Origin of the sequence: Capnocytophaga sputigena (assembly GCF_900446695.1) — a bacterium.
Taxonomy (GTDB): Bacteria; Bacteroidota; Bacteroidia; order Flavobacteriales; family Flavobacteriaceae; genus Capnocytophaga; species Capnocytophaga sputigena.
Map to the genome: position 1 here is coordinate 343,117 of NZ_UAVP01000008.1, position 57,671 is coordinate 400,787.

Consider the following 57,671-nt stretch of genomic DNA (forward strand, 5'->3'; position numbering starts at 1 on the left):
TACCTCAGCCACTTGGTCGATATAGGTAAAGCCGTGCAGTTTGTCTCGGTATTTCAAGATGCGGTTAGAAAATCCCTCGCCTATGCCGTAGATTTTCATCAGCGCTTCGACAGTAGCTGTGTTGATATCTTGTTTGGGAAAATGTTTAGGGGAAGCATACTCATAGTTATAAGCAGTTGTTTTGCGATTTTTCACCCAATCGGGGAATTTGAAAGAAGGGGCAATCTTAGCGAGCAGACTATCCGAAACACCCGTTACTTGCTGGAATTCTCGAGCAGAATTTACGTATCTATTCTGTGCACGAAAGGCTTGCAAACGGTCGATTTGCTCTGGAGTGAGCCCCAGTTTGAAGCCTTTATAATCGGTGATGAAATTAGGGTTAAAGGGATAGATGGTATCCTTTTTAAGGACAGTCGCGAGCGCCCTTAGCGAATCCATTTCGCGATAGCCCACCGTAGTTTCGACAGGGGTGAAAGTATGGCGGAATTCACAGTTGCGAAAGGCAAATTGCAGTGCAACGATAATAACGAGGAGCAGTATAACTCCTCGGGTTTGTTGGCGGTTCATTGGTGTTAGAGGTTAGGAGTTAGAGGCGTTGTTTTACTACTTCGTACAAGAAGACGGCACAAGCTACCGAAACGTTTAGCGAACTGATATCGCCTACCATTGGCAATTTGGCTTTGCTATCTACTACCTTCAACACAGCAGGTGATACGCCCACATCTTCAGCACCCATCACAATAGCGGTAGGCACGGTAAAATCTTCGGCATATAGCAATTGGTTTGTTTTTTCGGTCGTTGCCACTACCCTGATGCCACTGCCTTGCAGATAATACACGGCATCTACAAGGTTTTCGACCTTGCAAATAGGCACGCGAAACACAGCCCCAGCCGAGGTTTTGACAGTATCGGCGGTGATGCTCACACTGCCGCGCTTAGGAATGATAATCCCCGAAACGCCTGTACACTCTGCCGTGCGGATAATCGCACCAAAATTGCGTACATCCGAGAGGTGGTCTAACACGAGGAAAAGCGGTGTAGTTCCGCTTTCGGTAACCGAAATCACCAAATCCTCAAAATTGTGATAATCTACGGGGGAAAGATTTGCCACTACCCCTTGGTGGTTTTTCTTGGTAAGGCGGTTGAGCTTCTCAACGGGCACATACTGCACAGGCACTTGGGCTGCTTGCAGTAGGGGCATTAGCTCTTTATACAAACCGCCTTGTAAGCCTTTTTGCAAAAAGACTTTATCGATGGTTTTGCCTGCTTTGAGGGCTTCTATCAGGGCACGAATGCCGTATATTTGGGTTTCTTGTTCTTGCATATTGTAGTACGACGAGCGTTTATTTTTATGGTTATACTAAATTTGTGGCAAAAATACTAAAAACTTCTTCTTTCTACAAATATAGTCAAACAAAAGTAGATTGTGAATACGTTTATTTCAAAAACACCCCCCAATTCACTCCAAAGAATAAACAAAAAACGAATAATACAAGGAGTACTAAAATAGTTATTGTAACATTGGTCTCTATCTTTTTCCAACCTCCATAAATCCCATAAACACTCATACTTAACTGCAAAAATGGCTCTGTAGAAGTTATCATAGCTATAACAATAAAAGGTATAGTGATAACAGATACCCCTTTAGGTAGTAGATAAATACTTCCACATAAAATCGACATAAATAAAGTTGCAGCACCTATCAGAATCAAAAAACTTATACAGCTATGAGCTACATTCACTGAAGGGTGTTGCAGAATAAAAGGGCGTTGGGTTTTGGCATACTGCTCAGCTTTGGGTTGCTCGTCGATAGGTGTAAAATCGAGGTGTATTTTGTATTTAGGAATGGGGGTATTCACAAAGGCTTTCACTTCAGGCGTGAAGAAAATATTAGGATTAATCATCTTGAGGTCTTTGAGCAAACGCTGCATTGTATCACCATCCAACACATTGTAACGCAAGTATTGTGGTGCTTTGCCTTTCACAGCAAATTCATAGTAAATACAATAAGTAGTTGTGCCTCTATAGTAAGTTCCTTTTTCATAACATCGCACCGAGAGTATATCCTTTATTTTTATAGGTTTCATATTAGGGAGAGGAGTACAAGTAGTCCTCAGCACACCGTTTTCAATATGAACAGCGTGCTTGCAAAGCCCTAAAGAGAAGACTCTTAAAGCGGCACTAGCTTTGTATTTTCTTTCCATTTTTTATTTTTATTAAAAGCCCACGAATTTCACGAATTTAAGACTACACACCTCTCACATACTCCGCTGCGCTAACTCACTAACTTCCTTCAAAGGGATAACCTCCCCCCGTCACATACTCCGCTCTCGCGGACTTCCTCCAAAGGGGAAAATGCGATGCAAAAGTGATAACACTCTGTTAATCAAGGTTTATTATTTTTTTCAACTCTTAATTTATATTACAACTCCTAATGATCCAAATAACAGCCCTAAAAAGAGACAAATAGCAGCTATGTAAAGGTTTTTCTTTATTTTTCGCCAGCCATCAGAAGAACCATATAAAGCTAAAGACAGCCCCATCCCCACATTAAAAAGAGGAAAAAAACTTGCTGCCATTGGAGGAATGAACATAGAATTTGTTCTGCTTCCAAAACATCCTAATAAAACTCCCAAAACAATTGAATTCCCTATGAAAATAGGTGCCATAACTAAAATAATCATCAGCCAATTATGAGCTACATCCACTGAAGGGTGTTGCAGAATAAAAGGGCGTTGGGTTTTGGCATACTGCTTAGCTTGGGGTTGCTCGTCGATAGGTGTAAAATCAAAATGAATTTTATAGGGCTTAATATATGTATTCATAAATGCCTTTATTTCAACAGAATACTCAACCTTAGGATTGAGCTGCCTTATATCTTTTAGTAGCTGTTGCATTTCTTTGGCGTCGAGCACATAAAACCTTAACAAACGATGTTCTTCACCTTTTACAACAAATTTATAATAGGTTTCATCTACATACCCTCCTTTTGCCCATACTTTTTTAGTATAACACTGTATACAAGTAATATTCTCTATTTTAATAGGTTTTATCCTAAACAGAAAACCACAAGTAGTACGCAACACCCCGTTTTTAATACTCACGGCGTGTTGAAAAATTCCTAAAGAGAGGACTCTTAAGGCGGTACTGGCTTTGTATTTCCTTTCCATTTTTTATTTTTATTAAAAACCTACAGATTGCACGGATTTTTACACATTTAGGACTACATATCTCTTACTTCTTACCTCTTACCTCAACAAAACTCCCATTCTAATTGGTTTTTGGGATTTTCGGCTTCCCAATAGCGTTTCCACTGCTCTAAATCGGCAGTGATTTCGTGATAAACAGGCAGTTTTTTCAAGGCTCCACTGCGCATAAAAAGTATCTTTATCTTGCGATACCCTACATCCGATGAAAATATATGCCACATCGTATCATTGATATGAGGCTCCTGACCGGTATGAATGAAAAAAGCATCGTTGAGTGCCTCTATAAAACCTATATAGGTTCTGCACTTACTCGCCTCCACCATCGCGATATATTCTTTTTCTTCTTCAAAAGGAAAATCTTTCATAATTATAGTCAAACAAAAATAAATTGTGAATAAATCGTAGCCCCTGCCCAAAAGGTTTTATTAGTGTGGGCGTTTGCAAAACGCCCCTACAGCACTGACCCCTGACCCCTGATACCTGACCCCTGATACCTGACCCCTGATACCTGACCCCTGATACCTGACCCCTGATACCTGATACCTGATACCTAAATCCTGATCCCTAACATCTTATACGCCTCATCGATATAGTCGTAGATGTCTTGAGGGTAGATAGTTTCTTCGGAGGGTTTGGAGGCAGTGTCGTGTCCTAAGCGCACAATGATAACATCATCCGTAAGATTGGCAATCACATATTGCCCTAAGTGTCCGCGCATCATAAAGAAGTGAATCCCTTTATAGTCTAACAACCACCAGCCATAACCATACTGCGGACTCTCGGCAAAGCGCGGTTGCACTGAGGTGGCTACAAAAGTGGAGTCTAACAACTGTTTGCCATTCCATTTGCCGTGGTCTCGATAGAGTTTCCCCAAACGGGCGAAATCACGTGCATTAGAGGCAATACAGCAATACGCTTTTTCCAATCCGCTCTCCTCGCTATCCAATTGCCAAAGCGCATCACTCTCACAACCCATTGGTTGCCAAAGACTCTCAGTGAGGTATTGAGTAAGCGTTTTGCCTGTAGCTTTTTCTAAAACCATCCCCAATAGAAAAGTATTTCCACTGAGGTATTTAAACGATTTGCCTGGGGATGACGTAATTTTTAAGTGCAACATCTTCTCGCGGAATTCCTTGTCAAAATAAGCGCGAGTAGTGATAGAGAAAGGGTTGTAGTACGACTCGTCCCAATCGAGACCCGACGCCATAGAAGAGAGGTCGCCTACGGTGAGTTGTGCCGCCAAACCTTCTTTGTATTCAGGAAAAAAATCGCTCACTTTTTGGTCGAGGCTCTTGATATAGCCATCGGCAATAGCCCTACCCAAAAGTGCTGACACATAGCTCTTCGCCATAGAAAACGAATTGCTCATACTTTTAGAATTGTAGTTATCAAAATACTGTTCGTGCCAAATGCTATCCCCTTTGATGATGAGAAAAGCCACAGTGCCGTATTTTTGATGTGCATTTTGCAGTTCGGGAGTTTCGGGAGTTTTGTTGTAATCCAAAGAAATCGCCCAAGGGTGAGCAGCGGAACTTTTGGCAATCGTACGATTGTCAAAATACGTATAATCATCGAGAAAAGTAGTGGTATGTCCTGTGCCATAGACCATTGCCACTGCTTTGAGGATATAGCCATAGCCAGTGAGGTAGAGCGTAGCTATCACTAAACACAAGAAGCAAAGCAAACCTAATAAAAACTTTTTCATAGAGAAGCATTTTTGTTACTGCCGACAAAGATACTACATAATTAGCGAATTAACAAATCGGTAAATTTGTAAATTAGTGAATTAGCTAATTAGCAAATTATTCCTACCTTTGCCCACAAATAACAACTTTTCACTATTCACTATTCACTTATGAAGACCTGCACTATAGAAAACAATACCATCACTCTAAACGGTTCAGTGCTTTTCACTGATAAAAGCGACTCATTTGCCGATTTCTCCAAAAAAGCCCTCAAAGCCCTGCAAATGGAGTATCCTAAATTCTTCAAAATGGATAACCTCAGCAAGCTCGCTTTCTTAGCCGCCGAAGTATTGTTACGTCCGTTTTCACAATCTGAGAAAAACGGTGTAGCCTTAGTATTTGCCAATCGCTCTGCCAGCCTCGATACTGACCGCAAACATCAGGCATCTATTGCCAATCCGCAGGAATATTACCCCAGTCCGGCGGTATTTGTTTACACCCTGCCCAACATCTGTTTAGGTGAAATAAGCATACGTCACCAACTGAAAACCGAAAACAGTTTTTTTGTATTCGATAGTTACGAGGAGGCACAACCCTTTTTAGAGCAATACAGCAACTCTCTTTTAGCGCAAGGCAAAGCCCAAAGTGTGCTTACAGCTTGGGTTGAATTCTTAGACGATGATTATAGGGCAATTTGCCAATTAGCAGATTAGCTAATTTGCTCATTTGCTAATTCTTCACTATCTTTGCAAAAAAAATAGATTATTATGCCTTATACCATTACCATAGACGATAGTAGCAAACAAGCTTTACTATTTGTAGAATACGCCAAAAGTCTTGATTTTGCCCGTGTTACTAAATCTTCAATTTTCTCTAATAAAGAACTAACAGCTAAAGAAAAAGCTTTTAAAGAGATGATTACAGAGAGAGTAAAAGAAGTAAAAGCCGTGAGAACTGGCAAAGTACAAACACGTGATTTAGACGAAGTGCTCAATGAACTATAGTTTTAGAACAATGGCTTCTTTTGAAAAAGACCTTAAGAAGCTAGGTAAGAAGTACAAAAGCCTCAAAGAAGACTTTAAAAAACTTAAGGAAGAAATACAAGAAAATCCTTTCTTAGGAACTGACTTAGGAGAGGGATTTAAGAAAATTCGTATCAACATTACTTCTAAGGCTCAAGGTAAAAGAGGAGGAGGGCGTGTTATCACACACGAAATACTCGTAAATGTAAACACAGAAGATGAAACAAAAAATGTACTTTTTGTCGCTTTGTATGATAAAAGTGAAACAGACTCAGTTGATATGAAAATTATTAAAGAAGTAGTGGAAGAGTATTACACTGAAGAATCATAAAAACTTTATGGATTTATACAAAGAAACTGATCTTCTAATCAACATTTTAAAGCAGAAAGAACATAAAAGATTAGGAAGCCACTCAGAACTTTTTGGCAAAAACAAAAGATAGAAATACTTAATACAAGTTTCTTCTGTGATATAAATACAATTGATACTTCTTAAACACCTCTTTTGTCGCTCAATCGGCTAATTCCCGAAATTTGCTAATTTGCTAATTCTTCACTATCTTTGCCCCCTGATATTAATATATTTATAATGGACGCACTTATTTTAGAACTCAAGAACAAAATTATTGAAGTACTCAACTTAGAAGAAGTAACCCCCGAGGATATCGATGAAAACGAGCCCCTCTTTGGCACTGGCTTAGCCCTCGACTCTATCGATGCTCTTGAACTTATCGTACTACTCGACAAAAATTATGGTATCCGCTTAGACGACCCTAAAAAAGGAAAAGAAATCTTCCAATCGGTGAAAACAATGGCTGATTACATCACCGCTCACCGCACCAAATAACAATGCCAAAAAAAATAGTCATCACGGGAATGGGAATTAACTCTTCGATAGGCAATACTGTCGGAAAGCATTTTTATGCCCTTACCCATCGCCAAGCAGGGATTAGCAGGATTGAAAATATAGCAACCATTCACGCTGATCACATCAAAGTAGGCGAAATCAAACGCACAAATGCTGAGCTTTTTAGCGCTTTGGGATTACCCGAAGTAAACGCCTATTCGCGCACCTCTCTCTTGGGGATTATTGCCCTGCAAGAAGCTATCGCGAATGCAAAACTGACTTCAAAAGACCTCTCACACAGCGGACTCATTATGGCTTCTACGGTGGGCGGTATGGATATGACCGAAAACTATTTCTTCCGCTATGGCGATGAAGAACCCCTGCGACGCTATATTACTACTCACAACATAGGCGAGGTAACTCACCAAATCGCTGATTACGTAGGCATAAAAGGCGTTGTAACCAGTGTGAGCACTGCCTGCTCTTCTTCGGCAAATGCTATCATAACGGCTATCAACCTGCTTCGTACTGGTAGAGCCAACTGCCTCATTGCCGGTGGTGCCGACGCCCTCTCTAAATTCACTATCAACGGCTTTAATACCCTGATGATTCTCTCGGATACCGACTGCACGCCTTTCGACCAACATCGCAAGGGCTTAAACTTAGGGGAAGCTGGGGCTTTTTTGGTATTGGAAACCGAAGAAAATGCCCTACAACGCGGGGCTACTATATTAGCAGAAATCAAAGGGTGGGGCAATGCCAATGATGCTTATCACCAAACAGCCTCCTCCGCCGATGGCGAAGGTGCATTTTTAGCAATGCAAAAAGCCCTACAAATAGCAGGATTAACCCCCGCAGATATCGATTATATCAATGCACACGGCACGGCTACCGTAAACAACGATCTCTCCGAAAGTCGCGCCTTGATGCGTATCTTTGGCGAGCACACCCCCGATTTTAGTTCTACCAAAGCCTTTACGGGGCATACTTTGGCAGTAGCTTCGGCAGTAGAAGCAGTATTTAGTGTATTAGCCTTACAACACGGGGTGGTATTCCCTAACCTCAACTTCAGCACTCCAATGGAAGAAGTGCCTATCCGCCCACAAACCGAACTGAAATACAAACCTATACAGCACGTGCTTTCTAACTCCTTTGGCTTTGGAGGGAACTGCTCAACGCTTATTTTAGGTAAGAGATAAGAGGTAAGAGGTAAGAATTAAATAGAGTTGCAGAGAAAACGATGAAAATATATGTTAGGACAAAGAAAAGCAATAGTTTGGTGCAGTAATTATTCTTTGTTTTTACTTCTGTTAAAAAAGTTAAACTTTATTAATTATTTGGTTGTTAGGTTCTTATTCTATAGATTTGTACTCTAATCTTAAAAAATCATATTATGAAACAGGCTCTTAAAAACAACTTGATAGTCGTATCGCTTTACATTTTAGCGGGATTTATCTTCAACGGATACCTACCTTATATGTTAGTTGTATTCCTAATACTATCGGCAACCGTTTCTTACTTTTTGTTCAGAAGAAAAAGTAAAGAGGAAACCCGCAAGGGATTATTGCTTATGCACGTTCCTTTTCTGTTAATTTTAATGGTAGCTGCTTTGTTTCTCAACAATATAAGGGTAGTACTTCCTTATTTGCTTTTTGTACCTGCTGTTGTATATTTAGTGTATTGTGCTATATTTTCAGAAAGAAAAGTGCTGTTTTTTGCAGGAATCATAGCCTTATCTGTTATTAGCGTAGCTACCTACAACGAAATTTCAGGGACAAATGAAATATTTGATGTAAGCTACTACTCGAGATTCATTACACAAAAATAAAATTTAGAAAAACCCGATTTTATTACCTAAAATCGGGTTTTTCTATTGCTTATAAGGGGAGAATCCAAAAAAAAATGGTTATTAGATTACAAAACCTATCCCCTGATACCTGACACCTATTACCTGACACCTGATTATGTTACAATTATTCTATCATTCTTCATTAGAAGCGGGTACTGATGAGGCAGGGCGCGGCTGTTTGGCGGGTCCTGTAACAGCGGCAGGTGTGATATTGCCCCCCGACTTCAAAAACGACCTCCTCACCGATTCCAAACAACTTACCGAAAAGCAGCGCAACCTCTTGCGACCTATCATCGAGCGTGAGGCGGTAGCGTATGCTGTTTGTCACGTACTCCCTGCCGAAATAGACGAACTGAATATCCTCCGCGCTTCTATCACCGCTATGCACCGCGCTATTGCTCAGCTCTCCCCTACCCCCGAATTTATTGCAGTAGACGGCAATAAGTTTGTGCCTTACCAGAAAATTCCTTATGCTTGTGTGGTGAAAGGCGACGGCAAAATACAAACCATCGCGGCAGCTTCGATACTTGCGAAAACCTACCGCGATGCCTATATGGAAGACCTTGCCCAACAGTTCCCTGAGTACCATTGGCAGCAAAACAAAGGCTATCCCACCCCCGAACACCGCAAAGCTATCGCCGAACACGGCGCTACTGAGCACCACCGCAAAACGTTTCAGTTACTGCCCGTGGAACAGTTGAGTTTGTTTTAAGGGGAGGAGGAAAAGCCAGCTGGGGAGCTGGCTTTGTTGTATTTGTATGGGGGGATTAGGAATTGATAATTTCTTGGGTTTTCTGTAGGGCTACTATCATTTGTTGATAATGGATAATATCATTGTAGGTGAGGGTTTGCCCTTTGCGGTCTTTGAGCCATTTTTGGGCGGGCTGGTAGCCCCCGATGTAGGCTTCCCACGCTTTGAGGGGTACATCTGCGAAATATTGGGTATCGTTGATATATATGTTGCCTTTGTCTTTTTGCCTAGTATCTACCCATTTTATTTCGGTAATGGTGTTGTTGCCTGCTATGGGGAAAGAGGTGATGAGGGCTTGTAGCTGGGGGCTTTCGAGCAGGTGTAGCTCTCGCAGGTGTTTGCCTATGGTGGCGTAGTGCTGAAGTTCCTCGTTATCTTTTGGGTAGGGGATGCGGGGGAAGTCTATTTTTAGGAATTCTTTGTATTGTTCTCTATAGTTTTTATCGTGTAATACGCCATAGCAATAGTCGAAGGCGGTGAGTGGGTTGCCTCCGAGTTTTTTAAGAATTTCGGGGTTTAGGTTGGGGATTTTATCTAAGGTGTCTTTAAAGTGTCCTTCGCCTTGGAGGTATAGGTAGAGAGGGAAAACATAGGTTGAATCAGCTGCATTATCTAAAATATGTAAATCAGTAATACCTTTAGTAACAAACATATAGTTCAAACTTAATTGTCTATTTGCTCTTGATACTACCAAACCTATGTTATTTTCTTTAATAAAGTGTTGCATTACATTTTTTCGGCTACGTGTTACCAAAGAGGTATCCCAATAGATATAACGTATATCAAAAGGACGATAGGTTATTTTTTTAATGTTTGTTAGCTCGGATGTTATGGTGTATGCTTCTTTTACTTTGGAGAGTAAGATTTGTTTATCGGTATCTACCAATACAGCATCATTTCCTGTTACTACTCCTACGCTATTGATTTTAAAGAGTTCGTTAATAGAAAAACCTTGGTTATATTCTGTTAAGAGGGTATCGTTTTTGGGTACGAAAAGGTAGTTGGGGGCGATGGGATTGAGCTGGGTAAAGGGTATGGTGTGGAGGTTGTTTTCGTCTAAGAAAGCGAGTTTTTCGGTACGCTTACCATAGAGGTCGTAGTGGTATACTTTGGCGAGTTCTGTGTTTTTGGGGTTATTTTTTTTGACAAAGATGTTGATACTTACGCCTTGCATAATGTTGAATACGTTTTCGTCGGTTTCGCCACTGGGTGTGGTTTCTTTTTTACGGCTGTTGCCGTGCAAATCGATGGTATAAATGCTGTCAAAGGTTTTGAGCAGGTGGTAGCGCATCCCGCGAAAGGTGGGATTATCTAAAAAGCCGTGTGGGTTGATATAGATGAGGATGCCACTGCCGTTTTTCTCGATGAAGTGAGCGCCAAAGCGGATAAACTTGACATAGTCGTCATTTATCCACTTGGGGTTTCGTTCGGCGAGTTTCTTTTTGGAGTTGGGTTCTTTTTTATAGTCTTCCATTAGGTTCATAATCCAAGAGCCTTTGTTGGTGCTTGATCCGTTGTAGGGAGGGTTTCCTATGATGCACATTACGGGGGTGTCGCGCTTTATGCGGTTGGCTTCATTGGCTTCGTCGGAGAGCCAACGGGCGAGGGGTAGGGAACGGTCGGGGGTGGGTTCTTCGAGGGAGTTGGTGAGGTATATTTGTATGCGGTTGGTGCTCTGGGTGATTTGTGTTTGAGAGAGGAGCATATCGAGCTTTAGGTGTGCGATGGCGTAGCTTGCCATTAGGAGTTCGAATCCGTTGAGGCGTGGCAGGAGGTGTTCTTGGACGTAGTTTTGCCAAATGCCTTGTTGGCTGGCGAACTGCTGGGCTATATACTCGATGATTTGGGCAAGGAAGGTGCCTGTACCAGTGGCGGGGTCGAGTATTTGTACGCGGTGGTATTCTTTTTCTTCTATATCGAAGCCTGCTATTTTGTTGTCTTGCTGGGTTTGTACTTTTATTTTGGAGGTATCGGCGATGCCTTGTGGGAGGTGGAATTGCTCTTTGAGTAGGGTATCGAGGGTACGCACCATAAAATTGACTACGGGCAGGGGTGTGTACCATACGCCGAGGTCTTTGCGTACTTGGGGGTCGAAGGCTTCGAGGAAGTCTTCGTAGAAGTGTACGATGGGGTCTTTGGAGGCATCTTTGCCATAGGAGGCGAGCATTTGAGCTACATCGCAGGCGAGATACATTTGCACGAGGTCGTCGATAACCCAGCTGATACGAGTATCAACCTCCATTCCTGCGATATATCCGAATAGTTTTTTGAGGAAGGGGTTGGAGGCGGGCAAGAGCTGGTAGGCTTCTTGTCGGCTAAAGGTTGGGAGGGTGGGGTCGTGATAGCGTGCGGTGAAGAGCCCATAGGTAATGGTTTGGGCGTACATATCGGCGAAGTCTTTAGGGGAGATGTCGTGAATGAGTACGTTGCTAAAGGCGGTGAGCTGGTCGGTAAGGTCGGTTTGTATGCCTTTTGTATGGTCTTCGTTGAGTGCTTTTTCGATGATTTTGGAGAGTAGTTGTGCTTTGGCAGCCATTAGGGTAACGAGGTCTTCGGCTTTGGCGATACCAGAGGGCTCGAAGGAGCCGAAATTTTGGATATAGGTAAGGAAGGTATCGAAGTTTTCGGGTAGGGGTGTGATGCCTTTGTCGGTTACTTTTGCGATGGCTATAGAATGTAGGAGTTCTTCATTTCGGTAGAAATGGAAGGTGAGGTAATCGGTAAATATAAGGTTGGTGAGTGATTTTTTGTAGCGGTCGAACTGTTCTTTGTTGCCGTTTTTGGACTTTTCGCCTTTGAGGTCTTTGTCGTTAATGTCTTTGGTTTCGATGAAACCGATGGGCAGGTCGGCGTGAGTTAGGATATAGTCGGGTGCGCCACAAGCTTGTCGCTTGGGTTCGTTGATGATATTGAGTTTTGGGAGGAGGCTTTCTAATAGGTTTTTAAGCAGGGGACGGTAGGAGTGTTCGGTGGCTTTGCCAGAGGTATATTGGGTATTGAGGTCTGTGATATAGGTATTAAGCATATTGTTTTGTTATTAAGAGTGAGGGGACAAAGGTAGTGATAATTGGGAAAATGAGCAAATACAAAAAAAGCCTCTTCGCTTGAAAGAGGCTTGTAATTCGCTTTTAAAGTGCCTGTTTTACTGCTAGTGTAAAAGGACACTGTGAGATAATGCTGTTGTACTTTCACAATATAAAAGTACCACTTTTTTACGTGGGCAATAATATATACTAAATTCTCCTATAAGATATCAAGGTAAGAGCAAACATAGGGAAATTTGTTTTTCTTATGAGTTTTGTAAATGATTAATAATATTTTTGAGCAGTTCGTTGAAATTGTTATATACATACCATTCGGGTCCTGATCTTAATTTAGTAGCTTTTTTCTCAATAGATTGTTGTAATTGTAAGTAGAAATCTTTTTCTTTTTGCAAAACTTCTTCTCTATAGTAGATATATCTATGATTGAAGATTTCGGACAATCTTACTCTTAAATCTATCTTATCATTGTAAAATTTGGAAATAGTTTTACCATTGATATATTTAAAAATAGGAATTGTGTTATATTTATTCTTTACTTGATGCTCAAAATGGTCGAAATCATTTTTTAATATATTGATTAAGTTTATACTGTCTTGTTTGTATTTTTCTTGTTCTTTTTCATTATTGATTGTAAGACAAAGGTCTATTATCTCTTTCTGATTTTTATCCACATCGCTTCTTCCTTTAATATAGAGTAATTTGTTTGGTAACTCAGGGTCATATACGAATTTGTCTTTACCTTTTTTTATTCCTTTAATGATTCTTTCCTTTAGGGTTTTCTTTTTGACTTTTAACGGGTTGTTAAAATCTAATACAAATCTATAAACGGAATGATAATCTCCTAAACCATACTCTCCTTTATCTACATAAGATAGCATTTCTTTTAACAACTGCTCATAAGTGTCATTGCTCATACTAAACACTTCATTGAATTTGATTCGATTATAAGTGATATAGCACTCTGGAATAGTGTTGTCTTTGGATATTTTATATTTTTCTTTGATATCTTCTTCAAATAATTTTTCATCTAGAATATTGATTCCTACTATGTAATCAAAGATGGGTTCATGGAAATAATAACTAACGTTGTTTTGATAGTAATATTTAAAATCTATTTTCTCAAGTATTGTTTCCTCTTTATCTTTTTCCTCATCAGATGAAGATTTGTTATTTAAATATCTTTCAATATCTTTTATACTAAATCCAATTATATTGCCTATCTCATCTTTATTTTTCTTAGTAACATATCCTCCTTTGTGTTCTATGGAAATAGCTATTGTAAATAATAGGGTTTCTTTCAAGACAGTATTTTTGTTTGATTGTATGTAATTAATACTGGGGGCTATTTTTTCTATTTGTGAATGGATATCGTGATAACGGGTTAAAATAAATTTTAAAGTACGTATATTTTTGTAGTCTTGGAAAAAACTACAGATAAAGTTTTTTTCTTTTTGTAAGAAATTTGTATATTCTGAGAAACTTTGAAATTCATTTTGTATAAGAGTGTCAAAAACTTCTTCTATATTGATTTTATATTCTATTTCTCTACCTATTAGTTTTTCTTTTATCTCATCAAAACTTTCATCTTCTATTTTGTTAGTATTTGCTATGATAATTGTTTTTAGGTTATTGTTTTCAGTGAGGTTGTTTATATAACCTATGAGACTATCTATAGGGAAAGTTTTGCTTCTTCTTTCTAAGTCATCAAAACAAATAATAAGATTATCAGTTTCTGAGTCTATTACATCACTATTAGGAATTTCGGGGATATATTCTTTTATTTTTGGGACACTTGAAAGGAGTTTAAAGATTCCTTTTCCCCATTTTAATCCTTTGTTTAAGGAAGGGTATAGTTCTGCTACAATTCTTCTTTCTATATCATCTATGCTTGTAACGCCTGATAGAGAGACTCTAATAGGTTTGTATTTGACACTTTCATTTTTTTTAATGCTTGTTCCCTTTATTTCTTCACTCAGTTTATTATCAAAGAAATAGGTTTTGCCTACGCCCCATTCTCCTGTGATGAGGAGGGCGTTATTGGATTCTTTGATTAGGTAGTCTTTGACTATATCAATGATTTTTTGCATAACTTCTTTTTAATTACTTGGCAAAGGTAGTAAAAATTAGCAAATGAGCAAATTAGTTAATTTTCTAATTGGCTCATTGTTTTGATGATTTGGTAGAAATTAGGGGGGGAGGAAAATTAGCAATTTGGTGAATACAAAAAAGCCTCTTCCAAGCGAAGAGGCTTATAATTCGGTTTTTAAGTGGCTATATGATAGACTTTGACAAAGTGTAGGATTAGTTGATGATATCAAAGCCGGTGTATTTTCTGAGGACTTCGGGGATTACAATGCCTTCGGGGGTTTGGTAGTTTTCTAAAATGCCTGCTAATACGCGCGGAAGGGCTAATGAACTGCCATTGAGGGTATGCGCTAAGCGGTTCTTACCGTCGGAGTCCTTGAAACGCAATTTGAGTCGGTTGGCTTGGAAGGTCTCGAAATTTGATACTGAACTTATCTCTAACCATTTTTCTTGAGCGGTGGAATATACCTCGAAATCGTAGGTTATGGCTGAAGTAAAGCCTAAATCACCTCCGCACAAGCGCAAAATATGGTAAGGGAGTTTGAGTTCGTTGAGGATGCCTTTCACGTGTTCTATCATTCCTTCTAATGCTTTGTAAGAATTATCGGGGTGCTCGATGCGCACAATCTCTACTTTGTCGAACTGGTGCAAGCGGTTGAGTCCGCGTACGTGAGCGCCATAGCTACCAGCTTCGCGGCGGAAGCAAGGGGTATAGGCAGTGCAGCAAATAGGCAAATCGCTTTCGTTTAACAATGTATCGCGGAAGATATTCGTAACAGGCACCTCGGCAGTAGGGATGAGATAGAGATTATCGACCCCTATGTGGTACATCTGTCCTTCTTTATCGGGTAACTGACCAGTGCCATAGCCTGAGGCTTCATTCACCACGTGAGGCACTTGAAATTCGTTGTAACCAGCCTCGGTGTTCTTGTCGAGGAAGTAGGTGATGAGAGCGCGCTGTAATTTAGCGCCTTTGCCTTTGTATACGGGGAATCCTGCTCCGGTGAGTTTTACTCCTAACTCGAAATCGATGAGGTCGTATTTTTTGGCGAGTTCCCAGTGTGGCAAAGCTTCTTTACCTAAGTTAGGAATTTCGCCTGCCTCGAATACTACTACGTTATCGGCTTCGGAGGTACCTTCGGGCACTAACTCATTGGGGATATTAGGCACACGATAGAGCAAATTATTGAGCTCCTCTACAGTAGTGTTGAGGGTATCGGTAAGGGTTTTGATATCCTCTTTAAGGGTGGCTGTTTGCTCTTTCAGCGCATTGGCTTTATCGGTTTCACCTGCTTTGAATAGGTTACCGATTTCCTTAGAGAGATTGTTAGATTTCGCCAGTGTTTCGTCTAATGAAAGCTGAGTAGCACGACGTTTTTCGTCTAAGGCGATGATGTTGTCTATGAGATGCAATTCTTTGAAATTGCGTTTTTTAAGTCCGCTGAGTACGCGGTCTTTTTCTTCTCTAATAGTGTTTAGTTGTAACATAGTGTTAGGTGTTAGGTTTCAGGGGACAGGTTTCAGGGTTGTGATGCTATTCAAATTAGAAAATAAGCTAATTAGCAAAATTCGTCGGTAACATCCTCCCAGCTATCATAGCTATAGGGGGTGTTGTTGTAGAAGGCTTCGAAAGGCACAAAGGCTTCATCGGCGGTTGCTACAAAGGTACGGTAATGTGTGAAGGCATCGGGTGAGTGGTATACGCGTGCTTCTACTTGATAACGGCTTTCTTCGTCGAGTTCTTCGTTTTCTAAAATCGTCTGCACATAGTCGCCGGTATCGCCGTCTTCTGAGAAAACGACAAAACGGTGTCCGTTATAAGGCAATTCATCAATAAGGGTTTTAATCTCTGGGAGGGTTAAAACAACGGGAGCGTGATACTCATCTGTGACAATTCTTTTCATTTTATTTCAGGTGCTAGGGGTTAGGTTTTAGGTGTAATGGTATTTCACCTTTGTTGGGTCTTCAACTTTGCCAAAGGTGCGAGCCGCACTGGCAGATTTTTTTGGCAAAGTGTAGCGACGCTTTTCATTAGCAAATTACTCTGTAGGGGATAGATATGCGGTTTTATCGATGATCTTTTGAGCGAAAGAGGCGATGGAATTATTGGTGAGTTCGCGCATAAAATTGTCTCTAAAAGGCTGTACTGAGGTGTGCAGCGGACAAGGTTTTTCGGACGAGCATTCTTTGAAACCCATTGCACAAGAAGTAAACTTCTCGGCTTCTCCTATTTGCTTTACCACATTCATTAAAGGGGCTGCTTTTTCTTCATCGGTGAGCCAAAAGCCACCTCCTGGTCCTTTGTTAGAACTAATGACCTTTTTGCGGGCTAAAGTTTGTAATATCTTTGCCAAAAAAGAGGTGGGAATATGTAACGCTTCGGCGATGTCCTTAGGGGCTAATCTTTTAGTAGGTGAAGCGTGTAGAGCTAAGTAGATTACTGCATTGATGGCATACTTGCTGGAATTGGATAACATATCTGCTTTCTTTTTATTATGAGTTTTTATCTATCTGACGGGTAATGACTAATTTTTGAATTTCGGTGGTTCCCTCACCTATGGTACACAATTTAGAATCGCGGAAGAATTTTTCTACCGGAAAATCTTTGGTATATCCATAACCTCCGTGAATTTGAATGGCTTCGGTGGCTACACGCACACACACTTCGGAACTGTACATTTTAGCCATTGCTCCTGATAGGGTTACGCGCTGACCATTGTTTTTCTGAAAAGCGGATTTGTGCAAGAGCAGTTCAGAGGCTTCAATTTCGGTTGCCATATCGGCGAGTTTGAATCCAACGGCTTGTAAATCAATCAGGCGTTTGCCGAATTGCATACGTTCTTTGGCATATTTGAGAGAGGCTTCGTAAGCGCCTTTGGCAATACCCAAAGAAAGTGCGCCTATAGAAATACGTCCGCCGTCCAATATTTTCATTGCTTGGATAAAGCCGTCGCCTACGGCACCGAGGCGGTTGGTATCGGGGATGCGGCAGTCTTGGAAAATCATTTCGGCGGTCTCGCTGGCACGCATACCGAGTTTGTTTTCTTTTTTGCCTGCACTGAAGCCCTTGGTACCGCGTTCTACCGCAAAGGCAGTGATACCGTGTTTGTCGCCTTTTTCGCCCGTACGAGCAATCACTACGGCGATGTCACCACTTTTGCCGTGGGTGATGAAGTTCTTGGTGCCGTTGAGCACCCACTCATCGCCGTCTTTCACAGCGGTAGTAGCCATTCCTCCAGAGTCGGATCCGGTGTTGTGTTCGGTGATGCCCCACGCTCCTATCCACTCGCCAGAAGCTAATTTGGGCAACCAGCGTTGTTTTTGTTCCTCGTTGCCAAAACTGAGGATGTGATTAGTACAAAGGGAGTTGTGAGCAGCTATAGAGAGCCCTATAGAGGGGTCGACTTTTGATATTTCTTCAACAATAGCGATATAATCGTGGTAGTCGAGGGCTGAACCTCCATAGATTTCGGGGACTAATATGCCCATAAAACCGAGTTCTCCGGCTTTGCGGAATACTTCTATTGGAAATTCCTGACTTTCATCCCATTCCATCACGTGGGGACGGATATATTTTTCAGCGAAGTCCTTAGCGGCTTCGGCTACCATCTGTTGTGTTTCAGAAAAGTTAAAATTCATTCGTTATATGCTTATATCTAATACCAAGGGGCAAAGGTACAAAATAATTACGAATTACGAATGATTAATGAGAAAAAAGAATTACGAATGACGAATGACGAGGAACGAGAGGTGGTTGCAAAATATATAGGGGCGTTTGCAAAACGCCCCTATATAACATAGTTCAAAGATAATTGATTATTATGACAATTGATTTGAATAATTGATTTTGGTAAAGTGTATGATTTACAATATTACAATTATTCTGAAATTCTCATTTCAACAACATCGGGTTCTACGGAGAGACCTCTTCCGCTTTGATAAGCACCACGTCGTGAGGTGGCATCGCGGTGGTTTTTAGATTGGTCTTTCACATAGTAGTTACCGTCTTTTTGATATACATCAGTACCATTGAGTTTCCAATAGCCAAAGAGACCTTCGCTGTTAGGATCTACGCCAAGTTTGTTGTTTTTAAGCTCGTTGGCGGTACGTGCTACACTCCATACGCGGCATTCACTCATTTTACCTCTCCAAGTACGAGATCCATCGTAATCGTAAGCATAACCTATGAAGAAGTCACCATTGAGATTAAAGCTACTAACTGAGGCAGTTTTTTCGGCTACACGTTCTCCATCTACATAGATTTCAGTGCGTTTGGTAGCGCCATCAAACACAAGGGCAACGTGATACCATTGTTTAGCAGCGAATTTTTTGGAAGGGTTGAATTGTACATTTCCAGCTACTTGAATTTGGTCGGCATCTACGGTAGTATCACCAAAACGGAAGATAAGATTCCCTTCAGCTCCCATTACTGTACTGAGTTTTACAAAATTATCTACATAAATCATTGCCTCATAAGTAAGGGCATTGAATTTTGCCTTTTCGTCCATTGGGATAGAAAGGTATTTTCTACCTGTAAAATCGAATACTTTATTGATAACAATAGGTTTAGCCACCTCTACAAATAAGGTTTTAGCTTCGATAGTAGGGACACTTGCATCGGCTATAGTTACAGGGATTACATAGGTATTTCCTTCTTGTATAGTTGAAAGATTTGTAAGAGCTAACTGGCAAGGTTCGGCATAAACACTTCCTTTTTTAATCACAGAACTATTTTTCTGTAAGCTAAAGTTATTCGCTGGCATCATTTGGTATTTGGTGCCATTTTTAGCATTATAGTCGGCTACCATTTGGGCATCACCTATTTGGTAGGTTACGTTCACATCGCTATCACTGATATTTGAGACACGGGCTGTGATGTTGAAAGCGTGACTACTAACATTATTTTCTAATTTGAGTCGCTGTTGAGGTTGCTCAAAATAGACTTTAGTTTCCAACAATTCGTTTTCTTTGTCTTTACAAGCGTTCAGAGCCAAGAAAGCGAAGATTCCTATACAATATTTTATAAGTTTCATAAGGCTATAGTTTTAGGGTTGTGGATGTTTTTTCATATAATCGGCATAAGATTTATGCATTAAATAAATGGCTTTACGCATCCATTTATAATCAGGCTGATTGTCGTAGTCGTTATCCATACGATAAGCGCCTACGCCTCCTTTAGGACCTTCAGTTGAATTATATTCAGCTTGATCGAGTAGCGCTCCTCCTGATTTTGAATAAGACTCAAAGTTTTCAGTAAAAATGTGTTTACGTGTATTGTAATGCTCGCCAAAAGCATTTTTAACCCCTTGCACCCTATAATCAAGATTTCTATTACCGTAAGATTGTGAAATAAAATAATCAAAATAAGGGGCTGATTCTTTTTTCACATTCCACAATTCACCATCTACCAATAAATAGCGACGTTTACCAGTATCGACAGTAGCTTTGGGTCCTAAGTATTTACCGAGTTCTTCTACCAAAACGTGCAAATACTCACCTCTATCATAACCCCCTTTTAGGTTACCAAAACCATCGCCAGCGCCATCGGGTTCCCAGTCGATATCAAGCCCATCATAATCATATTTTATGATAGTATCGCAGAGCGCTTTGGCATATTTTCTAATAGCGGCAATATGGTCGGTAGAGCTTTGTACGCCACTGGTATAGCCCCAATAAGCCTCTTGCGCTTTTTTGATTTTATCGTTGAGCATCGCTTGAGAGTCACTAGGGTTTTCAGCTTTTATTTTATCGGCGATTGAAGAAGGGGTGATACCTGTACCGATATTGTGCAAGATAAAGCACACAAACACCTTAGTACCTTTTACCTTTTGCACATAAGCTTTATCGGCTTTTTTAGCTTCGCTGATACCAAAGGGTCCACTCCACATTGACACCATATCGATACTATCGGGCAAGGCAGACAAATAGCCTTTGCGCACGCTACCTTCTGGCGACCAGTTACTAAACCACCCGAAAGACACGGGGCGACCGTAGTTTTCGGCAGTTTTTTTCCAAGCGCGCAAGGAAGCATAGTGAGCATCGCGTTCTTCAGGGCTGAGCGTATTAGCTCCCCCATTGTGGTCTATTTCCTTATTCTCTACCTCCGTCCATTTTTCGCAGGAAGTAAGAGAGAAACCTATCATCAATATTGCTATACTGATAATTTTAGATATATACTTCATAACTTTCATAGTATTTTAAACGTTAGTTCTTTTTATCCCACCAAACTTTGGTAGCACCAGTATTGGCACCGCCTAAGAGTTGTAAAGCACGTGCTAAATATACTTTATCCTCGGCAGTGAGTTTGCTTTCTGGATAAGGTATGCGGCGCACTCCCTGCTCAGTAGAGATAACTCCTCCACTGGTATTTTGGACTACTTTATGGAGTTTAGGGTAGCCTGTACGACGCCATTCAGTCCATGCTTCTTGACCATTAGGGTAAAGAGCAATCCATTTTTGAGTGATAATTTTTTCTAATTTTTCCTCGGTAGTACCTTGCCACTGAGTAGTAGCTTGAGTAGGAGCATCGGCATTTCCTAACCAGCTAGCATAATAGTCAGCAGGTTCTTTACCTGAAGTGAGATAAGGATCTACTTGAGCTACATTGATATCGTTCTCAGCAAAAGAAGTCTCTACACCTTTTTTATACAAATCTTCAGGAGTTCCTCCCATATTCCATCCCATTAAAGCACCTTCTGCTCTTAGGAAATATACTTCGGAAGCACGCATCCAATAGGTAGGAGTAGTTTTCTCTATATTAGGCAAGGAAAAACTTTTAAAAGATGTTGATTTCCACCCTGCTCCCGTAGGTAAAGCTTGATATTTAGCTCCAGCAAAAGGTACATTTTGAGCGTATCGACTATCACTAGGTTTGAAATATTTCATCAAGCGAGGATCTTCATAACCTACTAAATAAGAGAACATAGAAGACCCCATACGAGTTTCGCCATATTGGTTTGCAAAGGTTTCGATATTATTTACAAAACTAAGTCCAGCACCTTCTCTCATTTTAGCCTCATCAGCCTTATCGGTCATTACTCCTAAAGTTTGATTGATAGCCTGTTCAGCATATTGTTGAGCTTTGGCAGGAGCGGCATAACGTATGCGCATTGCCAAGCGCAACATTAGTGAATTAGCATATTTTATCCATTTGCTCACATCACCAGCATATACAGCATCATATTTAGGCAACAAGGCACCTCCTTGTTCATATTTAGTTTGCAATACTGCAATAGCAGCTGTAAGATCATCAAAAAATGCTTGATATACTTCTTCTTGGCTATCATAAGGAACCCTTAACAAGCCTTTTCCAGCTTGTTTGTAAGGAATAGGTCCAAACATATCGGCAGTTTTATGCCAAGCTGAAATTTTGAGTATTTGTGCCAAAGCAAAAGCTTCGGGGAAGTTACTCTTTTCAGCATCTTCTTTCACACTGCTCCAAAGGGGTAACATTTTAGTATAAGAGCTGCTATATGAGGCTTCGTACCATCTTTCTAAAAGGAAATAGGTAGTATTATTTTTCCCGTTATCCCAATCTTGGTTTTGAGCAAAATAACCACTCCACGTATCGGCTGCTAAGTGGTAAGCCACTTGATATTGGTTTATAACACTTGTACCATCAGCTTGTGTACCTACAGGTACTACTTGTGCTTGCATAGAGGTAATTTTTGCCCCAATAGTAATACCATCTCTCTTGCCCATTTCTTGGGTTACCCCAAAGGCATCGGTGTTGATTTCTTCAAATTTGTTACAAGAAACCGCAGCAAGAGCTATAGAGGTGTATATAAATAATCTCTTTTTCATAACATTACAATTTTACTTTTACGTTAAATCCTATACTACGCAAGCTAGGTTGCATAAAATAGTCGTTACCTTGACCATAAGTAGCGGTAGAAGGGGTAAGCTCAGGATCGAAAGGAGCTTTGTTGTAAATCATCCACACGTTGTTACCTATCACCGATACAGTAAGTTCATCAATTTTCTTTTTAAACCATTTTGCAGGGAAAGTATAGCTTACCGCTAATTCTTGCAAGCGTACATTGGTAGCATCATAAGTGTAATAGCCTGCTAACTCACTATCGCCTGTACCTACTAATTCGTAATATTTTTTAGCGTCATATTTACCTTGACCAGGGAGTGCTACACCTCCATTATCACGGGCAATAGCTGAAGTTTTAGACACTCCAAAACGATCTAATATCGCTTGAGTAGAAGAAGTTACGATACCTCCAAAACGACCACTGACAAGGAAACTCAATCCAAAACCTTTATAACCAAAGGAGTTGTTCCAACCCAAAAGGAAATCGGGAGTGGTTTTGCCTAAATACACTGGTTTTTGGTTCTCTAAAGTTAAATCGCCACTTTCAGGAATATTGATGTAACCTTGATTGTCTTTTTTCAAGAATTTAGAGGCATATACATCACTGATACTACCTCCTTTTTTAAGGATAGTTCTACCATTTTCTTTGCTCACTTCATCTATATTGAAAGGTTGCTCAATAAAAGGGTGTTTATAGTTTTTTACCATTTTCTTAATCACGTTTTTATTACGAGTATAAGAAACTGAACTAGCAATATCCACACCGCCTATTTGGTTGCGATAACCTACACTCAATTCTATACCGCTATTTTGCACATCACCCGCTTGCAAATAGATATATTTATAACCTGTAGATTCTGGTAGGTTAGCGATAAAGGTTTGGTTATAAGTATTAGAGCGATACCAAGTAGATTCGATATTAAAGTGTTTGAAGAGTCGCAAGCTAAGCCCTAATTCATAAGATTTAGTACGTTCTGCTTTAAAATCGGCATACGGATATATCTCTTCAGGTTTGATCACACCTCCTATAATTTTTTGGGTAATAGTACCAGGAGTACGACCTGACCAAGCGATAGGTGAAGCCACTTCAGTATATGAACTTCTCACTTTGAAATAATTCAAGAAAGCAGGCATCTCACCCATTTCGGAAATCACGGCAGAAAAACCAATTGAAGGGTAGAAATAAGATTCTTCTGCTGAATTTACTAAGCGAGAATCCCATTCGTTACGTCCTGAAAGAGTAAGATAAGCACAACGTTTGAAGCCTATTTCGGCATTTCCAAACACTGCTACATTGCGTCGGCGGGCATCGCCATATCTTTCGGTTATTTTGCCTTCAGAAGGTGTGATGTTTTGGATCGCAAATAGGTTAGGAACTAATTGCAAGTTACCACCATAACCACGTTCTATAGCATCAAAGTCGGAATAGCTACCCCCTAAGTTAAGCATCAAACTCCAATCATCAAAAAACTGTTTGTTGATAGTTCCGATCACATCGGTATAGAATTGATGATCGTTGTAGTTTGCATATTCATAAGCTCCATTAGGTTTGGCAAATATTTCATTTGATGAAGCGTAGAGTTTGCGTTCAAAATTGATATAACTCTTATCTAAACGCGCACGAGCTGCAACATTTGCCCAAGAGGTAATTTTGTAGCTAAGCCCTGCATTGAACATAAATCGGTCTTTGTTGTTAGATGCTAAGTTGCGATAGGCTGTCCAATAAGGGTTTTGAGGAGCAAATCTACTTTCGCTAATAGGCCAATATTGAGTAGCAAAATAACGAGAAGTATCGTAGCGTTCAAAAGTTTTTACTTTTTCAAAATCCTCACCACGAGGGTAGAGATAGGCAGCTACAATAGGGTTCCAATACTCACCTTGAGAGACCATATTCATATCTTTTTGTTTGATATATGAAGCTCCCAAATCTAATTGTACTTTATCTTCAAAAAGCGAAGTAGTGTTACGCACATTGAAGTTATAGCGGTGGTAGCTATTGTTAGGTACTACACCATTATTGTTAGTACTCGCTGCTGAGAAGAAGGTTTGATTGGTTTTATTACCCGCTGTAAGGGTGAACGAGTTGATAAAATTAGTACCTGTTTCAAAGAAGTCTTTTGCAGGGTCATAGCTGCTAGGAGTTGCCAATTTGCTACCCCAACTGCTATATTGCCCACTGCGGTTGCCATAAGTGTTTTGGAATTCAGGCAATATAAAAGGTTTGCTAAACTCGGTAGTAGAAGAGAGTGAGATTTGCATTTTGCCTTCTTTACCTTTTTTGGTATTGATAAGGATCACCCCATTGGCAGCGTTACTACCATAAAGGGCAGCTGCCGAAGGACCACTAAGCACTGAGATGCTCTCAATATCTTCAGGGTTGAAGTCGGCGATACCTTCACTACCTACACGACCTTCACCTTTGATACCACTGTTATCACCACCAGCTTGGGTGTTGAAAAGCGGAATCCCGTCCACCACATAAAGCACGTTGTTACTACCTTCAATAGATTTCTCACCGCGCATTATCACACGAGTAGCACCTCCTGGTCCTGAAGCACTTTTGTTGATAGTAACCCCTGCAACTTTACCGTTGAGGCTGTTCACAAAGTTAGGCGCTTTCACTTTGGTGAGTTCTTCGGATTTCACCTGTTGCACGTTGTAGCTCAACGCTTTTTCTTCGCGCTTGATACCTAAAGCGGTTACCACCACCTCGGAGAGTTGTTGGGTTTCCTCTTTGAGGACAACATTCATATTCAGTGTTTTGCCAGCTCCTGTTACCTTTTTGTCTTGAGCGACATATCCCACTGAACTAAACTCAATAGTTTCACCTTCTTTGGCTTGGAGGGTAAATTTCCCGTCAAAATCGGTAGAAACACCACGTGTAGTGCCTTTTACCACCACACTCACCCCAATGAGCGGGGTTTTGCTTTCATCAGTAACGACACCCGTTACCGTTTTATCTTGTGCATAAAGTCCTCCAAAAAGTAAGAAAAAGACACTAAACACAAAGAATAGCTTAGGGTAATTCATAAAATAAATGTTAAAAATTGACAATGCAAAAGTATAATTTTATCTTAAACGAAACAAGAAAAAAGCAGACGTTTTTTAAAAATAACTAAAAGAAGCTATGTTTGTTAGTTTATATAGAAAAAAGCACAAGAAAACTATGTTTGTACGCTATAAAAAATCTAAAAATGAAAGGAAGTTGGGACGTTTTTCTTTTTAACACAATAAAGGCAATAAAAAGGGCGGTTTTAACAAAAAATTATCTAAATAACGAGAGACGAATGATGAATGACAAATGACGAGAGACGAATGACAAGAGACGAGGGACGAGGGGTGGAAGTGACAAATAACGATTTAGAGATTTGAAGGTTTGGGGATTATTGCTATTTTTGCGGCGAAAACCCTGAATCCTGACACCTGAAACCTAACACCTAGCAACTATGAGCTTTCAATTTAAACAATTTAGTGTAAAGCAGGAGCAAACTGCAATGAAAATAGGCACTGATAGCGTACTTCTCGGCGCGTGGACTCCTCTTGAACAACCTCAAAGTATTTTGGATATTGGGGCTGGTACGGGCTTACTCGCCCTAATGCTCGCTCAGCGCTGTGATGCCCTTACCATAGATGCTGTGGAAATAGATGAACACGCCTATATAGAATGCACTGAAAATTTTGAAGCAAGTCCGTGGGGCGACCGACTTTTTTGTTATCACGCATCTTTTGAAGAGTTTTTTACTGAAATGGATGAGCCTTACGACTTGATTATCTCTAACCCTCCTTTCTACCCTACCGATTATAAAACTCCTGAAAAAGCACGCAACACCGCCCGTTTTAGCGATGCGTTGCCTCCTAAACAACTCTTAGAGGGTGTGAATCGTTTGTTAGCCATTGAAGGGAAGTTTAGCGTCATTCTCCCATATACCGAAAGTGAAGGTTTTATTACTTTGGCAGCTACTTTCGGGCTTTTTCCTCAACAAATCACTCATACACGCGGCAATGCACAAAGCGAACTCAAACGCAGTATGATGCTCTTTGCTCGCGCCCCTCAAGCCTCCTACCCCATTGATATCCTTACTATTGAAAAAGAACGAGGGGTATATACCGAAGCATATAAAGCACTTACAAAAGAGTTTTATTTGAAGTGAAGCGTAAGAAATGAAAATTAAAAAAGGCTATTCAGCGGGATGCTGAACAGCCTTTTTTGTGCTTTATCCTTAGGGTTATTTCTTGAGATATAACCAACCTACTAAAGATTCTTTATTGTTATTACTATCGTAATATTCAATTACATAATAGTACGTACCTTGTGGGAGTTTTTCGGCTTGCTCAACAGTCACACGTCCGTTAGAGATACCTCTAAACACGCGGGTAACGTTGTCATAACCTTCTGTCTCAAAGACTTTCACGCCCCAACGGTTGTAGATACGTACCACATTGTTAGGATAACGCTCGATTCCTCCAATATGGAAATAATCATTTTTGCCATCGCCATCTACCGACATACCATTGTAAGGCACGAGCTTATTCACTACCTCAATAGTAACCGTTGCTGAAGCGCAACCATCGGTGTTGCAAAGTTCATACACAAAGGTATCTATGCCTTCAAATCCTGTGTTAGGACGATATTCGATAGAGCCGTCGAGGTTTACAACTACTGTACCGTTGGCAGGGTTTGTTACCACATTAGGAGTGGTTGCTCCGTTAGGGGTATCGTTGCCCAATACATTCACCACTACTGGCGTGTTGATAGCGGTTGTAGAACGATCGTCTACTGCTATCGGCAACACTGGGGTAGTGCTTGTAGTCGTACCACTTATCGTTACTACGATGCTCGCCGTGCTACATACCGTAGGACTTGCTACCGCGCATATCGTATAGCTTATTGTATGGGTACCCGCAGGGGTGTTTGGTGCTACACTGATAGTTCCGTTAGGGTTCAAGGTGAAGCCTGTAGGAGTTGCTGTGTTCCAAGTGAGTGTTACTGAACTGATACTTGGATTTGGAACGCCATTCAACTTATCATTAGTCAATACACTTGGTGTAGTGCCACCCGCTGTGCTGGTGATGGTGGTTACACCATCGTTTACTGCTTCGATAGTTGTTGGTGTTGCCACAGTAGGAACAAACACTTTTACAGTGGCGGTAGCGGTTGCACAGTTATCAGGGTTCAAACGCTCACAGATACTATACACTATCTCGTAAGTACCTGATTTAGTTCCCGAAGGTACAGTAATAGTACCATCGTTGTTTAATGTAGGCGTTTTAGTTGCGCCTACTACATCGGTGGTGGTGGTTACTACGGTAAGAATCACATCGGTGGTGGTTGGCGTTTTAGTGCCGAGTTTGTCGTTGTCTAATACTGTACCTATAGTTGTTGTGGTGCTAGTACCATTGGTTATTGTATAAGTATCAGCTTTAGCAACTATTGGCGTACTGCCTACTTTTACAGTCGCAGTAGCTGTTGCACAGTTGTCAGGGTTCAAACGCTCGCAGATGCTGTATACTATCTCGTAAGTACCCGATTTAGTTCCCGAAGGTACAGTAACAGTACCATCGTTGTTTAATGTTGGCGTTTTAGTCGCTCCTACTACATCAGTGGTTGTGGTTACTACCGTAAGGATTACATCGGTAGTGGTTGGCGTTTTAGTGCCGAGTTTGTCGTTGTCTAATACCGTTCCAGTGGTAGTAGTGGTGTTAGTACCATTGGTTATAGTATAAGTATCCACTTTCGCAACAATTGGTGTACTGCCTACTTTTACAGTGGCGGTAGCGGTTGCACAGTTGTTAGGGTTCAAACGCTCACAGATGCTATACAATATCTCATAAGTACCCGATTTAGTTCCCGAAGGTACAGTAACAGTACCATCGTTGTTGAGTGTAGGTGTTTTAGTAGCGCCTACTACATCAGTGGTGGTGGTTACTACCGTAAGGATTACATCGGTAGTGGTTGGCGTTTTAGTGCCGAGTTTGTCGTTGTCTAATACCGTTCCAGTGGTAGTAGTGGTGCTAGTACCATTGGTTATGGTGTAAGTATCAGCTTTGGCAACTATTGGTGTACTGCCTACTTTTACAGTGGCGGTAGCGGTTGTACAATTGTTAGGGTTCAAACGCTCACAAATGCTATACACTATCTCATAAGTACCCGATTTAGTACCCGAAGGTACAGTAATAGTACCATCGTTGTTTAATGTAGGTGTTTTAGTAGCGCCTACTACATCAGTGGTTGTGGTTACTACCGTAAGGATTACATCGGTAGTAGTTGGCGTTTTAGTGCCGAGTTTATCATTGTCTAATACCGTTCCAGTGGTAGTAGTGGTGCTAGTACCATTGGTTACAGTGTAAATATCAGCTTTGGCAACAATTGGTGTACTGCCTACTTTTACAGTCGCAGTAGCGGTAGCGCAGTTATCAGGGTTCAAACGCTCACAGATGCTATACACTATCTCATAAGTACCCGATTTAGTACCCGAAGGTACAGTAACAGTACCATCGTTGTTTAATGTAGGCGTTTTAGTAGCGCCTACTACATCAGTAGTGGTGGTTACTACGTTGAGAATCACATCGGTAGTGGTTGGCGTTTTAGTGCCCAATTTATCATTGTCTAATACCATTCCAGTGGTAGTTGTCGTGCTAGTACCATTGGTTACGGTGTAAATATCAGCTTTGGCAACTATTGGCGTACTGCCTACTTTTACAGTCGCTGTGGCAGTTGCACAATTGTTAGGGTTCAAACGCTCACAGATGCTATACACTATCTCATAAGTACCCGATTTAGTTCCCGAAGGTACAGTAATAGTACCATCGTTGTTTAATGTAGGTGTTTTAGTCGCTCCTACTACATCAGTAGTGGTGGTTACTACGGTGAGAATCACATCGATAGTAGTTGGCGTTTTAGTACCCAATTTATCATTGTCTAATACCATTCCAGTGGTAGTAGTGGTGCTAGTACCATTGGTTATAGTGTAAGTATCAGCTTTAGCAACAATTGGCGTACTGCCTACTTTTACAGTCGCTGTGGCGGCTGCACAGTTGTCAGGGTTCAAACGCTCGCAGATGCTATACACTATCTCGTAAGTACCCGATTTAGTTCCCGAAGGTACAGTAACAGTACCATCGTTGTTTAATGTAGGCGTTTTAGTCGCTCTTACTACATCAGTGGTAGTGGTTACTACCGTAAGAATTACATCGGTAGTGATTGGCGTTTTAGTACCCAATTTATCGTTGTCTAATACCGTTCCAGTGGTAGTAGTGGTGCTAGTACCATTGGTTACTGTGTAAGTATCGGCTTTAGCAACTATTGGCGTACTGCCTACTTTTACAGTGGCTGTGGCGGTTGCACAATTGTTAGGGTTCAAACGCTCACAGATGTTATACACTATCTCGTAAGTACCCGATTTAGTTCCCGAAGGTACAGTAACAGTACCATCGTTGTTTAAAGTAGGTGTTTTAGTAGCGCCTACTACATCAGTGGTAGTGGTTACCACTGTAAGAATGACATCGGTAGTGGTTGGCGTTTTAGTGCCGAGTTTGTCGTTGTCTAATACCGTTCCAGTGGTAGTAGTGGTGCTAGTACCATTGGTTATGGTGTAAGTATCGGCTTTGGCAACTATTGGCGTACTATTTACTTTGATGACACTTGTTTTAGTTACTGTATTTCCTTGAGGGTCTTTTCCTACAAAGGTTACTGTTACTACTGATGTGTTGCACCAGTTCATTGGTTTTACAGCTGCAAAATCGTGAGTAAGCGTTGCTATACCACAAGTATCGGTAACTGTAGCCTGACCAAGCCAGTTGTTTACTGTCGTATCGATATTGGCAGCTGTACAAGTTACCGTTAAGGTTGCTGGTACTGTTAAACTTACAGTATTGCTGATGGTAACTGTTACAGCTACTTTATCTGTTTCGCAAGTAGCATTGAAACGACTTACAGTATAAGCATCAGTAGTGGTAAGCGTTTCATTGTTATTGGTTACCAAAGTACCATTTTTATAAACTCTTACAGTAGCGGTATCAGTTGCTACTTTGGCTTTTAATTCGGCTACTGTAGCAGCAGCACAGAAAGTATAGGTTTTTCCGTTAGCTGGTTTTTCTAAAATTCTTACATTATAGTTGAAAGTTACTGTATTAGCAGCGCAGGTGAGTCCTTGTGCTACCACTTGGTAAGTACCTGCGTGTTGTGCATCAATTGATGGTATTACCAACTGAGGGATGGTAGTAGTTAGCACATTTCCGTTAGGGAACGTCCATTGATAAGCAGTTGCTCCCAACGAATGCAAGGTAATAGTTACTGTCTCTCCTTTGCAATAAGCCGTTTGTAATGGTGTAGCCAACACCAATTGTGGGTTGTTGAGTGGCGTGATAGGCAATTCTTTCCAAACAGGATCGGAAGCACAAGCTGAATCGGTGATTTTCACCCAACGACTATTTTGTCCAGGGGTGAAAGTTCCTAAGTTGGTAAAGGTAACAGTACTTCCTTTAGCAGCTGTTTGGGTCTCGATAAGTGTGCCATTTTTCACATTGTACAAATCGTATTGATAAGTACCTGAACCGCCAATACCATTGATAGCTTTCACGACAATTTTACCGGTATTATCTTCACATTTGTAGCCTATATAGCCATTTCTATCGAAGTTGAGAAGCACATCATCTACACTGATAGTGAAAGTGCGTACACAACCATTGGTGCCATTGCTTGATATATAATCCACTACATCATTTTCCGAACTACTGATAGCATCTACCTTTCCTCCATACACAAAGGTATAGCTACCTTCAGAATTTTGGTTTCTCGGCAAGGAGAAATACTGGTCGGCAGAGGCAGGATTATTAGGGTCATACACTGCTTTGATATAAACAGTTCCTCCTATTTGTCTACTAAGACCACTACTTACCGTTACATCTCCTGCATTGATACCATTAGGACGCTTGTAAAGATACACATAAATATTCCTATTTCTATTTCCTGCTTTCAACCAATCCATGGCTGGATTTCCTTTGAAAGGATACACATTCACCCTTGCACATTCAGTTCTTGTTTCAGGTGTCAATGGTTTTTCTTGATAATCTGTAGGATAAGTGAGTTGAAATTTATCATTTGCAATAGGGTTTCTCGTATTACGCAAATAAATGACTTTTCCACAAGGGTCTTCTAACTTTATTTTGTAGATCCCTTCAGGAAGGGTAAAGTTCTTATTACGGTCATCTTGATAAGGGACTGCTAAAATATTATTAATACTTGAATTAGGATTTCTATAAGTGATAGTAACTGTTTCTCCTATCTTCAGTTTTCCTGGTTCTTCTGTATAACCTGCTGGAGCACTTTCCAAAGTTACTTTATAACCATTGACAGAATATATATTCTGAGATTTCATCTCTCTGAAAATCATCTCTATATACCCCTTCGTATTATTAGGGCTTCCAAAACACCTTGTAGCAATGGTAAATCCTGCCTGAGGTATTCGTGAATTGTAATAATCATCAAAACTTCCTGTTTTTGTAATTACCTGACCATCTACAGAAGTTAAAACGATTTCATACTCTTTACTTTTATCAAAAGGCACGCCACCATTCAAGACGGATAAATCCTTAGTCTCATCTTGTTTGATAGAGCCTGTAGCCACCTGTATCCCTGTAGCTTTTTCTTTTACTACATAAGTGGCAGGATCGCAAAACATAGGATTGAATAGTTTTACAGACATTTTAGGAGCTGTACAAGTACCTTCAAAATTTACATTTGCCCCCATAAAACGCATATCCCCTATAAGCATAGGATCTGCCTGATTATTACAATTATTATGTCCTTTGATACGGAAATAGAAATTTGGACGTTTAGTAGGGTCTGTTTGTAGATCTTTATAAGTGCGGTGGTGAGCCCCCAAATCGTAATAAACCATCTTTACATTATTAGCAACTGTTTTCCCCGCAGGCACTGAGAATACAGGGCGCCATTGAATATTAGGGTTATTCTTATCCCCACCATAAATGTGTTGTAAATCATAATCAGAATAAGCCGTATACTCATACAGAGCCAAAAGCTCTGGCGTGTTAAAATATTTGTACAATGGCGAATTTGTATTTCTCCCATCATAACGAATATCTAAATAGTTGCAGTCTTTATTACCCGAAGCATCTAAAATGCTTCTATAGGGTTGATCTCTACCAAAATCATTCGTATTTCTATTAGGTGTAGGGAAATCACGTTGTAATGTATGTATGGTAACAGGCACAGGTACAGAGGTATTACTACTAATCAAACGCGCTTTGTAACTACCTGCTGGCATATTATAGCCTGTAAGTTTTACAAAACTTACAGCTCCCTCTTTGTCGCTTTCTGTAACGGTAAAGGTACGCGTACCGGTATAGGTTGCTGGCATCTCAACAAGCTCTACTACATAAGTCTTACCTGCTTGAGCATTTTGTATTTGGAAACGCAACTGACCTGTTGGGATACAATTGAGTGAGTTGTTAGTTGCTTGGAAGTTCAGTGTTTCATTACCAGGAGCGGCTTGCGTTACTTTCGAAAAGGTGGTTACACGAGTTTGCTCCAACGCCTTGCATATATTCTCATCGCAAGTTCGAGCACTGAGTTTTGCAAAGGAAAATAAAAGTGTAAATAATACTAATAGTGATTGTAATTGTCTATACGTTTGTGATAACATTGAGGTATAATTAGTGATTTTAGCGGGCAAAAGTAGAAAAAATATTTTACAGTATTATATAAATATCACGCTTTAATATTTTTTTAACACACTATCCCCTCTAACTACCCTATTCTCTCTTTACTTTATACCCTCTTTTTTCAAATGTTTGCACTAACTGCTGGATATGGTCGGTGCCATTGGTTTCGACTGTGATGAGCACCTCCTTATCGCGGAAACGAGAAAGGTTCTTAAACTGATTGTGAGCGAGTTTCACAATATTTGCACCTACTTCGGCGATGATATGAGTGATTTTAGCAAGTTCCCCAGGACGGTCGGGGATGCTTACTGAGAAGTTAAAAATACGATCACGACTCACCAATCCTTTGTTTATCATTGAAGAAATCATCAGCACATCGATATTACCGCCACTCACTACGGGCACGACATTCTTATTGCGGTCGGTGAGTTTTTTAAGGGCAGCCAAAGGCAATACCCCTGAGTTTTCAGCTATAATTTTATGTTTTTCAGCCAGTAGTAAGAAGGCCTCGGTGAGTTCGTAGTCGTCTACGGTTACTACCTCGTCTACATATTTTTTGATATACTCAAAATTGAGTTCCCCTATGCGTTTTACGGCAGTACCATCGGCAATGGTATTGGCTTCGGGCAGAGTAACGAGTTTATTTTTCTTAAGCGCTTCGGTAGCCGAGGCAGCTCCTGAGGGCTCTACCCCTACAATTTTTATATCGGGTTTAATTTGTTTAGCGGCACAAGCAATACCCGAGATGAGTCCGCCACCACCTATAGGCACGACTATCACATCGGTTTGAGGCAATTGTTCAAGGATTTCGAGGGCAATAGTACCTTGTCCTTCAAGCACATCGGGGTCGTTGAAAGGATGGACAAACACATAACCTTCTTTTTCTTCTAACTCTTTGGCTTTCTGATAAGCATCGTCGTATACATCGCCGTAGAGCACCACCTCAGCACCGTATTTTTTAGTAGATTGTACTTTGATAAGAGGTGTAGTTTTAGGCATTACAATCACCGCTTTGATACCCAACTCGCGGGCAGCATAGGCAACTCCTTGAGCGTGATTACCCGCCGAAGAAGCAATCACTCCGCGTTGTTTTTCCGCTTCGGTGAGTTTGAGCATTTTGTTATAAGCGCCACGAATTTTGAAAGCTCCTGTTTTTTGGAGATTTTCGGGCTTGATGTAGATGTTGTTTCCTGATTCTTCACTGAAGATAGGACTATAGATAAGAGGTGTAGGAAGGAGCACATTTTTAAGGTGCTCACGTGCTGTGGTAAAGTTCATAATTTTCAATTAACAATTGATAGTTAACAATTAACAATTAGGTTATAGGTCGCAAAGATAGTTAAAATAAATTTCAATTTACAATTACAAATGAAAAATAACCAGTGGAAAGTGATGTACAAATTTAAAACTTATACGCTACTCCTGAAGAAGTGCTAAAAAGGTAAAACCTCGCTTTACTGAGATTTAAAAGCTCCTTGTTGTTATGTTCTGACACGTTGAATACACTCATAGAAAACCGTTGATCTAGAGTGAAAATCCAATGTTTGCGCTCAATGAGTATACCTGCGCCTATATGCCACATCAGTAAGCTCTTCTTAAAACGACGGCTATTAGCAAATGAAATATCATAAGTTCTATCCGAACCATTCTCGCGCCATAAATAAAATTTAGGTGAAAAACCTGTTTGCACAAAACCTCTAATAGGCTGTTTGCCTTCATATTGTAATAATAAAGGCATATCAAAATGTACAAAACGATAGCCCGAATAAAAAGATTGTCCTTGATAAACGCCATCGAAATCTACTTCGGCAATACTGAACATTCCTTCAATTTGCAAAGTAAATCTTTCTGGTAGAGGAATCCTAATAAAACCTCCCACATTCAAATAATTTCTAAATTTACCGAAACTCACAGATGAAGAAGGCACATTGGTAGTAACTGGTCGCATACTTTGTACCATAGTAAAAGGATAAGAAAAACGTACCCCTATAGCTGCCTGTGAAAAACCGATTGTTACGATGCTAAAAAAAGCGATAAAAGTCAAAAAATGTTTCATATAGTCTTGAAATTTGGTGATTTGCTAATTAATGTGGGTTCAGCGTAAGTGATTATTTAAAAATCAGTAAAATATTTTTAATCTCCCACAAAGACAGCGAGTTGGCACAGCTGGGTATGTGAACACGAATTTTCACGAAATTGGGAGCATAAAAGTCTTTATTTTTTTATTATCTCACGAATTTTCACCTGACGGTGAATTTTTTTTTGTGAATATATTATGGTATAAAGCTGTAAATCAATAGTTTGTTATATTAAACTGATGTTAATTATTATGGTTTTGCTTGAATTTTAGCAGCAAACTCTTTCCAAAAAGGCGCAGCTTTGTATTTTTCTACTGAAGTTTTGGGCACATATACCTTTTGTAAATTAGTATCTTTGAAAGGATAATTCACTAAAGTAGGTGGGGTTACGGCATTGATAGTAACTGTTTTAAGATGTTGGCAATACCAAAAAGCGTCGTATCCTATAACTTTGATTGTAGCGGGGAGAATGACATTCTCTAACTCCGTACAACCCGAAATGCCCACAGTTTCTATTTCGGTAATGCCTGTATTTTCCAAGTTGATTTCTTTTAGATAATTCCACCCAATAGCACCAAATCCTAATACTTCTACTTTATTGAAGTGTAATTCTTCGAGATTATAAGACATTGATAACACGCTATAAGGCAGTCGTTTTATATTGGGAAGGGAGAGTTTTCTGATTTTGGTTTTGAAAAAGGCTTTATCGCCAAAAACTACTGTAGCATTGGTATTAAAAGTAACAGTACCACTGAGGCTAGCTTCTTCAAAAGCACTTTCTTCTATTTCTTTGAGGTTGTTAGGGAAAGTAATCGATTGTAGATTTTGATGTTCTTTAAAAGCCTCTTTAGCAATAGTATTGACGCGCCTTAACTCGCTATCGGCTTGCATATCCAACTCGGTAGTATTAGGGTTTTTCCATTTGATGAGTGTACGACCATCGATTGAGATGTCGTAATCGGGGGTAGAGCGATAAGAGACTGAAGAATTATCATCGCTCTTAGAACAACTTGCCAAAGTGATAAAGACAAGAGTAAAAAGGATGAGGGGTTTCATTTTTAAAAATCAAATAAATCTAAACTATCCGGATTTCTACGATTGTCCCAAAAAGAAAGAATACGAATGATATTATCCTCTACTCTATAGAAAATAGAGTAATTGTAAAATACTAAAACAGAGCGAACATCTTCATAATCTTCTTCTATAGGCCAAATATATGGATCTCTAATAAGAGACTTAGCTACTTTTTGTGCTTCAGCGTTTAGTTTAACTGAATAAGCATTACTTTTAGTTCTTTTTTTCCAATAGATAAGAATTTCTTTCAGTTCCTCCTTTGCTTTAGGAGTCCAAACTACGACCATAATATCGCATCCATTTCACGTTCTACTTCTTCTTGAGGGATATGTAGTCCTGCTTTATCTTCCTCTAATCCTTTTTGTATGCTATATCTTTTAGCTTCTTTTTGTTGTTCAAAAAGAAGTGTATCTTCAGTTAGGATATCATTTATAAGTTCTGCTTCCATAGTTTCTATAATTTTGTTGCAAATGTATGCAATAAAAATCAATTAGCAATGAATAAGTAACGTTATTTTAAGGCTTTAGTTATAACTTATGGATTTTATCGGCTAAAGCTTTCCATTGGGAATCTCTTTTGTATATATCAATCAAATCATCGGGGGTGGCAGGCACATATACTGTGGGGTAAGGGATGCCTTGAAAAGGATTGCCTTCAAAATAAGGGGGATAAAGCGCAAGTACGGTGAGATTCTCTAAGGACGTACAATTAGCAAAAGCCTTGTCGCCTATAGGTTTGAGGTTCATTGTTACCGAGAGAACCACCCTTTTGAGGCGTTTACAGCCGGCAAAAGCCTCTGTACCTATGGCAATAGCTTCGGCTTGAGAGAGGTCTATTTGTTCAATAGCTGTACAGCCTTTAAAAGCCCCTTTGCCAATTTTGCCTGTCTTTGCAAAAGTAACATTTTTCAAAGCAGTACAATTTGCAAAAATCTCTGCCGACAACTCTTTGGTTTTAGGAAGTGTTATTGAAGTAATACGGGTATTGCTAAAAACTCTTTCACCCAACACTACATCAGAATAAGAATTGAAGACTACTGAAGTGCGGAGGTCGGTTCCAGCAAAGGCTTCGGTAGCTATTTCTTTGAGGTTATTAGAAAAAACGACCGATTGCAGTCGGCTACAACCTTTAAAGGCTTTTTCGGCAATAGTATTCACCTCACGCAAACGGCTATCAGCTTGCATATTGACCCCAGCGGTAAGGGGATTGAGCCATTTCACTAAGGTTAAGCCATTGGGACTGAGTTGGTAGTCGGACTCAGGTACATTCACACTGTCGTCATCGCTTTTGGAACAGGCGATTAGTGTAAGCAGGAGGATCAAAAAAGTGGTATTTTTCATTTTAGTTTGATTATTAGAGAGACTAGGAAAAGAATCTCGGAGAAACTTTGAAGAATCTCCGAGATTAGAATTCTCATTTTTTACTTTATTGATGCACTTGTACTTGTGGGAATGGGATTTCTATACCCGCAGCATCGAAGCGATTTTTGATGGTTTCGACTGTGCGGAAATAGCACTCCCAATAATCGGGGGTAAGACACCAATAGCGCAATGAAAGGTTTACAGAGCTATCGGCTAACTCCTCTACATAAACCACAGGATCAGGCTCAGGAAGGGCTTTGACTTCCTCTTTGGCAATTTGCAAGAGCACTTCACGGGCTTTCTGAATATTAGAACTATAGCCTATACCTACAAGTACATATACGCGGCGTTTTTCCTCCTTGCTGTAGTTGATAATACTATTACTAAAGAGCTGGGTGTTAGGGATTATTGCCTGCTCATTATTGGCTTTGTTGAGGGTAGTAGCAAAGAGACCTATATTTTTCACGGTACCTTTTGAATTACTCGCCTCAATAACATCGCCTACACGGAAAGGCTTGAAAATGATTATCATTATACCGCTGGCAAAGTTAGATAACGACCCTTGTAATGCCAAACCTATTGCTACAAAACCACTGGTAATAATAGCGATAAACTGGGTAGCTGGCAAACCAATCACCTGTACTATGGTGAGGAAGAGGGCAATATGAAGTATCCAACGCACTACCTGCAAAAGGAAATTTTGCAAAGCGAGGTCTACCTCACGGCGTTCCATCATTTTTTTTATCAATTTTACAATAAAACGAATGATGTATCGCCCTATAAAATAGAGAGCAATAGCCCCAATTATTGTAGGGGCATAGTTGAAGAGTCCTTTAATCCAATCTTTTATCAGACTCTGAAAATCAATAGGTGAAAATTCGGGCATATTTATTCAATTAACAATTAATAATTAACACGTTACACAATTAACAATTAATGTTATACGGGTTCATTTTCTTCTATTTTTCCTTCTAATTCGGCTTTTGTTTTTTTGCGCATCAAGCGGCGTTTGATAAAATCATTGAGGTCTTTCCCTTTTACTGAATAGGTATTGAAGAGTAACATAGGGGTAATCACTCCAAAGGCTAAACACATAGTAATAAAGCCTGTTTGCAAACCGAGTTTAAAAGTTTGATAAAGCAGGTCGAGAGTTTCATCCTGACGGGTTTCAACGGTTACTATTTGGATGATTTTCATCATAAACTCATAGCCGTATTTACCAGGAATCATATTGATAACGGCAGGAATTGTGAACACGATGGGAGGCGTGTGCACTCGGTGAGCGAAATAGACCGCCAAGAGTCCTACAGCACAAGCTCCTAAAAAGGAGGTAATCACAATTTGCTCGGGCATTATAGTACCTAAAAGTATAAACTTAATCCCCCAACCTATACCGCCTAACACCCCTGTAATCCACAAAGCACGGCGAGGAGTGTTGAACAATAACGCAAAGCCAATAGATATCCACATCGACCAAAAGATGCGTTCGGCTAATCCTAAAAATACATCAAAGAAGTTCATAACCAAATAATAGTAAAGCTAAATAAAAACCTAATGAAATCATAAAAACCAAGATAGCAGCGTGAGTGAGTTTGGCTATCCCTGCTACAATACAACCAGAGAGCATATCGATAAATCCGTTGATAAGAGGCACTCCAGGTACCAACCACAACACACAAGCCGCCAAGGCATTGTGGTACTGCTCTACTCCCGCCAAACGGAAGATACTCATCACGGCTACCGACACAAAAGCAGCCCACCCCCAACAGATATACACATTGAACTTGCGCAACTGCAGAATACGACGTCCTGCCAAACCTAATAGCGTTGCTATAAACGACATTCCAAACTCGGTATAACTAGCGTTTTCTTTACCAAACACATAGGCTAATGAACCTCCTGCTACCGATACGAAGAACCACATTACATACATATTGTAGTGAGGTTTGGCTTTAATAGTTGCTACTTGTTCTTCAATTTCTTCGATAGGGAGTTTCTTTTCAATAGCTTCCCAAGAGAGGATACTAATATCGGAAATAGCACTAAAGTTCACACCGTGATGAGGGATTGTACGGACGATAGTTTCCTTTTCGCCTGTAGCCTTATCCTGCACAGTAAGCACGATAGCAGCGTGTGAATAGAAATTTTCGCAATGGTAGTTAAGGGCATTAGAAATGCGTTCTACATTGCGTTCTACCCTACGGGTATTGGCACCACTGGAAATCAGCAGTTCGTTAATGTCGGCAAATAGACGTGCCGCTCGTTCAATGGGTTTCATATAGTTAATTTATCGATTTGTTGATAGAGGGTTGGAAAAACTCTGAAAGGCTCTGAGAAAAATGGGATTTAATTTCCTTTTACTTTTGGTTATTGCCCCGAACCTCCAAAAGGAGAAAAGTTGCAAGAGTGAGTGTTTACTATGTTTTATTTTTGAATAGTAACCTCTTGGCTAAAAGGCTCTGATTTCAGCTGTATTTGAGAGGAGAGTACAACCTTGTACTTGCCTGCAGGAACCTCATTTTCTACTTTAAAAGCAGCCTCAGTAGGTGTTTTAAACGAAGGATAAAGTGTTGCTTTCACTTCATTACCTTGCATCAAAAGCAAAGTGCAAAATCTATAATTTCTATCAAAGTTCATACCGATATAAGCAAAATACTCTCCTGTTACAGTGAGTTCATCACCTGCCTTGAGTGTCGTTTTAGAAAGTGTTTTGATTACGGGTATACGAACGGGTTCTATTGTTATAGGTTGCTTTTCACTATTCACAAAAGGAAGTACTTGTTCTTTAGCACCACCTTTTACTACAAACTTAAAGTCGTTACCTCCGCTAAATGCTCCCGTAGGTGTATTGAACATCTTAAATTCGAGGTTATAATTGGAGATGTCACTCACTGTAAGTTGATAGTCGTGAGTGCCTTTTCTCAAATAATAAGTATATTTTTTCAAGGCTTCAGTATTAGCATATACCACCGTTTTAAAGGTTTGCAATTCGGTAGTTGCTAAGGAAGTAACAGGTTCGAACCTAATAACATCTAACACATTCAGTACTATCTCACCGCTATCTAAGGTGAAATCGCCACTTTCTACTTCTTCTTTATCAAAAGTTGCCTTAAAGTAGTATTGACCATTTTTATAAGAGTCGGGCAATACTACATATACACGTCTTTCTTTTTTATCGATTTTCTGTACTCTAAGGGTGTAAACATCAAATGGAGGGCGACGTTTAACAAGGTCTACTTTTATCTGCTCTTTTTTGACGGGCAAGGTATTGACATCAAAATAAACGACCTCGCCTCCTGCTTTGTTGGTGGTATATTCATTAGGGACGTGTCCAATTTCAATAGGCACATTAGGCTGTGGTGTTTTTTCGGTAGTTACGAGCACTTTGTAGACTTTAGTGCTTTTATCTTCGGCAGTTACGGTATAACTTACTTCTTTGGAGAAATCTTGAGCTATACCGCTATTAGGCGTTACGGTAGCCCCCTTAGAGAAGGTAATGGTGGGGGTAAGGGAGGTAAGATTGGTATCTTCGGGCAATTGGGCAGTGATGGTGGTATTACTAATGGTACTGCTATAAGTAGTACCTTCTACAGTAAAGGTGAACGAAAGTATATTCTTTTCACTGCTTAACAGAGGGGTTTCATCATTGTCTTTTTTACAGGCTAAAGCGAGAAAAAGGACACATAAAGCGTATATCTTTTTCATTGTAAATTAAGTTTTTAGACAGAAGCCGAAACTTCAAGCCGATGTTACAAAGTGCAAAGATAGCGATAATTAGGAAATTAGCAAATGAACAAATAAGGAAATGATTTATAAGATAAGGTGGATTTCAAAAAACTGTTACTAATTTTTGGTACTTGGCATAATTTTTGTACTTTTGCCGCCGAAATAATTTTAAGCAGGCTTTTTTCCTTGTGAAAAACCATCAGTCTTAAAGAAAACAAAATTTATGAAATTAGTTAAAAAGAGGTATTTTTTTGCAGTAATGGTCTTTGCCTTCTTAGGCTTTACCATCAAAGATGAAGAAACAAAAGTAATCACAATTCCACCCACTTTTGTAGTTGATGTACCTCAAATGGCTACCGCTACGCCAGCAGATGCAACTGCAAATAGCGAACTACTCCCTACTTCTTTTACTCTCCACACAGGAAAATCGTTTATTGGATTTAAAGAAGCCTTAGCCTATCGCGAGTCACGCGGTAATTACACTATTGTAAACCGTTTTGGCTATATGGGAAAATATCAATTTGGGAAACGCGCCCTTCGCTTCTATGGCGTAACTGATACCCAACAATTCCTCAACTCTCCTGAACAACAAGAACAAGTGTTTGTGTTGAGCTTACAGCGCACTAAATGGTTTTTGCGCAAAGAAATTAAAAAATACGTAGGCAAAACTATCAACGGGATTCACATTACTGAATCGGGGATATTGGCAGCCGCTCACTTGGCTGGCGAGAGTTCTGTGAAGAAATTCTTCAAACATCAAGGGGGATACAACTTTGCTGATGGCAACGGCGTTACCTTGCAACACTACCTTAAAACGTTTGCAGGTTACGACACATCGGATATTGAAGCTGTACAAAAACCTCAATGGAAATCCCCTGAAGAAACTCTTTCTTTAGCAGCATTGTAAGGAAAATCCACAAGTAATTCAAAAAAAGTTTTTTGAGGGCGTTTGCAAAACGCACCCCAGAAATACTATGCAAACAAATTAATTCCGGTCAATTTCACTTTGTCAAAGACCGTAACGCGCTGCGTTAAGGACTTTGGCAAAGTTTGAATTTATTTTTTACCCCTTACTTGAATATACACTAAAGTAGCAATGAGTAATAGGTGGAGATAGACTGAGTACCCTACCAAAGATAAATAGTCCATCGTATGGGCAAATTGGTATAGGGCGATTACTTGTGCTCCATAAGGAATGAGACCTTGCGCATAACACGAGAAGATATCTAATACTGAAGCCGCATTGCGGAGGGGTATTTGGAATTGCTCGGCTATACGCTTACTTATTTTAGAAACAATGAGAATTGCCACCGTATTATTCGCTACGCACACATCGGCAACAGTTACTAAAAAGCCCATTCCCAGCAAGGCTGAAGCTCCACTCTTGATGCGTTTGGCAACGAGATTCATCAGGAACTGAATGCCGCCAAAACGCTCTACTAAAAAGGCTAATCCGCCAATGATAAAGTAGAGGAAGAAGATGTCAGCCATATCCATAAAGCCTTTATAAGTGTGCTGAGTGAGGTCTAAGAAAGAGAACTTACCATACACAAGTCCCATAACGCCTGAGAACACAACTCCCAAGAACAGTGACACAAACACATTTACTCCAAAAAGCGAAATGACCACAACTGCCACATAAGGCAAAATGAGCAAGGGATTGAAGGTGTGATAGGCTTCGCTATGAGTGAAGGTGGTAGCACCAGGGTTGCCAATAAAAAAGAGAATTACCGCCGATAGCAGCGCAACGGGAAGTGCTATTTGAGCATTGGTTTTCATCTTATCACTCATCTTGCAGCCTAACGACTGGGTGGCGGCGATAGTAGTATCGGAAATGAGGGACAAGTTGTCGCCAAACATCGCACCACAAAGCAACGCAGCCCCTATAAGGGCGGTATTAGAATGACTTTCGAGAGCTAAATTGAAGACAATAGGCGAAAGGGTCATAATGGTACCTACCGAGGTGCCTGTTGCAAACGAGAGGAAAGAAGCAATTACAAAAATCCCCACGGGAAAGTATTCGGGTGAAATGTAGTACATACCCATATTCACTATGCTATCGATACTACCAGAGGCTTTGGCTACCGAAGCAAAAGCGCCTGCCAAAAGGGCTATCACACACATCTGCAACACATTGCTATTACCTGCCCCTCTAAAGAAAAGGGCTATCTTTTGGTTGAGAGGTGCGCGGTAGATAAGCAAAGCTACTACCACTGCAAAAAGCGCAATAATAGGCGCTGGCAATGAATAGAAATTATCAAAATAAATACCACTGCCCAAAAATATAGCTACGAATATGAGTAGTGGGATAATACTTACTATTGAGGTTTTTTTCGTCATTTTATAATTTTGTTAATCTGCTAATTTTCTATTTGTTAATTCTCTCGGCTACTACGGCATAATATCTATTAGTGAAATACCGCAACAGCGGACGCAAGCCTAACTTCTTCACGGGGTGCGTCCATTTTTCTCTATATACAATCCGAAATCCTGCTTTTTCTACCAGCATATCTAATTGCCAATCTTCAAACTCGTGGTAATGACAGTCGCGGGGGTCGGCAGTATTGCGATAGGCTTTGGCAAACCAAAGTCGCAAAGGCACGGTAATCAATATTTTATCTGTAGGGATATTTTGCAACACAGCCAAAGGGTTTACCAAGTGTTCCAAAATCTCTAAAGCGGTAGTGAAATCGGCTTGAAAGTTTTGAAGCGTATTTGTCTCAAAATCTAAATCCTGACCAGTAGTATTAAGCACCGTATAGCCTTCCTCTTTCATAATAGTTGAAAAAGGATTTTCTACCCCTATATCGAGGATTGTACTGCCCTGAGGAGCATATTGTTTGAGAATACTCAAGGTTTTTTGATAGCGTTTTTTAGGAAGGGTTTTGTACATAAATTGAGAATTAACAATTGACAAGGGGATAACGTTTAATTTTAAAGAAGTTATCCGAATTTTTTTTCTTTAAGGGCGTTTGCAAAACGCCCCTACATACATAACATACTATAAAAGCTAATGCGCGTCGAGCCAATTGTTACCTACGCCTAAATCGGCGACGAGGGGCACGGCAAGGGTAAAGGCGTTTTCCATCGCATCTTTGATGAGGGGCTTTACAAGTTCTAATTCAGTTTTAGGCACATCAAACACTAACTCATCGTGTACTTGGAGGAGCATACGGGTTTGGAGTTTTTGGGCTTGCAATTGGTTGTGTATACGTATCATTGCAATTTTTATAATATCGGCGGCTGAGCCTTGTATAGGGGCGTTCACGGCGTTGCGCTCGGCACCTCCACGCACTACTTGGTTATGCGAATGAATATCGGGTAGGTAACGACGTCTGCCTAAAATGGTTTCTACATAGCCGTGCTCGCGAGCAAACTCTATTTGTCTATTGATATAGTTGCGCAAGTTAGGATAGGTAGCGTAATAGGTATCTATCAGTTCTTTGCTTTCGGAGCGAGAGAGGTCGGTTTGTGCGGATAGTCCAAATGCCGATACGCCATAGATAATCCCAAAATTCACGGTTTTGGCGTGGCTACGTTGCTCGCGAGTTACCTCTTCCAAAGGAACATTAAACACCTTGGCTGCTGTGGCGCGGTGAATATCTTCGCCGTGCAAGAAAGACTCAATCATATTGTGTTCTTCGCTGAGGGCAGCGATGATGCGGAGTTCGATTTGCGAATAGTCGGCAGAGAGGAGCACATAATCGGGATTGCGAGCGATGAACGCCTTGCGCACCTGCTGCCCACGAGGGGTGCGAATAGGTATATTCTGCAAATTAGGATTGTTGCTACTGAGTCGCCCTGTAGCGGCTACTGTTTGCATATAGGTAGTATGTACGCGACCCGTACTTTTGTTCACCTCTAACGGTAGTGCATCTACATAAGTAGATTTGAGTTTCTGCACTTGTCGCCATTCCAATATATCGGCTACGATTTTGTGTTTGGCTGCAAAAGGCGCTAAAACCTCTTCGGAAGTGGCATACTGACCGGTTTTCGTCTTTTTCGGTTTGCTGTCAATCTTCAGTTTTTCAAAGAGAATGTCGCCGAGTTGTTTAGGCGATGCCAAATTGAAAGTCTCGCCTGCCTGCTGGGCTATAGCTGTTTCGAGTTGAGCAATATCGGCATCTAAGGTTTTAGAGTATTCTTTTAAAAAATCCACATCGAGGTTTACCCCTTCGCGTTCCATAGCTGCCAATACTTTGATGAGAGGTGCTTCTAAATCGGTATAGATTTTTTGGGCATTTACTTGGGGCATTTGGCTTTGGAATACATTTTTGAGTTGCCAAGTAACATCGGCATCTTCCACAGCGTATTCCTTTACCTCATCGATAGGCACGGTACGCATAGAGCGTTGGGCTTTTCCTTTGCCAATAAGGCTCTCGATAGCAATAGGTGTATAATTTAGGTAGGTTTCGCTGAGGATATCCATATTGTGACGCATATCAGGATTTAGGAGGTAATGGGCTATCATCGTATCGAAGAGTGCGCCCTGTACCTCAACACCGTAGTTTTGCAATACTTTGAGGTCGTATTTCAAATTCTGACCTACTTTGGCTATCTGTTCATTCTCAAAAAACGGACGGAATTGCTCTATGAGCTTAGTAGCTGCTTCTTTTTCCTTAGGAAAAGGCAAATAATGACCTTTATGAGCTGCCCAGCAGAAGGAAATTCCCACTAATTCAGCTTCGAGGGCGTCCACATTAGTAGTTTCGGTATCAAAACACACTTCGGTTTGCTGCAATAGGCTTTGCAACAAGAGTTGTTGTGCCATTGGGGTATCGGCTAATTGGTAGAAGTGAGGCGTATTGCTGCTGTTTTTCTTATCGCTCACCAATTGCGGTTGCGCAAAGAGGTCGCCTTGTGAGAATAAATCTAACTGCCCTGAAGCAGCCTTAGGGGGAGCTTGTACCACAGCTTCTGGCTGGTAGGTTTTTAGGAAATTTTGTAGCAACTGACGGAATTCTAACTCATCGAAAATCTTGCCCACCGCTTCAAAATCGGGTTGAGACATTGCGAAATCGGCTTCATCAAAAGTTACCGGCACATCGAGCATAATAGTTGCCAATTGTTTGGAGAGTATGCCTTTTTCCTTGTTATTTTCTATATTTTCGCGGAGTTTGCCTTTTAGTTTATCGGTATTAGCGAGGAGGTTCTCCATAGAGCCAAAATCGGCGAGTAGCTTTTTGGCAGTCTTCTCGCCTACCCCAGGCAGCCCAGGGATATTATCGACGGCATCGCCCATCATACCAAGGAAATCAATCACTTGCAAAGGGTTTTGCACTTCAAATTTCTCTTGTACTTCTTTCACGCCCCATATTTCGATATCGTTGCCCGAGCGCGCAGGTCGGTACATAAAGATATTATCGCTCACCAGCTGGGCATAATCTTTATCGGGGGTTACCATATACACTTGGTAATCTTGAGCTTCGGCTTGTTTAGAGAGTGTCCCGATGATATCATCGGCTTCGTAGCCCTCTTTTTCGATGATAGGGATGTGCAAAGCCTTGAGTATTTCGTGGATATAGGGGATAGCCAAACGAATCGCTTCGGGAGTTTCCTCGCGATTGGCTTTATAGTCGGCAAAGAGTTCGGTGCGAGCTACGCTCCCCCCCTTGTCGAAAGCGACCGCAAGGTGGTCGGGTTTTTCTTTTTTAATCACCTCGAAAAGGGAGTTCATAAAGCCAAGAATCGCCGAAGTGTTCAATCCTTTGGAATTGATGCGCGGGTTCTTGATAAAGGCGTAGTAGCCCCTGAAAATAAGGGCATAAGCATCGAGGAGGAAAAGGCGTTTTTTCATTTTAGGTGTCAGGTGTTAGGGGTTAGTGATTTGCCAAGTTTCTTCAACTTCCCAATTGGCGCGGAGTTCGATTTCTTTAGGCAGATACCACACCCGCTCGGGTTGCCGATGTTCTAAGAAACTACCAGTATCCCATTGGTGATTTTTGTTCTTATCTTCAATGAGTCGCAAGCGGAATTTACCAGGGGTTACATTCTCGAACAGATATTCGGTTAGAGGTTTTTCAATATAAATTTCGCGGAGTACTTCTGTTGCCTTCTCATTGGTAAGTTGCAGTATAACTGGATATTGCAATGTATTTTCGGCAACGTTGAGATGCATTTTTAGGATAGCTACCTCTTCGAGTTTTTTAGTGCGCACAGTTACTTTTAGAGTATCATTCGTATGTCCGAAAAAATCGGTGAGGGCATTAGGGAGGGCTTCAATGCGGTAAGTCTCGTCGTTCTTTTTATCGAATGAGAGATAGAACTCCAAATTATTAGGGTCTAAACGCGTTTTGAACGGAATAGCCACCGCTGTAGAGTCTTTGCCTGCGAAGACTTTCAGTTTAGAGGGGTCAGTTTTCACGATAGGGATATTGCTTTTAAAGCCAAAATCCTTGTGCATAGGCAAGTCGCCCGAAAAGAGGTTTTCTATTTGCAAGCTATCGTTTTTCATCTCCTTTAAACGCACTTTAAACGTATCGATTTTCTGTTGTTTGGCAATTGTAAATACCAAAGAATCTTTTTGTTTAGGCGTATACCAAAAGTTGAGTGTATCTTTCTTAGGATCTTTGGAGATGATGTATTTAAAATCGGGGGTTACGTGAGAGATAGGTTTGATTTTCACGCTATCGGTTTTGCCTTCAAAGCCAAATTGCACGCGGTTGCCAGCAGCTTGTGTAGGGCGATGTGCCTTGTAAGGAGGTACTTCTTTGAACAAGCGCAATTTAGGGTAAAAACCTTGCGGATTGCCTTTCAAATCGGCAACGGTGATAGGTTCGTCCATAAAAGCAATTTTGTCGTCCTTAGGATTGAAGATATAATTGGGACTTTTTTCTTTGAGAGCGATGAGTTTGTATTTGCCCTCTTTGAGGTATTCCAGCACAAAACTATCGAGGCTATCAAGGGTATTGGTTACATAAGTAGGTTGCGTTTTGTACACCAATGAGTCGTTGTACTGCTCGTTGTAAGGATAGAGCATCACCGTTACGAAATTATCGGGTTTAGGAGCGATAGCATCGGCAATGTCGCCCTCGTACCACAGTGAATCGAGGGTGCTACCAGTAGAAAACACATATTTGAAATCGGATATCGGGTTGCCCTCGTTGTAATCCTGAATGCTATTACCGAAGTTCAACACGTAGGTGGTATTAGGTTTTAGCGTATCCACAATGTTAATTTCCAACCATTTAGAAGCCGAAGTAGGCGAAATGATAGGAAAAGTTTTCATAGGAGGTGAAATAATGAGCTGCTTGCGAACGTCTTTAGTTACCACAAACTCATCAAACTGCAAGCGTATTTTCTTGCCGTGGAACTTCATAGCCCCCGATTTAGGCACAGATTGCAAGAGTACGGGTGGGGTAACATCTTTAGGACCTCCAGTGGGAGAGCCACGGCGGGCGCATTGCCAAAGAGTGAGAGCGATAAGGAGAGAGAGGAGTATGGGTAAACGATGTTTCATAGCTAAGATACGAATTTCTAATTTGCAAAAGTAATAAATAATGTGAATATGGCAAGATTTTTGCGGCTTTTATAGTATAAGCCCCCATCACAATCTTCAAAAAACAAGTACTTATAAGATGCATTATTTTAATTTAATACTACACTCTTTCTGAATAAAAATCAATTAAATCATATTATACAATGAGACGAGTGAGTTTATTACTTTCAGCAGTAGGGCTATTAGTCGCTTGCAACAAGAATGACTACAATGAAGAGCCAGAGCTTATTTATTTTGCAGATAAGATTCACGAAGAAATCTTAGCTGTAGGCAGCACCGAAACCACAACCACCGATTATGAGTTTAAATACCGCGGGGTAGGTTTGGTTACGAGTGAAAGCGTTAAGATTTCTGCACCTTCTACTATAACGCGGACACTTACATACGAGACTTCATACGATGGCAGTTTTCCTAAAACAACGCTTCATAAAGTGGGAGGAACAACAGTGAATACTACCACTTATGACCAATACATTGATAGAGGTAGTATAAAAAAGAAAACTATAGTAGAAACGGGTAAAGAAAATCTTCCAACAGTGGAAGAATACGAGTATTACAACCGCAATACGCTTTCTAAATACACTTCGGCAAAGAAAACAGCTACCAATACTACCGTTTATACAGTGAAAGAATACAATTGGGGTGGCAGGAATGAACTGAATGTCAAAACATCAGTATATACGCAAACGGGAAATACAACTACTTCGGCTACAGTTGTTTTTACTGATAAGTATTTGCTCAACTACAACGAAACTGTGAGAGAACACACCCGCACCGAAAACAATCAAACCGTGGTGATTACCTATACTTACGATACCAAAACTAACCCTCGTTACTTGCAATTTTCACACCGAATGACCCACCCCGATTTCTTCTTACAAGAGGGCTATGGTCGCAATAATATCACTAAAAAAACAGTGAAATATCCTAATGTTGCAGGAAAAGACTACGAGGAAGAAACTGCTTATGAGTATTTTAAAAATGAATATCCACTAAAAGCCGTAATAAAAAGAAATGGCGCAGTAGTAGGAAGTAAAGAATTTACTTATTAGATAAGAGGTAAGAGATAAGAGATAAAAATACCAAAGGTCATAGTGTTATGCTATGACCTTTGGCGTTTTTAGAGGGTTAGTACTAACTGACTAACTAAATTAGACTACTACAATTTGTCCTACACCTAAAAGTATCAGTTCTTTGCCTTTGGCTTTGAAGCTGCGTACAGCGGCGTCTTTATCTATTTTGATATGCGACATAGTGTTGTAGTGGTATCCTAATATTTTATTACATTTTACGAAATCGGAAGCCATAATAGCATCTTCTACGTCCATAGTGAAGTTACCTCCTATAGGCAATACGGCTAAATCTAATTTGTAACGCACTGGGATAAGCTGCATATCGAAATGCAAAGCGGTACTTCCTGCAATATAAACAGTTTTATCGGGGGTTTTGATTACGAAGCCACAAGCAGCACCTCCATCACTACCATTTTCAAAGGTAGATGAATGCAACGCCGATACCATTTTCACTGAACCAAAAGGGAAATTGAAAGTACCTCCTAAGTCCATAGGGTGGCTGTTCTCAATACCAAGATTGAAAAAGTATCTAGCAATCTCAAAATTAGAGATGATTTGAGCTTTGGTGCGTTTGGCAATCTTCTCTACATCCCAAGTATGATCTTGTCCCGCTGTAGTGATGAGGATATAATCGGCTTTTATTTGATTGATATCGATATCACTCGCTAAAGGGTTTTCGGAGATAAAAGGGTCTATGAGCAAGTGCGTTTCACCTATTTTTATCCCTATGCTGGCGTGTCCGTAAAAAGTAATTTCCATAGTAATTAGATAATTCTTTAAGTATGTGTATTTTGTTTATTTACTGATATATATTCCTATAAAAAAGAGTACTGAGAGCAAAAACGTGCTCAAGGCAACTACTTTTAGTTCTTTGTCTAAAAGCTGAAGTTCATTATTGCGTTTTACTGAAAGCAAATGTACCACCAATGGAAGGAATGCTATGAGATAAAGCAATTCCCAACGCATTTGCAGGCGCAATACTGAAAAACTGAGCAAGGAGACCATTGCCAATACCACCAAATAGTAGTGGTAGTACTTAGCGAGAGAAATTCCCATTTTCACTACCAAAGTGTGTTTGCCTGAACGCTGGTCGTTCTCGTAATCGCGCATATTGTTGAGGTTTAGTACTGCTACACTTAGTAAGCCTATAGTGATAGCAGGTAGGAAAGTAATCCACTGGAGGGTTTGCGAGTAAAGAAATTCACTGCCTACTACGCTCACCAATCCAAAGAATACGAACACAAAAAGGTCGCCTAAGCCGCGATAACCATAAGCTGAACTGCCTACAGTATATTTGATAGCTGCTGCTACACACAACAATCCTAACACAAAAAATATCGCTAAATAGAGTAGGTTTTCCGAACCAAAAGCTAAATAGATAAGGATCAATGCTGAGAGTATAGAGAGTCCAGCAGTGATGAGCACTACACGCTTGAGTTGCGAGCGACTTATCGCTCCACTTTGCAAAGCGCGTTGAGGACCCAAACGATGTTCATTATCAGTACCTTTTACGCCATCGCCATAGTCGTTAGCAAAGTTAGAAAGCACTTGAAACAGTATAGTTGTAAGCAATGCCCAAGCGAATATTTGCCAGCTAAAAGCTGAAGGGTCATTGCGATATGCCAAAGCGCTACCAGTGATAATCCCTGCTACCGAAAGGGGCAAGGTGCGGAGTCGCGCAGCTTTGATAAGTGTAATTGCTTTCATTTAAGGCACAAAAGTATAAATAATTCGCCAATTAACAAATTTGTAGCTATGATAATTAACAATTTTAACAAAAAACGGCTATTTTAAGTAAGTAGGTTCAAAGTAAGCAATATCTTCAAAATCTTGGGCGTTGTATTTTGCCATTGCAAAGGGAATCATATCTTTGGCTTGAGGGAAAGCATCGGGGATAAAAACAGCATTGGGGTGCTTACAAATCGCAGCGAATTTATTACTTCCATCGCCTAAGAAAGTTACTTTGCCTTTGTTTAATTCATCTTGATAACTATGTTCATCGAGGATTTTGGCTTCGGTGGGGGTTACAAACTCATATTGGCTATTAAATACTGCACTATAGACTTCCATACGGCGGGCATCGAGCATTGGTATAATGCAATTGGCTTTGGCTTGATGAGCGAGGATTTGGAGGGTAGGAATCGCAATAAGGGGTTTACCTAAGGCGAAACAGAGTCCTTTAGCGGTGGCAATCCCTATGCGCAAACCGGTATATGAACCTGCACCAGCACTTACTGCTATAGCATCTAAGGCAGTGAGGGGCATTGAGGCTTGTTGCATCACAGCTTCTATAAAGAGATGTAGATTCTCGGAATGAGTGAATTTTCCAGCATTCTCGGACTTTTCAGCGAGAATGCGATTGTCTTTTGACAAGGCTACAGAACAATTAAGCCCTGAGGTTTCTATAGAAAGTAAAAGCATTTTTTTGAATAATATCTAATAAAATTTTCTCGTTTTAATTCCTCTATTGAAAAAACGAATGAAAGTTAATCCATATTTTTGGATTTTTATCTTCTACATATCTAAAATCGTGAATATGACCATCTATTTCAATAACTAACTTTAATTCTTGACAATAGAAATCAGAAAAACATTGTAAATTTCCCACGAATTACACGAATTTTCACGAAATGAGAAGTGCATAAAAGTCTTTAATTTTTTATTATCTCACGAATTTTCACCTAACGGTGAATTATTTTGTGAATATATCTATGATATAAAGCTATAAATCAATGTTTTGTTATATCGGACTGATGCAAAAGCGATACTATTACTTGTTAGCTGAAACAATCATCACTATTTCTCCTTTTACGTTCTTATCTTTATAAAAATCCAATAATTCTTGGAGGGTACCTCGTTGGGTTTCCTCGTGGAGTTTGGTGAGTTCACGTGAGAGACTCGCAGGTCTATCGGCACCGAAAGTAGTAATAAAATCGGTAAGGGTTTTGAGGAGCTTGTGAGGGGAAACGTAGAAAATCATTGTTTTGGTTTCGGCAGCAAGCTGTGAGAGGCGGGTTTGTCGACCTTTTTTATCGGGTAAAAACCCTTCGAAAGTAAAGCGGTCGTTAGGCAAGCCGCTATTTACTAAAGCGGGTACAAAAGCTGTAGCCCCTGGCAAGCATTCCACAGCAACTCCCTCGGCAATACAAGCACGAGTGAGCAGGAAACCAGGATCGGAAATGGCAGGCGTACCGGCATCGGTGATGAGGGCGATGGTTGTTCCGCCTTTGATACGCTGCACCCAACTATCTACCACCTTGTGTTCGTTGAACAGGTGGTAGCTTTGCATCGGGGTGTGAATATCGTAGTGTTTGAGGAGCTTACTGCTGGTGCGAGTATCTTCGGCTAAGATGATATCCACCTCTTTGAGTAGCCTAAGGGCACGCAGTGTTATATCCTCTAAATTTCCAATAGGGGTAGGAATCAAATAGAGTTTGCTCATTACACTTCAAAACGTTTAAGAACGAGGTCAAGGAAGCGTTGTTCGTACTCTTCTTTACCTTTCCAATAGTTGTAAGTAGGTTTTACTTCTTGCTCGATATAAACTACAGCATCTTGCATAGAATGAAGGTCGGCTATGTGTTTTACTACTTTGTTGTACTCACTTTCACTACCAAAGAAAAGTTTTTGTACAAAAGCCAATTTATCATTCAAGCCTATTTGAGCCGTTTTACCAAATTTATCGTTGAGTGACTGTGCAGGTTTTACCTCTTCATCGGCATCTTTTTTATCGAAAACTGTATGTTTGCTTTGAGAAATAAACTCTTCTAAGGAAGGTGTTTGTTTGAGAATGCGTTCTTCATCGGTATACTCAGGTTGCTGGATAAAATCAGCGAGCTGTTTGATTGCAGATTTTGAAAGTTCAGACTCGTCTATTTCAGGTTTTTCAATGGTAGGCTGTTCAATGGCAGGTTGTTCAATTTCAAATGCTACTGCAGGTTTTTCAATGGTAGGTTGTTCAATTTCAAATGTTACTGCTGACGCTTCTTCGGGGGTAGGTTTTTCTACTATCTCTGCTTTTTCTACAAGTTCAGCAACTTCATTAGTTTTTGAACGATTTACAGGTAGTGCCCAATGAGGTTCTGGATACTGCTCTTCTTTCAAAATTTTTTTGGCTACTGGCTTTTCGGCAGGAGTTGGTTTTTCAGCAGGAGCAGTTTTTTCTTCTTTTGTAATAGGCGCTGGTTCCATTGCCACAAAGGTAGCGGGTTCCTCTTTTGGAGTTTCTTTAGCGGCTGTTTTAGGAGCAGTGATAGGTTGCACTTCAGATGCTTCCACTTCGATATCAAAAAGATCTTCTTGACGATTATCATCAATAAAATCGGATACCTTACGCATAGTTCGGTACATACGATCTTCTGAAGCTCCAAGTGTTTGGTAATATTTTTCCACAAAAGTGAGAATGGTAATTTTCTCGGTAATTTTGTGCGCTTGTTTGTTCAGTTGAGCAAGGTTCCACTCTCCTTCGTTAGCGAGAATTTCAGTAGCTAAGATAATGAGGTCGTGTTCTAATGCTTCTTTCATTTGTTACAAATTTTTAGTTCTTTTTTATTATTTAATAGAGGCTTCGTAAATACCTTCTACGGTATGAGCCAGAGCGTTGTTGAACTGTTCATCGGTTTGTGTTGCAGAGAGTCCTTCGGTAAGGGCGCGAGAGAAACTAGCAATTACACCTTTGTTTTCGGCGAGAATGGCATTAGCTTTCTCGCGTGGATATCCTCCTGAAAGAGCGACCACGCGCACTACACGAGGATGCTGAGTAAACTCTTTGTACAAATTGTTGATGGTAGGTAGAGAGAGTTTGAGCATCACATTGGCAGTAGAAGGCAGGGCGTCTAACTGTTTTCTAACTTCGTCGCGTAAAATAGCCTCGGCAGGAGATTTATCGGGGATATTGATATCCACTTCGGGTTCTATGATAGGCACCAATCCTGCGGCTATAATCTGTTTAGCTACCTCAAATTGTTGCTGAACTACTCTTGCAATACCTTTAGGAGAAGCCTTTTTAACCACTGAACGCATTTTAGTGCCAAAAATATGTCGTTCGTTAGCGCGAGATAATAGTTCTGCAAGTCCGCTGATAGGTTTCATCAGTTGTACTCCGTCGCTATCGAGAGGTTCTAAGCCTTTATCTACTTTTAGGAAAGGAACTACGTGTTTTTCATCCCAAAGATAATCGGCGGTGTATTTACCATCGATTTGTCTGTCCATAGTTTGTTCAAACAAGATAGCGCCTATAATTTTATTGTGAGAAAAAGCAGGACTTTTGATAATGCGGGTACGCATTTGATGAATGAGGTCGAACATTTGTTCCTCGTTGCTGTATTGATCTTCAGTTACCCCATAGAGTTTGAGGGCTTTAGGGGTACTTCCTCCACTTTGGTCAAGAGCTGCAATAAAGCCCTTGCTATTTTTCATTTGTTCAAATTGTTCTTTATTCATTGCTATTAAGTTTTAAAGAATATGCTACAAAGGTACAACTTATTTTTAAATAAAAAAATTTAATCCAGCAACTTGTTTTAAAATGACTATTTTCGTTGAGGCTGTTTAAGGGCGTTTGCAAAACGCCCCTACACAACATAGTTTAAAAGCGATTGATTTTCAAGACAATCAACTTTGGCAAAGGTCGTAGCACGACGAGCTATTAAAACTTTGACAAAAGTGATTAGATGACTTGCCTTAGGGTTTAGTGGCAATTGCTTTTTGATAGAGTTGTTCGGCTACATCCCAATCGATTACGTTGAAAAAGTTGTTGATGTAATCGCCGCGGCGGTTTTGGTATTTCAAGTAATAAGCGTGTTCCCAAACGTCCATTGCTAATACAGGAATACCCGATACACCCAACCCTGGCATCAATGGGTTATCTTGATTGGCAGTGCTCACGACTTGCAATTTACCGTTATTAACTACTAACCAAGCCCAACCAGAACCAAAGCGTTTAGCTCCTGCTTCGGCAAAGGCTTTTTTGAAGTTCTCAAAGCTACCAAAATCGCGGTCGATAGCAGCTGCTAATGCTCCTTTAGGACTTCCGCCACTGCGTGACATCCCTGCAAAATACATATTGTGATTGAAGTAACCACCAGCATTGTTACGCAAGGTTGCATTGTTCATATCAAGCGTGCGAAGGAGTTCCTCGATGCTCATTTGCGCTTGAGGGGTACCAGCTACTGCCTTGTTGAGGTTGTTCAAATAAGCTACGTAGTGTTTAGAGAAATGGATGAACATTGTTTCCTCATCAATATATTCTTCTAAACTGGAATATTTGTATTTTAGAGGTACAATAGCAAAAGCCCCTGCTTCGGCTTTTACATCTTTAGGATCACCATAGTTAGAGCCTCTTTGGACGCCTATAACGGTCTCTTCCTGTGCTTTTTTAGTTTTTGATTTTTTCTTCTGAGCGTAAAGGTCACCAGAAGTGAAGGCTGTAGCCAAAGCTACGGCGCTGAGTGTGATTGCGTTTTTGAGTTTCATATAATAAATTAATTTATTTAGGTGTCAAGTTAATGGCATATTAACAGAGATTGGAAAATAGGTTTTCTTTCAATCAATCTTTTTATTAGATTGTTAAAGTGTTAGGATATACGGACTTATTCATTGAAAAAAATGTCAATAATTTTATCATCTATTTGTATTTCTATAGGATATAACTCTTTTGTCTTTCCGCCCTGTTTGTATAAAATCAATGTCCAAGGATTGTCTTTGGATACCTGAATTATTTTTTCCCCTATTTTTAAGATTTCGCCTATTTTTATGTTTATTGTATCTATTCTTTTTTCTAATGCAAGATCGCTTGCCATTGTCATATAAAAAGTAGCATCGTCTACCGTTGTATAGAAATCATCATCTTTTGACACATTCTTTAGGCTATCAAGGTAAAATAAGGTTGGTTCCACAAAGATAACATAATTCTTATCCTTTATTTCCCTTGTAATCCTCTCATCGGTTATTTCTTGTACATAATCTGCTTCCTCAATGGTATCTATATCATTTTCAATATAGTTGTTTTCTTGGGTGTTGTTATTGTTACAAGAAAATAACAATAAACACGCTGAAATAAAATAATAAATCTTTACCATCTGAATATTTTAAAATATAATATCATCAATGATGTACCTGTCTTTCTTTTTAGCAACTTTTAATTGTATGCTATCATATCTGTTATCATAAAAGTTAAAAAGATACACATTATATCTTTTTGAATTTATCTTCTTTACCTTAATAGAGTCCAACCATTCTATGAAAACATCTTGGGCATTTACAATAAGATCCATATCTAGATCTTCCGAGGGCTCTATTTTTTTTATTAATTTATTTGATAAATATCTTTTCTTAATTCTTATCAATTCTTCTTGACAATCAGGACAAAGCATTTTATCTTGCAGCCTGATATACTTGTCATAAAATTCTAAAATCATCTTTGTAGCTTCATCAGTTTCTTCTTTAGGCACTTGAATTGGTGCAATTGTATCTTTTTCTACTATGGTATCTCTTTTGATAGAGGAAATAGTATCTCTAATATCATCAGAAGATGATACTTGGGTATTGTTATTATTGCAAGAAAACAACAATAAACACGCCGAAATAAAATAATAAATCTTTACCATCTGAATATTTTAAAATTGAGGTATCTATTTAGCTACATACTAATTGACTTTGGGAAACGGGAGAACGTTCTACAATTCTTTTCTCCAACCTCTACTTTTATAGGGCTTTTACTCACTTCAACTTGCTTACTTTCAAAACTAAGTTCAAAAGTATTCGTTTCTTTCTTGCCTGCGTAGGCTTCTACTTTTATGTAATAATTTTGTGTTTCTGAATCTTCTTTTTAATCCACTTGATCTTCATAGGTATAATACTTTAATCCTGA

General features: G+C 40.1%; 51 protein-coding genes and 1 pseudogene (2 of these 52 only partly in view). 10 read left to right on the plus strand and 42 right to left on the minus strand.

Features of this window, described 5'->3' with window-relative positions:
• The 6 genes from DR017_RS08035 to DR017_RS08060 all read right to left on the minus strand — a co-directional run.
• Window positions 1-567, minus strand: the 5' portion of a protein-coding gene (locus DR017_RS08035) for a helix-hairpin-helix domain-containing protein (protein ID WP_002677907.1). The gene continues 264 nt to the left of window position 1, outside the view; only the first 567 of its 831 coding nucleotides appear in the window; it begins with the start codon at window positions 565-567; its stop codon lies beyond the left edge, outside the window.
• Between the two features lie 19 nt (window positions 568-586).
• Complete coding sequence (rlmB, locus tag DR017_RS08040; protein WP_002677836.1) at window positions 587-1,324, minus strand: 23S rRNA (guanosine(2251)-2'-O)-methyltransferase RlmB; 738 nt, start codon at window positions 1,322-1,324, stop codon at window positions 587-589.
• A 112-nt stretch (window positions 1,325-1,436) separates the two neighbouring features.
• A complete protein-coding gene (locus DR017_RS08045) occupies window positions 1,437-2,204 on the minus strand; it encodes a hypothetical protein (protein WP_002677712.1) in 768 nt (255 codons plus the stop codon).
• 213 nt (window positions 2,205-2,417) lie between these two features.
• Window positions 2,418-3,170 carry a hypothetical protein gene (locus tag DR017_RS08050; protein ID WP_040360738.1) on the minus strand — a complete coding sequence of 251 codons (753 nt, stop codon included), beginning with the start codon at window positions 3,168-3,170 and terminating at the stop codon, window positions 2,418-2,420.
• Window positions 3,171-3,253: 83 nt separating this feature from the next.
• Window positions 3,254-3,574: a hypothetical protein gene (locus DR017_RS08055; protein ID WP_002677831.1), complete on the minus strand. Its 321-nt coding sequence runs from the start codon at window positions 3,572-3,574 to the stop codon at window positions 3,254-3,256.
• 185 nt (window positions 3,575-3,759) lie between these two features.
• Complete coding sequence (locus DR017_RS08060) at window positions 3,760-4,914, minus strand: serine hydrolase domain-containing protein (RefSeq protein ID WP_002677949.1); 1,155 nt, start codon at window positions 4,912-4,914, stop codon at window positions 3,760-3,762.
• Between the two features lie 150 nt (window positions 4,915-5,064).
• On the opposite strand from DR017_RS08060, the gene DR017_RS08065 reads away from it, so the two are divergent.
• The 7 genes from DR017_RS08065 to rnhB all read left to right on the plus strand — a co-directional run bounded on the left by DR017_RS08065 (window position 5,065) and on the right by rnhB (window position 9,324).
• Window positions 5,065-5,607: a hypothetical protein gene (locus tag DR017_RS08065; RefSeq protein ID WP_002677727.1), complete on the plus strand. Its 543-nt coding sequence runs from the start codon at window positions 5,065-5,067 to the stop codon at window positions 5,605-5,607.
• 54 nt (window positions 5,608-5,661) lie between these two features.
• Entirely contained in the window at window positions 5,662-5,898 is a 237-nt protein-coding gene (locus DR017_RS08070; protein ID WP_002677878.1) for a hypothetical protein, read from the plus strand.
• Window positions 5,888-6,247: a type II toxin-antitoxin system RelE family toxin gene (locus DR017_RS08075; protein WP_002677648.1), complete on the plus strand. Its 360-nt coding sequence runs from the start codon at window positions 5,888-5,890 to the stop codon at window positions 6,245-6,247. Before DR017_RS08070 ends, DR017_RS08075 begins: the two co-directional genes overlap by 11 nt.
• Before the next feature lie 258 nt (window positions 6,248-6,505).
• Window positions 6,506-6,763 (plus strand): phosphopantetheine-binding protein, encoded by a 258-nt coding sequence (locus DR017_RS08080; RefSeq protein ID WP_002674344.1) that lies wholly within the window; start codon window positions 6,506-6,508, stop codon window positions 6,761-6,763.
• Window positions 6,764-6,765: 2 nt separating this feature from the next.
• Window positions 6,766-7,962 (plus strand): beta-ketoacyl-[acyl-carrier-protein] synthase family protein, encoded by a 1,197-nt coding sequence (locus DR017_RS08085; RefSeq protein ID WP_002677934.1) that lies wholly within the window; start codon window positions 6,766-6,768, stop codon window positions 7,960-7,962.
• A 194-nt stretch (window positions 7,963-8,156) separates the two neighbouring features.
• A complete protein-coding gene (locus DR017_RS08090) occupies window positions 8,157-8,591 on the plus strand; it encodes a hypothetical protein (RefSeq protein ID WP_002677673.1) in 435 nt (144 codons plus the stop codon).
• 136 nt (window positions 8,592-8,727) lie between these two features.
• On the plus strand, window positions 8,728-9,324 hold the full coding sequence (gene rnhB, locus DR017_RS08095) for a ribonuclease HII (RefSeq protein ID WP_002677955.1): 597 nt from the start codon (window positions 8,728-8,730) through the stop codon (window positions 9,322-9,324).
• 55 nt (window positions 9,325-9,379) lie between these two features.
• Here rnhB and DR017_RS08100 read toward each other — a convergent pair whose 3' ends face one another.
• The 10 genes from DR017_RS08100 to DR017_RS08145 all read right to left on the minus strand — a co-directional run bounded on the left by DR017_RS08100 (window position 9,380) and on the right by DR017_RS08145 (window position 25,341).
• Window positions 9,380-12,388, minus strand: a complete 3,009-nt coding sequence (locus tag DR017_RS08100; RefSeq protein ID WP_002677957.1) for a type ISP restriction/modification enzyme — start codon at window positions 12,386-12,388, stop codon at window positions 9,380-9,382.
• Between the two features lie 264 nt (window positions 12,389-12,652).
• Window positions 12,653-14,494, minus strand: a complete 1,842-nt coding sequence (locus tag DR017_RS08105; protein ID WP_002677686.1) for a P-loop NTPase fold protein — start codon at window positions 14,492-14,494, stop codon at window positions 12,653-12,655.
• A gap of 214 nt (window positions 14,495-14,708) precedes the next feature.
• Complete coding sequence (gene serS, locus DR017_RS08110) at window positions 14,709-15,980, minus strand: serine--tRNA ligase (protein WP_002677843.1); 1,272 nt, start codon at window positions 15,978-15,980, stop codon at window positions 14,709-14,711.
• A gap of 71 nt (window positions 15,981-16,051) precedes the next feature.
• Window positions 16,052-16,396, minus strand: coding sequence for a hypothetical protein (locus DR017_RS08115; RefSeq protein WP_002677653.1), 345 nt, complete (start codon window positions 16,394-16,396; stop codon window positions 16,052-16,054).
• Window positions 16,397-16,531: 135 nt separating this feature from the next.
• Window positions 16,532-16,969, minus strand: coding sequence for an RrF2 family transcriptional regulator (locus tag DR017_RS08120; RefSeq protein WP_002677829.1), 438 nt, complete (start codon window positions 16,967-16,969; stop codon window positions 16,532-16,534).
• Window positions 16,970-16,985: 16 nt separating this feature from the next.
• Complete coding sequence (locus DR017_RS08125; RefSeq protein WP_002677723.1) at window positions 16,986-18,131, minus strand: acyl-CoA dehydrogenase family protein; 1,146 nt, start codon at window positions 18,129-18,131, stop codon at window positions 16,986-16,988.
• A 239-nt stretch (window positions 18,132-18,370) separates the two neighbouring features.
• Entirely contained in the window at window positions 18,371-19,525 is a 1,155-nt protein-coding gene (locus tag DR017_RS08130) for a DUF1735 and LamG domain-containing protein (protein ID WP_002677924.1), read from the minus strand.
• Window positions 19,526-19,537: 12 nt separating this feature from the next.
• On the minus strand, window positions 19,538-20,674 hold the full coding sequence (locus tag DR017_RS08135; protein ID WP_095909142.1) for a glycoside hydrolase family 18: 1,137 nt from the start codon (window positions 20,672-20,674) through the stop codon (window positions 19,538-19,540).
• 22 nt (window positions 20,675-20,696) lie between these two features.
• A complete protein-coding gene (locus DR017_RS08140; RefSeq protein ID WP_002677675.1) occupies window positions 20,697-22,295 on the minus strand; it encodes a RagB/SusD family nutrient uptake outer membrane protein in 1,599 nt (532 codons plus the stop codon).
• A 4-nt stretch (window positions 22,296-22,299) separates the two neighbouring features.
• Window positions 22,300-25,341 (minus strand): SusC/RagA family TonB-linked outer membrane protein, encoded by a 3,042-nt coding sequence (locus DR017_RS08145; protein WP_002677657.1) that lies wholly within the window; start codon window positions 25,339-25,341, stop codon window positions 22,300-22,302.
• Between the two features lie 416 nt (window positions 25,342-25,757).
• Here DR017_RS08145 and DR017_RS08150 point away from each other — a divergent pair, with 416 nt between their 5' ends.
• Window positions 25,758-26,462: a tRNA1(Val) (adenine(37)-N6)-methyltransferase gene (locus DR017_RS08150; RefSeq protein ID WP_002677890.1), complete on the plus strand. Its 705-nt coding sequence runs from the start codon at window positions 25,758-25,760 to the stop codon at window positions 26,460-26,462.
• A gap of 75 nt (window positions 26,463-26,537) precedes the next feature.
• Here DR017_RS08150 and DR017_RS14355 read toward each other — a convergent pair whose 3' ends face one another.
• The 11 genes and pseudogenes from DR017_RS14355 to DR017_RS08205 all read right to left on the minus strand — a co-directional run.
• Window positions 26,538-32,975, minus strand: a complete 6,438-nt coding sequence (locus DR017_RS14355; RefSeq protein ID WP_232755720.1) for a T9SS type B sorting domain-containing protein — start codon at window positions 32,973-32,975, stop codon at window positions 26,538-26,540.
• Window positions 32,976-33,084: 109 nt separating this feature from the next.
• Window positions 33,085-34,272: a threonine ammonia-lyase gene (gene ilvA / locus DR017_RS08160; RefSeq protein WP_002680270.1), complete on the minus strand. Its 1,188-nt coding sequence runs from the start codon at window positions 34,270-34,272 to the stop codon at window positions 33,085-33,087.
• A gap of 124 nt (window positions 34,273-34,396) precedes the next feature.
• Window positions 34,397-35,050, minus strand: coding sequence for a porin family protein (locus DR017_RS08165; RefSeq protein ID WP_040361441.1), 654 nt, complete (start codon window positions 35,048-35,050; stop codon window positions 34,397-34,399).
• Window positions 35,051-35,321: 271 nt separating this feature from the next.
• Entirely contained in the window at window positions 35,322-36,128 is an 807-nt protein-coding gene (locus DR017_RS08170; protein WP_002680377.1) for a leucine-rich repeat domain-containing protein, read from the minus strand.
• A 2-nt stretch (window positions 36,129-36,130) separates the two neighbouring features.
• Window positions 36,131-36,433 (minus strand): type II toxin-antitoxin system RelE/ParE family toxin, encoded by a 303-nt coding sequence (locus tag DR017_RS08175; RefSeq protein ID WP_002680339.1) that lies wholly within the window; start codon window positions 36,431-36,433, stop codon window positions 36,131-36,133.
• Window positions 36,424-36,594 carry a hypothetical protein gene (locus DR017_RS08180; protein ID WP_002680379.1) on the minus strand — a complete coding sequence of 57 codons (171 nt, stop codon included), beginning with the start codon at window positions 36,592-36,594 and terminating at the stop codon, window positions 36,424-36,426. Before DR017_RS08180 ends, DR017_RS08175 begins: the two co-directional genes overlap by 10 nt.
• A 79-nt stretch (window positions 36,595-36,673) precedes the next feature.
• The gene (locus tag DR017_RS08185) at window positions 36,674-37,486 is read right to left on the minus strand and encodes a leucine-rich repeat domain-containing protein (protein WP_002680311.1); all 813 of its coding nucleotides are present in this window, start codon (window positions 37,484-37,486) and stop codon (window positions 36,674-36,676) included.
• Window positions 37,487-37,571: 85 nt separating this feature from the next.
• Window positions 37,572-38,393, minus strand: coding sequence for a mechanosensitive ion channel family protein (locus DR017_RS08190; RefSeq protein WP_002680401.1), 822 nt, complete (start codon window positions 38,391-38,393; stop codon window positions 37,572-37,574).
• A 53-nt stretch (window positions 38,394-38,446) separates the two neighbouring features.
• Window positions 38,447-39,028 (minus strand): threonine/serine exporter family protein, encoded by a 582-nt coding sequence (locus DR017_RS08195; RefSeq protein ID WP_002680272.1) that lies wholly within the window; start codon window positions 39,026-39,028, stop codon window positions 38,447-38,449.
• Complete coding sequence (locus DR017_RS08200; protein ID WP_002680279.1) at window positions 39,015-39,785, minus strand: threonine/serine exporter family protein; 771 nt, start codon at window positions 39,783-39,785, stop codon at window positions 39,015-39,017. The genes DR017_RS08195 and DR017_RS08200 overlap by 14 nt, the downstream gene beginning before the upstream one ends.
• Before the next feature lie 149 nt (window positions 39,786-39,934).
• Window positions 39,935-41,212: pseudogene (locus DR017_RS08205) on the minus strand (SGBP N-terminal domain-containing protein); the annotation flags it as partial.
• A 244-nt stretch (window positions 41,213-41,456) separates the two neighbouring features.
• Here DR017_RS08205 and DR017_RS08210 point away from each other — a divergent pair.
• Complete coding sequence (locus tag DR017_RS08210; protein ID WP_002680250.1) at window positions 41,457-42,140, plus strand: hypothetical protein; 684 nt, start codon at window positions 41,457-41,459, stop codon at window positions 42,138-42,140.
• Window positions 42,141-42,289: 149 nt separating this feature from the next.
• Here the strand turns inward: DR017_RS08210 and DR017_RS08215 are convergent, their stop codons facing one another.
• The 4 genes from DR017_RS08215 to DR017_RS08230 form a co-directional block, all read right to left on the minus strand.
• Window positions 42,290-43,573, minus strand: coding sequence for a Na+/H+ antiporter NhaC family protein (locus DR017_RS08215; protein WP_002680317.1), 1,284 nt, complete (start codon window positions 43,571-43,573; stop codon window positions 42,290-42,292).
• A 28-nt stretch (window positions 43,574-43,601) separates the two neighbouring features.
• Window positions 43,602-44,126, minus strand: a complete 525-nt coding sequence (locus DR017_RS08220; RefSeq protein ID WP_002680296.1) for a class I SAM-dependent methyltransferase — start codon at window positions 44,124-44,126, stop codon at window positions 43,602-43,604.
• A gap of 117 nt (window positions 44,127-44,243) precedes the next feature.
• Window positions 44,244-47,030 (minus strand): DNA polymerase I, encoded by a 2,787-nt coding sequence (gene polA, locus DR017_RS08225; protein ID WP_002680408.1) that lies wholly within the window; start codon window positions 47,028-47,030, stop codon window positions 44,244-44,246.
• A 15-nt stretch (window positions 47,031-47,045) separates the two neighbouring features.
• The gene (locus tag DR017_RS08230) at window positions 47,046-48,692 is read right to left on the minus strand and encodes an Ig-like domain-containing domain (RefSeq protein ID WP_002680371.1); all 1,647 of its coding nucleotides are present in this window, start codon (window positions 48,690-48,692) and stop codon (window positions 47,046-47,048) included.
• Between the two features lie 182 nt (window positions 48,693-48,874).
• Between DR017_RS08230 and DR017_RS08235 the strand changes: the two genes are divergently transcribed.
• The gene (locus DR017_RS08235; protein ID WP_002680256.1) at window positions 48,875-49,783 is read left to right on the plus strand and encodes a hypothetical protein; all 909 of its coding nucleotides are present in this window, start codon (window positions 48,875-48,877) and stop codon (window positions 49,781-49,783) included.
• A gap of 99 nt (window positions 49,784-49,882) precedes the next feature.
• Here DR017_RS08235 and DR017_RS08240 read toward each other — a convergent pair whose 3' ends face one another.
• The 11 genes from DR017_RS08240 to DR017_RS08290 form a co-directional block, all read right to left on the minus strand.
• Window positions 49,883-50,563 carry a metal-dependent hydrolase gene (locus tag DR017_RS08240; RefSeq protein WP_002680291.1) on the minus strand — a complete coding sequence of 227 codons (681 nt, stop codon included), beginning with the start codon at window positions 50,561-50,563 and terminating at the stop codon, window positions 49,883-49,885.
• Window positions 50,564-50,599: 36 nt separating this feature from the next.
• Entirely contained in the window at window positions 50,600-51,511 is a 912-nt protein-coding gene (menA, locus tag DR017_RS08245; RefSeq protein WP_002680382.1) for a 1,4-dihydroxy-2-naphthoate octaprenyltransferase, read from the minus strand.
• A gap of 78 nt (window positions 51,512-51,589) precedes the next feature.
• On the minus strand, window positions 51,590-52,225 hold the full coding sequence (tsaB, locus tag DR017_RS08250) for a tRNA (adenosine(37)-N6)-threonylcarbamoyltransferase complex dimerization subunit type 1 TsaB (RefSeq protein WP_002680306.1): 636 nt from the start codon (window positions 52,223-52,225) through the stop codon (window positions 51,590-51,592).
• Window positions 52,226-52,268: 43 nt separating this feature from the next.
• Window positions 52,269-52,412 (minus strand): DUF559 domain-containing protein, encoded by a 144-nt coding sequence (locus tag DR017_RS08255; RefSeq protein WP_081450876.1) that lies wholly within the window; start codon window positions 52,410-52,412, stop codon window positions 52,269-52,271.
• A gap of 162 nt (window positions 52,413-52,574) precedes the next feature.
• A complete protein-coding gene (rsmI, locus tag DR017_RS08260) occupies window positions 52,575-53,246 on the minus strand; it encodes a 16S rRNA (cytidine(1402)-2'-O)-methyltransferase (protein WP_002680293.1) in 672 nt (223 codons plus the stop codon).
• Window positions 53,246-54,328: a DUF8457 domain-containing protein gene (locus tag DR017_RS08265; protein ID WP_002680337.1), complete on the minus strand. Its 1,083-nt coding sequence runs from the start codon at window positions 54,326-54,328 to the stop codon at window positions 53,246-53,248. Before DR017_RS08265 ends, rsmI begins: the two co-directional genes overlap by 1 nt.
• Window positions 54,329-54,355: 27 nt before the next feature.
• Window positions 54,356-55,246, minus strand: coding sequence for a fructose bisphosphate aldolase (locus tag DR017_RS08270; RefSeq protein WP_002680356.1), 891 nt, complete (start codon window positions 55,244-55,246; stop codon window positions 54,356-54,358).
• A 237-nt stretch (window positions 55,247-55,483) separates the two neighbouring features.
• Window positions 55,484-56,275: a superoxide dismutase gene (locus tag DR017_RS08275; protein WP_002680309.1), complete on the minus strand. Its 792-nt coding sequence runs from the start codon at window positions 56,273-56,275 to the stop codon at window positions 55,484-55,486.
• Between the two features lie 116 nt (window positions 56,276-56,391).
• Window positions 56,392-56,880, minus strand: coding sequence for a hypothetical protein (locus DR017_RS08280; protein ID WP_002680281.1), 489 nt, complete (start codon window positions 56,878-56,880; stop codon window positions 56,392-56,394).
• A gap of 9 nt (window positions 56,881-56,889) precedes the next feature.
• Window positions 56,890-57,408: a YqhG/Tai3 family protein gene (locus DR017_RS08285; RefSeq protein WP_002680244.1), complete on the minus strand. Its 519-nt coding sequence runs from the start codon at window positions 57,406-57,408 to the stop codon at window positions 56,890-56,892.
• A 221-nt stretch (window positions 57,409-57,629) separates the two neighbouring features.
• Window positions 57,630-57,671: the 3' portion of a hypothetical protein gene (locus tag DR017_RS08290; RefSeq protein WP_040361437.1), read on the minus strand. Its footprint extends 492 nt past the window's final position; only the last 42 of its 534 coding nucleotides appear in the window; its start codon lies beyond the right edge, outside the window; the stop codon is at window positions 57,630-57,632.

Bases quoted from the DNA above. Each gene is read 5' to 3' on its own strand.
- DR017_RS08070 (WP_002677878.1), top strand. From the start codon at position 5,662: ATGCCTTATACCATTACCATAGACGATAGTAGCAAACAAGCTTTACTA.
- DR017_RS08215 (WP_002680317.1), bottom strand. From the start codon at position 43,573: ATGACGAAAAAAACCTCAATAGTAAGTATTATCCCACTACTCATATTC.
- DR017_RS08170 (WP_002680377.1), bottom strand. From the start codon at position 36,128: ATGAAACCCCTCATCCTTTTTACTCTTGTCTTTATCACTTTGGCAAGT.
- DR017_RS08115 (WP_002677653.1), bottom strand. From the start codon at position 16,396: ATGAAAAGAATTGTCACAGATGAGTATCACGCTCCCGTTGTTTTAACC.
- menA (WP_002680382.1), bottom strand. From the start codon at position 51,511: ATGAAAGCAATTACACTTATCAAAGCTGCGCGACTCCGCACCTTGCCC.
- DR017_RS08145 (WP_002677657.1), bottom strand. From the start codon at position 25,341: ATGAATTACCCTAAGCTATTCTTTGTGTTTAGTGTCTTTTTCTTACTT.
- DR017_RS08230 (WP_002680371.1), bottom strand. From the start codon at position 48,692: ATGAAACATCGTTTACCCATACTCCTCTCTCTCCTTATCGCTCTCACT.
- rsmI (WP_002680293.1), bottom strand. From the start codon at position 53,246: ATGAGCAAACTCTATTTGATTCCTACCCCTATTGGAAATTTAGAGGAT.
- DR017_RS08185 (WP_002680311.1), bottom strand. From the start codon at position 37,486: ATGAAAAATACCACTTTTTTGATCCTCCTGCTTACACTAATCGCCTGT.
- DR017_RS08060 (WP_002677949.1), bottom strand. From the start codon at position 4,914: ATGAAAAAGTTTTTATTAGGTTTGCTTTGCTTCTTGTGTTTAGTGATA.
- DR017_RS08090 (WP_002677673.1), top strand. From the start codon at position 8,157: ATGAAACAGGCTCTTAAAAACAACTTGATAGTCGTATCGCTTTACATT.
- DR017_RS08055 (WP_002677831.1), bottom strand. From the start codon at position 3,574: ATGAAAGATTTTCCTTTTGAAGAAGAAAAAGAATATATCGCGATGGTG.
- DR017_RS08180 (WP_002680379.1), bottom strand. From the start codon at position 36,594: ATGGAAGCAGAACTTATAAATGATATCCTAACTGAAGATACACTTCTT.
- DR017_RS08050 (WP_040360738.1), bottom strand. From the start codon at position 3,170: ATGGAAAGGAAATACAAAGCCAGTACCGCCTTAAGAGTCCTCTCTTTA.
- DR017_RS08100 (WP_002677957.1), bottom strand. From the start codon at position 12,388: ATGCTTAATACCTATATCACAGACCTCAATACCCAATATACCTCTGGC.
- DR017_RS08265 (WP_002680337.1), bottom strand. From the start codon at position 54,328: ATGAAAGAAGCATTAGAACACGACCTCATTATCTTAGCTACTGAAATT.
- DR017_RS08175 (WP_002680339.1), bottom strand. From the start codon at position 36,433: ATGGTCGTAGTTTGGACTCCTAAAGCAAAGGAGGAACTGAAAGAAATT.
- DR017_RS08075 (WP_002677648.1), top strand. From the start codon at position 5,888: ATGAACTATAGTTTTAGAACAATGGCTTCTTTTGAAAAAGACCTTAAG.
- DR017_RS08285 (WP_002680244.1), bottom strand. From the start codon at position 57,408: ATGGTAAAGATTTATTATTTTATTTCGGCGTGTTTATTGTTGTTTTCT.
- DR017_RS08280 (WP_002680281.1), bottom strand. From the start codon at position 56,880: ATGGTAAAGATTTATTATTTTATTTCAGCGTGTTTATTGTTATTTTCT.
- serS (WP_002677843.1), bottom strand. From the start codon at position 15,980: ATGTTACAACTAAACACTATTAGAGAAGAAAAAGACCGCGTACTCAGC.
- DR017_RS08080 (WP_002674344.1), top strand. From the start codon at position 6,506: ATGGACGCACTTATTTTAGAACTCAAGAACAAAATTATTGAAGTACTC.
- DR017_RS14355 (WP_232755720.1), bottom strand. From the start codon at position 32,975: ATGTTATCACAAACGTATAGACAATTACAATCACTATTAGTATTATTT.
- polA (WP_002680408.1), bottom strand. From the start codon at position 47,030: ATGAAAAAACGCCTTTTCCTCCTCGATGCTTATGCCCTTATTTTCAGG.
- rlmB (WP_002677836.1), bottom strand. From the start codon at position 1,324: ATGCAAGAACAAGAAACCCAAATATACGGCATTCGTGCCCTGATAGAA.
- DR017_RS08125 (WP_002677723.1), bottom strand. From the start codon at position 18,131: ATGAATTTTAACTTTTCTGAAACACAACAGATGGTAGCCGAAGCCGCT.
- DR017_RS08240 (WP_002680291.1), bottom strand. From the start codon at position 50,563: ATGGAAATTACTTTTTACGGACACGCCAGCATAGGGATAAAAATAGGT.
- DR017_RS08200 (WP_002680279.1), bottom strand. From the start codon at position 39,785: ATGAAACCCATTGAACGAGCGGCACGTCTATTTGCCGACATTAACGAA.
- DR017_RS08235 (WP_002680256.1), top strand. From the start codon at position 48,875: ATGAGACGAGTGAGTTTATTACTTTCAGCAGTAGGGCTATTAGTCGCT.
- DR017_RS08140 (WP_002677675.1), bottom strand. From the start codon at position 22,295: ATGAAAAAGAGATTATTTATATACACCTCTATAGCTCTTGCTGCGGTT.
- DR017_RS08165 (WP_040361441.1), bottom strand. From the start codon at position 35,050: ATGAAACATTTTTTGACTTTTATCGCTTTTTTTAGCATCGTAACAATC.
- DR017_RS08085 (WP_002677934.1), top strand. From the start codon at position 6,766: ATGCCAAAAAAAATAGTCATCACGGGAATGGGAATTAACTCTTCGATA.
- DR017_RS08130 (WP_002677924.1), bottom strand. From the start codon at position 19,525: ATGAAACTTATAAAATATTGTATAGGAATCTTCGCTTTCTTGGCTCTG.
- rnhB (WP_002677955.1), top strand. From the start codon at position 8,728: ATGTTACAATTATTCTATCATTCTTCATTAGAAGCGGGTACTGATGAG.
- DR017_RS08190 (WP_002680401.1), bottom strand. From the start codon at position 38,393: ATGCCCGAATTTTCACCTATTGATTTTCAGAGTCTGATAAAAGATTGG.
- DR017_RS08195 (WP_002680272.1), bottom strand. From the start codon at position 39,028: ATGAACTTCTTTGATGTATTTTTAGGATTAGCCGAACGCATCTTTTGG.
- tsaB (WP_002680306.1), bottom strand. From the start codon at position 52,225: ATGCTTTTACTTTCTATAGAAACCTCAGGGCTTAATTGTTCTGTAGCC.
- DR017_RS08120 (WP_002677829.1), bottom strand. From the start codon at position 16,969: ATGTTATCCAATTCCAGCAAGTATGCCATCAATGCAGTAATCTACTTA.
- DR017_RS08105 (WP_002677686.1), bottom strand. From the start codon at position 14,494: ATGCAAAAAATCATTGATATAGTCAAAGACTACCTAATCAAAGAATCC.
- DR017_RS08150 (WP_002677890.1), top strand. From the start codon at position 25,758: ATGAGCTTTCAATTTAAACAATTTAGTGTAAAGCAGGAGCAAACTGCA.
- DR017_RS08275 (WP_002680309.1), bottom strand. From the start codon at position 56,275: ATGAAACTCAAAAACGCAATCACACTCAGCGCCGTAGCTTTGGCTACA.
- ilvA (WP_002680270.1), bottom strand. From the start codon at position 34,272: ATGAACTTTACCACAGCACGTGAGCACCTTAAAAATGTGCTCCTTCCT.
- DR017_RS08045 (WP_002677712.1), bottom strand. From the start codon at position 2,204: ATGGAAAGAAAATACAAAGCTAGTGCCGCTTTAAGAGTCTTCTCTTTA.
- DR017_RS08210 (WP_002680250.1), top strand. From the start codon at position 41,457: ATGAAATTAGTTAAAAAGAGGTATTTTTTTGCAGTAATGGTCTTTGCC.
- DR017_RS08135 (WP_095909142.1), bottom strand. From the start codon at position 20,674: ATGAAGTATATATCTAAAATTATCAGTATAGCAATATTGATGATAGGT.
- DR017_RS08220 (WP_002680296.1), bottom strand. From the start codon at position 44,126: ATGTACAAAACCCTTCCTAAAAAACGCTATCAAAAAACCTTGAGTATT.
- DR017_RS08065 (WP_002677727.1), top strand. From the start codon at position 5,065: ATGAAGACCTGCACTATAGAAAACAATACCATCACTCTAAACGGTTCA.
- DR017_RS08270 (WP_002680356.1), bottom strand. From the start codon at position 55,246: ATGAATAAAGAACAATTTGAACAAATGAAAAATAGCAAGGGCTTTATT.